General features: G+C 66.3%; 49 protein-coding genes and 3 tRNA genes (1 of these 52 running past the window's edge). 39 read left to right on the top strand and 13 right to left on the bottom strand.

The genetic code is table 11. The features are described from left to right. The 6 genes from ACIOSY_RS13190 to ACIOSY_RS13165 all read left to right on the top strand — a co-directional run. Positions 1-1,048, top strand: the 3' portion of a protein-coding gene (locus tag ACIOSY_RS13190) for a sensor histidine kinase (RefSeq protein WP_400853965.1). Its footprint begins 146 nt before the window's first position; 1,048 of the gene's 1,194 nt are visible here — the last part of the coding sequence; the start codon falls outside the window, past its left edge; it ends in the stop codon at positions 1,046-1,048. Further along, the gene (locus ACIOSY_RS13185; RefSeq protein WP_400853963.1) at positions 1,045-1,680 is read left to right on the top strand and encodes a response regulator; all 636 of its coding nucleotides are present in this window, start codon (positions 1,045-1,047) and stop codon (positions 1,678-1,680) included. The genes ACIOSY_RS13190 and ACIOSY_RS13185 overlap by 4 nt, the downstream gene beginning before the upstream one ends. A gap of 98 nt (positions 1,681-1,778) precedes the next feature. Next, positions 1,779-2,540 (top strand): ABC transporter ATP-binding protein, encoded by a 762-nt coding sequence (locus ACIOSY_RS13180; protein WP_400853961.1) that lies wholly within the window; start codon positions 1,779-1,781, stop codon positions 2,538-2,540. Then, positions 2,537-3,997, top strand: a complete 1,461-nt coding sequence (locus ACIOSY_RS13175; protein ID WP_400853959.1) for an FtsX-like permease family protein — start codon at positions 2,537-2,539, stop codon at positions 3,995-3,997. The genes ACIOSY_RS13180 and ACIOSY_RS13175 overlap by 4 nt, the downstream gene beginning before the upstream one ends. A 97-nt stretch (positions 3,998-4,094) precedes the next feature. Then, on the top strand, positions 4,095-4,721 hold the full coding sequence (locus tag ACIOSY_RS13170) for a 2-phosphosulfolactate phosphatase (RefSeq protein ID WP_400853957.1): 627 nt from the start codon (positions 4,095-4,097) through the stop codon (positions 4,719-4,721). Positions 4,722-4,821: 100 nt separating this feature from the next. Further along, positions 4,822-5,238 (top strand): DUF3054 domain-containing protein, encoded by a 417-nt coding sequence (locus ACIOSY_RS13165; RefSeq protein ID WP_400853955.1) that lies wholly within the window; start codon positions 4,822-4,824, stop codon positions 5,236-5,238. A 53-nt stretch (positions 5,239-5,291) separates the two neighbouring features. Here the strand turns inward: ACIOSY_RS13165 and ACIOSY_RS13160 are convergent, their stop codons facing one another. From ACIOSY_RS13160 to ACIOSY_RS13145, 4 genes are all read right to left on the bottom strand, one after another. After that, positions 5,292-5,780 carry a SprT-like domain-containing protein gene (locus ACIOSY_RS13160; RefSeq protein ID WP_400853953.1) on the bottom strand — a complete coding sequence of 163 codons (489 nt, stop codon included), beginning with the start codon at positions 5,778-5,780 and terminating at the stop codon, positions 5,292-5,294. Positions 5,781-5,857: 77 nt separating this feature from the next. After that, the gene (locus ACIOSY_RS13155) at positions 5,858-6,385 is read right to left on the bottom strand and encodes a hypothetical protein (protein ID WP_400853951.1); all 528 of its coding nucleotides are present in this window, start codon (positions 6,383-6,385) and stop codon (positions 5,858-5,860) included. Between the two features lie 118 nt (positions 6,386-6,503). Continuing rightward, a complete protein-coding gene (locus ACIOSY_RS13150) occupies positions 6,504-7,364 on the bottom strand; it encodes a spermidine synthase (RefSeq protein WP_400853949.1) in 861 nt (286 codons plus the stop codon). Between the two features lie 32 nt (positions 7,365-7,396). Further along, on the bottom strand, positions 7,397-8,656 hold the full coding sequence (locus tag ACIOSY_RS13145) for an LCP family protein (RefSeq protein WP_400853947.1): 1,260 nt from the start codon (positions 8,654-8,656) through the stop codon (positions 7,397-7,399). Positions 8,657-8,833: 177 nt separating this feature from the next. Here ACIOSY_RS13145 and ACIOSY_RS13140 point away from each other — a divergent pair, with 177 nt between their 5' ends. The 13 genes from ACIOSY_RS13140 to rpoC all read left to right on the top strand — a co-directional run bounded on the left by ACIOSY_RS13140 (position 8,834) and on the right by rpoC (position 28,980). Then, entirely contained in the window at positions 8,834-10,123 is a 1,290-nt protein-coding gene (locus tag ACIOSY_RS13140) for a sugar ABC transporter substrate-binding protein (protein ID WP_400853945.1), read from the top strand. A 15-nt stretch (positions 10,124-10,138) separates the two neighbouring features. Next, positions 10,139-11,113 (top strand): carbohydrate ABC transporter permease, encoded by a 975-nt coding sequence (locus ACIOSY_RS13135; RefSeq protein ID WP_400853943.1) that lies wholly within the window; start codon positions 10,139-10,141, stop codon positions 11,111-11,113. Next, positions 11,110-11,943, top strand: coding sequence for a carbohydrate ABC transporter permease (locus ACIOSY_RS13130; RefSeq protein WP_400853941.1), 834 nt, complete (start codon positions 11,110-11,112; stop codon positions 11,941-11,943). The genes ACIOSY_RS13135 and ACIOSY_RS13130 overlap by 4 nt, the downstream gene beginning before the upstream one ends. Then, a complete protein-coding gene (locus ACIOSY_RS13125; protein ID WP_400853939.1) occupies positions 11,940-13,433 on the top strand; it encodes a glycoside hydrolase family 3 protein in 1,494 nt (497 codons plus the stop codon). The genes ACIOSY_RS13130 and ACIOSY_RS13125 overlap by 4 nt, the downstream gene beginning before the upstream one ends. A 14-nt stretch (positions 13,434-13,447) precedes the next feature. After that, complete coding sequence (locus ACIOSY_RS13120) at positions 13,448-14,311, top strand: MurR/RpiR family transcriptional regulator (protein WP_400853937.1); 864 nt, start codon at positions 13,448-13,450, stop codon at positions 14,309-14,311. A 154-nt stretch (positions 14,312-14,465) separates the two neighbouring features. Beyond that, positions 14,466-16,139, top strand: a complete 1,674-nt coding sequence (locus ACIOSY_RS13115) for an ABC transporter substrate-binding protein (protein ID WP_400853935.1) — start codon at positions 14,466-14,468, stop codon at positions 16,137-16,139. A 118-nt stretch (positions 16,140-16,257) separates the two neighbouring features. Next, positions 16,258-17,262, top strand: coding sequence for an ABC transporter permease (locus tag ACIOSY_RS13110; protein WP_400853933.1), 1,005 nt, complete (start codon positions 16,258-16,260; stop codon positions 17,260-17,262). A 34-nt stretch (positions 17,263-17,296) separates the two neighbouring features. Further along, positions 17,297-18,247, top strand: coding sequence for an ABC transporter permease (locus ACIOSY_RS13105; RefSeq protein WP_400853931.1), 951 nt, complete (start codon positions 17,297-17,299; stop codon positions 18,245-18,247). 17 nt (positions 18,248-18,264) lie between these two features. After that, positions 18,265-19,950, top strand: coding sequence for an ABC transporter ATP-binding protein (locus tag ACIOSY_RS13100; RefSeq protein WP_400853929.1), 1,686 nt, complete (start codon positions 18,265-18,267; stop codon positions 19,948-19,950). A 91-nt stretch (positions 19,951-20,041) separates the two neighbouring features. Continuing rightward, complete coding sequence (locus ACIOSY_RS13095) at positions 20,042-20,644, top strand: hypothetical protein (RefSeq protein WP_400853927.1); 603 nt, start codon at positions 20,042-20,044, stop codon at positions 20,642-20,644. Between the two features lie 47 nt (positions 20,645-20,691). Beyond that, on the top strand, positions 20,692-21,300 hold the full coding sequence (locus ACIOSY_RS13090) for a hypothetical protein (protein ID WP_400853925.1): 609 nt from the start codon (positions 20,692-20,694) through the stop codon (positions 21,298-21,300). 224 nt (positions 21,301-21,524) lie between these two features. Then, the gene (locus tag ACIOSY_RS13085; RefSeq protein WP_400853923.1) at positions 21,525-25,025 is read left to right on the top strand and encodes a DNA-directed RNA polymerase subunit beta; all 3,501 of its coding nucleotides are present in this window, start codon (positions 21,525-21,527) and stop codon (positions 25,023-25,025) included. Positions 25,026-25,104: 79 nt separating this feature from the next. Then, entirely contained in the window at positions 25,105-28,980 is a 3,876-nt protein-coding gene (gene rpoC / locus ACIOSY_RS13080; protein ID WP_400853921.1) for a DNA-directed RNA polymerase subunit beta', read from the top strand. An 82-nt stretch (positions 28,981-29,062) separates the two neighbouring features. Here the strand turns inward: rpoC and ACIOSY_RS13075 are convergent, their stop codons facing one another. Continuing rightward, positions 29,063-29,659: a hypothetical protein gene (locus ACIOSY_RS13075; RefSeq protein WP_400853919.1), complete on the bottom strand. Its 597-nt coding sequence runs from the start codon at positions 29,657-29,659 to the stop codon at positions 29,063-29,065. A gap of 76 nt (positions 29,660-29,735) precedes the next feature. Here ACIOSY_RS13075 and ACIOSY_RS13070 point away from each other — a divergent pair, with 76 nt between their 5' ends. The 8 genes from ACIOSY_RS13070 to ACIOSY_RS13035 all read left to right on the top strand — a co-directional run bounded on the left by ACIOSY_RS13070 (position 29,736) and on the right by ACIOSY_RS13035 (position 39,577). Further along, complete coding sequence (locus ACIOSY_RS13070; RefSeq protein ID WP_400853917.1) at positions 29,736-30,665, top strand: PfkB family carbohydrate kinase; 930 nt, start codon at positions 29,736-29,738, stop codon at positions 30,663-30,665. A gap of 86 nt (positions 30,666-30,751) precedes the next feature. Further along, a tRNA-Tyr gene (locus ACIOSY_RS13065) sits at positions 30,752-30,833 on the top strand. 565 nt (positions 30,834-31,398) lie between these two features. Then, complete coding sequence (locus ACIOSY_RS13060) at positions 31,399-31,869, top strand: excisionase family DNA-binding protein (RefSeq protein ID WP_400853915.1); 471 nt, start codon at positions 31,399-31,401, stop codon at positions 31,867-31,869. Between the two features lie 18 nt (positions 31,870-31,887). Then, positions 31,888-32,523: a PIN domain-containing protein gene (locus ACIOSY_RS13055; RefSeq protein ID WP_400853913.1), complete on the top strand. Its 636-nt coding sequence runs from the start codon at positions 31,888-31,890 to the stop codon at positions 32,521-32,523. 194 nt (positions 32,524-32,717) lie between these two features. Then, the gene (locus tag ACIOSY_RS13050; protein ID WP_400853911.1) at positions 32,718-34,520 is read left to right on the top strand and encodes a hypothetical protein; all 1,803 of its coding nucleotides are present in this window, start codon (positions 32,718-32,720) and stop codon (positions 34,518-34,520) included. A gap of 533 nt (positions 34,521-35,053) precedes the next feature. After that, positions 35,054-36,175, top strand: a complete 1,122-nt coding sequence (locus ACIOSY_RS13045) for a hypothetical protein (protein WP_400853909.1) — start codon at positions 35,054-35,056, stop codon at positions 36,173-36,175. Then, on the top strand, positions 36,172-37,551 hold the full coding sequence (locus ACIOSY_RS13040; protein WP_400853907.1) for a hypothetical protein: 1,380 nt from the start codon (positions 36,172-36,174) through the stop codon (positions 37,549-37,551). Before ACIOSY_RS13045 ends, ACIOSY_RS13040 begins: the two co-directional genes overlap by 4 nt. Before the next feature lie 472 nt (positions 37,552-38,023). Next, positions 38,024-39,577: a hypothetical protein gene (locus ACIOSY_RS13035; RefSeq protein ID WP_400853905.1), complete on the top strand. Its 1,554-nt coding sequence runs from the start codon at positions 38,024-38,026 to the stop codon at positions 39,575-39,577. On the opposite strand, the gene ACIOSY_RS13030 is transcribed toward ACIOSY_RS13035, so the two are convergent. Next, a complete protein-coding gene (locus ACIOSY_RS13030; protein WP_400853903.1) occupies positions 39,509-40,489 on the bottom strand; it encodes a DMT family transporter in 981 nt (326 codons plus the stop codon). The genes ACIOSY_RS13035 and ACIOSY_RS13030 overlap by 69 nt on opposite strands. A gap of 71 nt (positions 40,490-40,560) precedes the next feature. Between ACIOSY_RS13030 and ACIOSY_RS13025 the strand changes: the two genes are divergently transcribed. Next, a complete protein-coding gene (locus tag ACIOSY_RS13025) occupies positions 40,561-41,478 on the top strand; it encodes a LysR family transcriptional regulator (protein WP_400853901.1) in 918 nt (305 codons plus the stop codon). Positions 41,479-41,500: 22 nt separating this feature from the next. Here ACIOSY_RS13025 and ACIOSY_RS13020 read toward each other — a convergent pair whose 3' ends face one another. Further along, positions 41,501-42,259 (bottom strand): SDR family NAD(P)-dependent oxidoreductase, encoded by a 759-nt coding sequence (locus ACIOSY_RS13020; protein ID WP_400853899.1) that lies wholly within the window; start codon positions 42,257-42,259, stop codon positions 41,501-41,503. Between the two features lie 100 nt (positions 42,260-42,359). Here ACIOSY_RS13020 and ACIOSY_RS13015 point away from each other — a divergent pair, with 100 nt between their 5' ends. The 7 genes from ACIOSY_RS13015 (at position 42,360) to ACIOSY_RS12985 (ending at position 47,202) form a co-directional block, all read left to right on the top strand. Then, the gene (locus ACIOSY_RS13015; protein WP_400853897.1) at positions 42,360-42,851 is read left to right on the top strand and encodes an FBP domain-containing protein; all 492 of its coding nucleotides are present in this window, start codon (positions 42,360-42,362) and stop codon (positions 42,849-42,851) included. Positions 42,852-42,897: 46 nt separating this feature from the next. Beyond that, entirely contained in the window at positions 42,898-43,695 is a 798-nt protein-coding gene (locus ACIOSY_RS13010) for an enoyl-CoA hydratase/isomerase family protein (RefSeq protein WP_400853895.1), read from the top strand. Positions 43,696-43,810: 115 nt separating this feature from the next. After that, positions 43,811-44,806 carry a hypothetical protein gene (locus ACIOSY_RS13005; protein ID WP_400853893.1) on the top strand — a complete coding sequence of 332 codons (996 nt, stop codon included), beginning with the start codon at positions 43,811-43,813 and terminating at the stop codon, positions 44,804-44,806. Next, positions 44,803-45,606 carry an inositol monophosphatase family protein gene (locus tag ACIOSY_RS13000; protein WP_400853891.1) on the top strand — a complete coding sequence of 268 codons (804 nt, stop codon included), beginning with the start codon at positions 44,803-44,805 and terminating at the stop codon, positions 45,604-45,606. Before ACIOSY_RS13005 ends, ACIOSY_RS13000 begins: the two co-directional genes overlap by 4 nt. Positions 45,607-45,767: 161 nt before the next feature. Beyond that, a complete protein-coding gene (locus tag ACIOSY_RS12995; protein ID WP_400853889.1) occupies positions 45,768-46,955 on the top strand; it encodes a peptidoglycan DD-metalloendopeptidase family protein in 1,188 nt (395 codons plus the stop codon). A gap of 68 nt (positions 46,956-47,023) precedes the next feature. Then, a tRNA-Thr gene (locus tag ACIOSY_RS12990) sits at positions 47,024-47,095 on the top strand. Between the two features lie 33 nt (positions 47,096-47,128). Continuing rightward, positions 47,129-47,202, top strand: a tRNA-Met gene (locus ACIOSY_RS12985). Between the two features lie 492 nt (positions 47,203-47,694). Here the strand turns inward: ACIOSY_RS12985 and ACIOSY_RS12980 are convergent. The 6 genes from ACIOSY_RS12980 to ACIOSY_RS12955 all read right to left on the bottom strand — a co-directional run bounded on the left by ACIOSY_RS12980 (position 47,695) and on the right by ACIOSY_RS12955 (position 53,250). Then, the gene (locus tag ACIOSY_RS12980; protein ID WP_400853887.1) at positions 47,695-48,399 is read right to left on the bottom strand and encodes a hypothetical protein; all 705 of its coding nucleotides are present in this window, start codon (positions 48,397-48,399) and stop codon (positions 47,695-47,697) included. Further along, complete coding sequence (locus tag ACIOSY_RS12975; RefSeq protein WP_400853883.1) at positions 48,399-49,514, bottom strand: tyrosine-type recombinase/integrase; 1,116 nt, start codon at positions 49,512-49,514, stop codon at positions 48,399-48,401. Before ACIOSY_RS12975 ends, ACIOSY_RS12980 begins: the two co-directional genes overlap by 1 nt. A 215-nt stretch (positions 49,515-49,729) precedes the next feature. Further along, positions 49,730-51,034, bottom strand: coding sequence for a replication initiator (locus ACIOSY_RS12970; protein WP_400854296.1), 1,305 nt, complete (start codon positions 51,032-51,034; stop codon positions 49,730-49,732). 43 nt (positions 51,035-51,077) lie between these two features. Continuing rightward, positions 51,078-51,452: a hypothetical protein gene (locus ACIOSY_RS12965; protein WP_400853881.1), complete on the bottom strand. Its 375-nt coding sequence runs from the start codon at positions 51,450-51,452 to the stop codon at positions 51,078-51,080. Next, entirely contained in the window at positions 51,449-52,852 is a 1,404-nt protein-coding gene (locus ACIOSY_RS12960) for an FtsK/SpoIIIE domain-containing protein (RefSeq protein ID WP_400853879.1), read from the bottom strand. Before ACIOSY_RS12960 ends, ACIOSY_RS12965 begins: the two co-directional genes overlap by 4 nt. Next, positions 52,852-53,250 carry a hypothetical protein gene (locus tag ACIOSY_RS12955; protein ID WP_021199026.1) on the bottom strand — a complete coding sequence of 133 codons (399 nt, stop codon included), beginning with the start codon at positions 53,248-53,250 and terminating at the stop codon, positions 52,852-52,854. The genes ACIOSY_RS12960 and ACIOSY_RS12955 overlap by 1 nt, the downstream gene beginning before the upstream one ends. Positions 53,251-53,408: 158 nt before the next feature. On the opposite strand from ACIOSY_RS12955, the gene ACIOSY_RS12950 reads away from it, so the two are divergent. The 4 genes from ACIOSY_RS12950 to ACIOSY_RS12935 all read left to right on the top strand — a co-directional run bounded on the left by ACIOSY_RS12950 (position 53,409) and on the right by ACIOSY_RS12935 (position 56,737). Beyond that, positions 53,409-54,017, top strand: coding sequence for a hypothetical protein (locus tag ACIOSY_RS12950; RefSeq protein ID WP_400853876.1), 609 nt, complete (start codon positions 53,409-53,411; stop codon positions 54,015-54,017). 154 nt (positions 54,018-54,171) lie between these two features. After that, on the top strand, positions 54,172-55,053 hold the full coding sequence (locus tag ACIOSY_RS12945) for a DNA adenine methylase (protein WP_400853874.1): 882 nt from the start codon (positions 54,172-54,174) through the stop codon (positions 55,051-55,053). Beyond that, positions 55,053-56,033: a ParB/RepB/Spo0J family partition protein gene (locus tag ACIOSY_RS12940; RefSeq protein WP_400853872.1), complete on the top strand. Its 981-nt coding sequence runs from the start codon at positions 55,053-55,055 to the stop codon at positions 56,031-56,033. Before ACIOSY_RS12945 ends, ACIOSY_RS12940 begins: the two co-directional genes overlap by 1 nt. Then, positions 56,030-56,737: a hypothetical protein gene (locus tag ACIOSY_RS12935; RefSeq protein WP_400853870.1), complete on the top strand. Its 708-nt coding sequence runs from the start codon at positions 56,030-56,032 to the stop codon at positions 56,735-56,737. Before ACIOSY_RS12940 ends, ACIOSY_RS12935 begins: the two co-directional genes overlap by 4 nt. Positions 56,738-57,671: the final 934 nt, after the last annotated feature.

The following is a 57,671-nucleotide window of genomic DNA, read 5'->3' as shown; positions in this document are numbered from 1 at the left end:
CTACATCGTCGTCGGGGCCATCATCTGGGGTGCCGCGGCGATCGCACGTCTCTCACCCGCCCTCGCCCTGAGCATCGCGTGGGTCGGAGCGATCCTGCAGATGGCGGCGGGACTGCCGCCGGTGCCCTTCGACTTCGGCGTGCTCGTCGTGCTGTTCGCCACGGCCGCCTGGGGCAGCACCCGGCTGCTGTGGTTCGGCGGCGCATCGGCGCTCGGCGGTGGCGTCATCGGCGGCGCCTACTTCGGCGTGGCCTGGACGGGCGAGCTCATCACCGATGCCGCGAGCGTGATGCGCGCGGCCCTCACCTCTGTGCTGCTGGGGTCGCTGTTCGTGCTTGCGATGGTGATGTCATGGGGCGCCGGCCTGCTGTGGCGCGTGATCCTGCGCGGTCGCGCGACCGAGGTCGCGAAGGCCCAGGCCGAGATGCTCGCCGCCGAAGAGCAGGAGCGCGTGCGCATCGCCCGCGACATGCACGACATCGTCGCCCACTCGCTCGCGGTCGTGATCGCGCAGGCCGACGGTGCCCGCTACGCGGCGGCGACGAAACCCGAGATGGCGACCGAAGCGCTGGGCACGATCGCACAGACCGCGCGCGGCGCGCTCTCCGACGTGCGGATGCTGCTCACCCAGCTCCGTCATCGACAGGGCGATGGTCCGCAGCCGACCCTCGCCGACCTCGAGACGCTGTTCGCGCAGGTACGCAACGCCGGCATCGAACCGCGCATCACGGTCGATCCGATGCCGCCGGGAGAGCCGCCGGGAGCCATCCAGCTCGCCGTCTACCGCATTCTGCAGGAGGCGCTGACGAACGCGATCCGGCACGGCGACGGTGCCGTCGACGTGCATCTCGCGTGGCTGCCCGACCGCGTCGAGGTGCAGGTGCGCAACACCGTCGCAGGCGCCCCGGTGCCGCAGCTCGGCCCGAGCGGGCACGGCCTCATCGGCATGCGCGAGCGCGCTCAGCTGGTCGGCGGTAACCTGCAGGCGGAGCGCAGAGGGACGCAGTTCGTCGTCCACGCGTCGCTGCCGATCGGAGAAGCACCATGATCAGAGTCGTCCTCGTCGACGACCAGGCGCTGTTCCGCGCCGGAGTCCGCATGCTCGTCGCCTCGCAACCCGACCTCGAGGTCGTCGGCGAGGCGGGCGACGGGCGCGAGGCGCTCGCCGTGGTGCAGGCGACGCGCCCCGATGTCGTTCTCATGGACATCCGCATGCCCGTGATGGACGGACTGACCGCGACCGCCGAGATCCTCACCCGCCCCGACGCCCCGCGCATCGTCATGCTGACGACCTTCGACCTCGACGAGGCGGCGGCTCGGGCCATCCGTCAGGGGGCCAGCGGTTTCCTGCTGAAGGACGCCGACCCCGAGTTCCTGCTCGCCGCGATCCGCACGGTGCACGCCGGATCGAGCGTGATCGCGGCATCCGCCACCCGAGAGCTGTTCGCGCACTTCGCCGACGCTCCGAAACCCGTGCCCGCGCAGTACGCCGACCTGACCGACCGCGAGCGGGAGATCTTCGCGCTCGCCGCCCGCGGACTCTCGAACGCCGAGATCGCGGGGCGGGAGTTCCTGAGCGAGGCGACGGTCAAGACGCACATCAGCCGCATCCTCGCCAAGCTGTCGCTGCGCGACCGCGTGCAGCTCGTGGTCTTCGCCTTCGAGCACGGTCTCGCCTGAGCATCTCTTCCGGACGATCAGGGATCATCCTCGCGATGTAGGCGGATGCTCCCGCCGGGCGACGCGGTCATGGGGGCCCTCTCCGTAGCGTCGATGACATGGAGATCACGACCACCGACCTGGGGCTCGCCGCCCGCGTCCAGCACCTGAAGAAGACCTACGGCTCCGGCGAGGGGACCGTTCGTGCGCTCGACGACGTGAGCGTCGGCATCCGTCGCGGGCAGTTCACCGCGATCATGGGCCCGTCCGGTTCGGGCAAGTCCACGCTCATGCACATCATGGCCGGACTCGACACCCCCACCGAGGGGCGCGCGTTCATCGGTGACACCGAGATCACCGGCCTCGGCGACCTCGACCTCACGATCCTGCGCCGTCGTCGGGTGGGCTTCATCTTCCAGGCGTTCAACCTGGTGCCCACCCTCGATGCGCTCGGCAACATCATGCTGCCGTTCGAGCTCGACGGGCGGCGCCCGAGCGCCCTCGAACGGGCCCGCATCGACGGGCTCATCGAAACCCTGGGTCTCGGCCCGCGGCTGCGCCACCGTCCGCACGAGCTCTCGGGCGGACAGCAGCAGCGCGTGGCGATCGCCCGGGCGTTGGCCACGGCCCCCGACCTCGTCTTCGCCGACGAGCCCACCGGGAACCTCGACTCGAAGACCGGCCGCGAGGTGCTGCGGCTGCTCGCCACCGCCAGCCGTGAGCACGGCCAGTCCATCGCGATGGTGACGCACGACGCGATCGCTGCCAGCCACGCCGACCGGGTGCTCTACCTCGGCGATGGCCGCATCGTGGCCGACCACCCCCGGCAGACGGCGGAAGAGATCTCGGCCTACATGCTCGCCGCGGAGGTGGCGGCATGACCGCCCTCGCCACGGTCGTCCCCGAGACGGCGGCCACCGCGCCCCGACTCGCCTGGCTGCGCGATCGCGGTATGGGGGCGAGCACCCTGGTCGCCGCGCTCTCGGCCGCGTTCGGTGTGCTGCTCGTGGAGGTGACCGCCTACATCGGTGCCGTGCTGCAGGCGGACCCGTTCATCGGCGACAGCGAGACGCTCGCGTTCGTCGTCGCCCTGCTGTCGGTGCTGCTGACGGCCGTCGCGATGTACGTCGCCGCGATCGTCACCGCGAACACGTTCTCGACGATCATCGCGGGTCGCACGCGCCAGATCGCCCTGATGCGCCTCATCGGGGCGACCGCCCGCGCACAGCGCGCCGAGGTGGGCAAGCAGGGGTTCGTCGTCGGCGTGATCGGGGCGGTGCTCGGCCTGCTCATCGGCCTCGGACTCGCCGCGATCGGTGTGCAGATCGGCGGGCAGCTGATCGACAACGTGCCCGCGGACTTCTCGCTCGCCCAGCCCTTCCTGGTGCTGCCGGCGGTCGGTGTCGTGCTCACCACCTGGGTCGCGGCGTGGGCCGGCTCGCGCCGGGTGCTCGCCGTCACGCCGTTGCAGGCCATCGGAGGGTCGGTCGAGCGCACGCACGACGAGGTCTCGGGCCGCGCCGGCCGTCACGTCGGGGCGTGGGTGCTGCTCATCGGGGGAGCGGCGCTGCTCGCCGCGGGAGTGGTCGTCGGGCTGATCACTCCGCTCGGTGTGGTCGTGGCGTTCCTCGGCGGCATCCTGTCGTTCACGGGCCTCGCGCTCGGATCGGTGCTGTTCATGCCCCCCGTGCTGCGCCTGGTGGGGCGGATGTTCGGATCCAGCGCCACCGCCCGCCTCGCCGCCGAGAACGCCCTGCGCTACCCGGAGCGTTCGTCGCGCATGGCGATCGGCGTCGTGATGGGCGTGACACTGGTGACGATGTTCGCCGTGGCGCTCGAGTCGGCGAAGCGGCTGATGATGAGCCAGATCACGGGCGAGGTCTCGCCGGAGTTCTTCGCACCGTTCGACGCGTTCGCGGCGATCATGATGGTGCTCGTCGCGGTGTCTGCGGTGATCGCCGCCGTGGGGCTCGTCAACCTGCTCACCATCGGGGTGGTGCAGCGTCGCCGTGAGCTGGGCCTGCTGCGCTCCATCGGCCTGTCGAACGGGCAGGTGCGCCGCATGGTGCTGCTCGAGGCGACGCACATCACCGTGGCCGCCACGCTCACGGGGCTCGTGCTCGGAGTCGCGTACGGCTGGATCGCCGCGCAGTCGCTGCTCGGTTCGGTGCCCACGCTTCCCGACTTCACCCCCGCCGGGCTCGTCGCCCCGCAGGTGCCGTGGCTGCCGGTCGCGATCATCGTCGTGGCGACGGCCGTGCTCACGCTCGTGGCCGCGGCCACCCCGACGCGGCTCGCCACACGCGTGGCCCCGGTCGAGGCGCTCGCCGCCGACTGAGGCGTGGACGCGCGACCGTGAGGGGTCGCGACACGCCGCGTCCGTGGGGCCGGATGCGGCGTGTCTCGACCCCTCACGGCGCGTTTACGCTGGACGGATGCCGTCGCCCTTCGATCAGTCCACGTACCAGGTGCGCCTCGACTGGGGGCTCGCCGGGCTCGAGCGTCTGGCGGAAGCCGATGTCGTCGTGATCGTCGATGTGCTGCACTTCTCCTCGACGCTGGCGGATGCCGTCGCCGCCGGCGACGATGTCGACCTCTCCGAGGCGGCGACCTGGTCGTCGGACTCTGTCGCGCCCGCGATCGCCGTGACCGCGGCAGCCGGTGGGGCGACGGTGCTGGTCGGAAGCATCCGCAACGCCACGGCCGTCGCGCGTGCCGTGCAGACGATCCAGGAGAACCGGCAGGCGCGCACCTCGGTCGCGTTGATCGCGACGGGGGAGCGCGACGGATCGAACGACGTGCGCTTCGCCGTCGAAGATCAGCTCGGAGCGGGGGCGATCGTGTCGGCGCTCACCGACCTCGGCATCGATCACACCGCTCCGGATGCCGCGGTCGCCGCGGAAGGGTTCCGTGCGCTGCGTCGCGCGCTCGGCCACCTCGTCTCGGCGAGCGGCTCCGGGCGTGACGCGACCGACGCGCCCTCGGTGGCCGCCGCTTCACGACTCGACGCCGTCTCGGCCGTGCCGGTCTTGCGCGACCGCATCTTCACGTCGTTCTCCTGATCGCCTGCGACGGACGGACGGACGGACGGGCGGACGGATGCTCGCGCGGCGCGCGAGGGCGCAACCGCGTGAGCGTGCGATCCGCGCGTAGGGTCAGGGCATGAGGTACCTTCCCGCAGTCATCGTCGATGCCGTGCTGGTTCTGATCTTCGCGGTGATCGGTCGTGCGTCTCATGACGAGAGCCCGGCCGGCTTCCTGCTCACCGCGTGGCCCTTCCTGGTGGCGATGCTCGTCGGGCATCTGCTCGCAGCGCTGCTGCCCGCCCGCCCGCGCCAGCCGTGGTCGGTGCTGTGGGGTGTGGTCGTGTGGGTGGTGACGGTGATCGGCGGGATGCTGCTGCGCGTCGCGACAGGTGACACCGCGCAGATCGCCTTCATCATCGTGGCCACCCTGACCCTGGGCGTGCTTCTCGTGGGCTGGCGTGCGGCAACCGCCCTGTTGCGGCGTCGCCGGGCATCCGTCGCGACGGCGCACGACGCGGACGAGGTCGACGGCGAGGGCGCGTCGGGCGTCTGAACTCGCTGCCTGAGCGCTGCCTACTCGCTGCTTGACCGCCGCGTCAGTGCCGGTCAGCGCGGCATCTGCGCGGCGAGCTTCACGTCGGCGCTGATCTCTCGGCGCGTCCACTCGAACAGGTAGCGGGCGTCGAAGGTGCGCGAGCACTTGGCGCACGATGTGGGCCGTGTGGGACGGCGATGGCGGAATGTCTCGTGCCCGGCCGGGCAGTGACCGATCCAGGGGGCGAGCTCGACGGCGGTCTCGCCGTGGTGGGTCGTGCCGCCGACGTAGCCGAGGTCTCGAGCGATGCGCTTCCACGACGGGCCGTGCGCTGCGGTGTGCCCGGCGAGGGCGTGGGCCACCTCGTGCAGCAGCACCTGGTGGATCTCGTCGTCGTCGAAGCGCGCAGCCAGATAGCGGGAGACGGTGATGCGCTTCTTCGTGTAATCGCACTGCCCGGCTCGACGTTTGGCATGGTCGAAACCGAACGACCAGGTGTCGTCGAGATGCATCGTCAGGAGCGCCTCACCCCAGATGCGCACACGGTCAAGATCGGCCATGCGATCAGGCTAAGGCATGCCACCGACACTCGGGCGCGTGCGAGGGCGCGCACTCGGGCGCCCGCCCGCGTGCGCGATCAACCCGCGACGAGCTGGGTGGTGCGACGACGCTCGGCCGCATCGATCGCGAGCAGCGCGATCTCGAGTTCGCGGTCTTCGGCGCCGGCCTCGCGGCGCAGGAAGAGCGAACGCTTGAAGCTCTCCCTGGCGGCGTCGTAGTCACCGACGTCGTAGGCGTTCTTGCCGTGGTGCTGATGCGCGAAGGCGGCGACGGTGATCCATCCCTGGCCCTCGGCCTCTTCGGCGCAGGCGGCGAGTTCCTGCTCGGCGGCGGTGTGCGCTCCGCGGAACTGCAGCACCGTGGCGTGCAGCACGCGGGCCCGCAGCAGGTCTTTGCGTGTTCCCGCCATGCGCGCCTGGCGCACGGCCGTCTCGGCGAGCGAGAGTGCCTCATCGAGATTCCCGAGCACCTTCAGCAGCCAGACGCGCTCGAGCAGAGCGGGCAGACTGCGCTGCCCCTCGATCTCGTCGAGTCGCGCCGCGCACTCGTCGGCGTCGACCAGTTCGCGGAGGTTCTCCCGGTCGTATCCCCGGATGAAACTCATTGCTCTCCTCCCGAAGCGTCCCCAGTCGATGTCCCCATGTGCGTGTCCATCCAGTGTGCCTCGGCACGGCTCGGTCGCCGGGGCGGCACGCCCGCAGGCCGGCATCCCGATGTCGGAATCAGCGCAGGAAGAGCGAGGCGTCAGGGCGCGGCGAGGCGACGGCATCCGCATCGGTCACGACGCGCGCCCCCTGCACGAACGCCCGCACCTCGGCGCCCTGGGCGATCTTCGCCGGGTGGGGGCCGGCGGCGAGCAGGCGCGGCAGCCATTCCGTCGGCAGGGGAGAAGCGGATGCCGCGACCACGAGGTTGCCGAAGCGGCGGCCCTTGAGCACCTGCGTGTCGGCCAGCACCGCGACCTCGGGAAGCACCTCGGCGACCGTCGCGACCTGTCGGCGGGCGAAGGCGAGGCCCGGGCCGTCGGCGACGTTGATGAGCAGCACCCCCTCGGGCGCGAGCAGCTGCGAGACCTCGCGATAGAACTCGATGCTCGTCAGGTGCGCGGGGGTCTGCGCGCCGGAGTACACGTCTGAGACGACGAGATCGCAGGTGCCTACGAGGGCCTCGGGCAGTCGCTTGACACCGTCGCGGGCATCGCCGATGCGGATGCGGATCGACGCGCCCTTCGGGAGGGGGAGATGCTCGCGCACGAGCTGCGCGAGCGGTGCCTCCCACTCGATGACCTGCTGGCGCGAGCCGGGCCGGGTGGCATCGATATAACGGGGAATCGTCAGGGCGCCCGCGCCGAGATGCACGGTCGTGAGCGGGCCGTCGGGCAGCTGGTCGATGACCGCGCCCATGCGCACGATGTATTCGAAGTGCAGGTGGGTGGGGTCGTCGAGGTCGACGTGCGACTGCGGGGTTCCGTCGACGATGAGTTCGAAGCCCGACGTGAACTCCGACGGCATGATCGTCGCGATGCCGCCGTGGTCGAGCTTCGCCTGTGGATGCTCGGTGTCTCGCGTGCGCATCCGTCCCATGCTGCGAGCCTACGCGCCCGCGCGCAGACCGATCAGTTCAGCCTGCCGTTGGCGCACGTCTCCTGGTCGGCCGTCTGCCCGGAGATGTCGGGAGACAGCGTGGCGCGCGTCTCCGGCACATCGGTCGTCGGTGCCTCGGTGGTCGGTGCGTCGGCGACCGGAGCATCCGGCGCGGGCGTCACGAGCTCGACTCCGCCGTTGTTCGAGGCGTCGCCGGTGAGTTGCATGGGCTGACCCGCGAGGAGTGCCGCCCAGATGCCGGCCGCGGCCTCTTCGTTCGGTACGACCTTCTGGTCGGGCTTGTCGGGATCGGGGAAGACCGGGTACTGCAGGAACGTGAACTCCGAGAACGGCACGTCCTTGATCGAGAGCGCCAACTGCGCGAGGCGCACCGGGTTTCCGAGCTCGTCGCTGGGGTCGATGTTGTCGACGACCGTGTTGGCGAGCCCGAGAACCTTGCCGGGATCGGAGAGCACTTCGTCGCTCAGGATCTTCTTCACGAGCCGCGACATGTACTGCTGCTGGTTCGAGATGCGCGCGAGGTCGCTCTCGTCGCCGACGCCGTGGCGCGTGCGGATGAACTGCAGCGCCTCGTACCCCGAGACCGTGCGCGGCCCGGGAGCCCAATCGATGCCGGTGTGCCCGTCGCGGATGCCGTCGCCGCCGACGCACACCTCGACCCCGCCGATCGCGTCGGTGACCTCCATCACGCCGTCGAAGTCGATCTTGGCGGCGAAGGGGATGGGCATGTCGGTGAGGTCGGTGACGGTCTTGGCCACGCACGAGAGACCCGCGTGCTCGAAGACCGTGTTGATCGATGCCTTCGACATCGCGGAGGCGGTGGATCCGTCGGGGCGGGTGCACGCGGGAACGGCGACCTGGAGGTCGCGCGGGAAGGAGACGACGGTGACGTTGCGCGGCTCGGCCGAGACGTGCACCAGCAGGTTCACGTCGTTGAGCACGCCTTCCTCCGCATCGGTGCACCGCTCGCCGAGGAGTCCGGTCGACACCTCGCCGCACTCGTCGGTGCCGATGATGAGCATGCTGAACTCGCCGGGATACGCGCTGATAGAGGGGGGTTCCACCTCGGGGGCGTCTTCGAGGGTGACGGCGCCGTCGTTGAAGCGGTTGAAGTAGTCGACCACGACGAACGCGGCGACGGCGAGCGCCGAGGTGAGGACGACGGCCAGGGCGATGCCTGCGATCTTGAAGAAGCCCTTGCGAGCGCTGGGGGTGGGGAGAGGCGCGTGACGGGCGATCGTGGATCGGTCCTTGTTGCGGGAGCGAGGCATCCGGAGAGCATACTCATCGCCCCTCCGAGGAAGGCTGGAAGGTGCCCCCGGAAATGATTGTCACAAGCATGTGACAATCGTGTGAAAAACTTGCAGGCAATTAGTTAGTCGTAGATACTTATTCGAAAGGCGAGCATCCACTCGCTCACCAGGACGTTTCAAAGAGGAGATTCACTGATGCACAAGCGCATCCTTCCGGTCGTGGCGCTCGGCGCCGTGGCTTCGCTCGCGCTGGCAGGTTGCGCGGGCGGCAACGACAACAGCGGTGCCGCCGACGGCGAGGGCCAGGAGCTCACCGTCTGGATCATGAAGGGCACCAACCCCGACTCCAGCGCCTTCTACGACAAGGTCTCCGAGGCCTTCGAAGAGGAGACCGGCGCGACGGTCAAGATCGAAGAGATCCAGTGGGCCGACGCGCACGACCGCTTCGTGACCTCGATCGCCGGTGGCACGACCCCCGACATCGCCGAGACCGGCACCACCTGGACCGCCGAGTTCGCCGACGCCGGCGCACTCCTGCCGCTCGACGAGTACGTCGATGGCGAGAAGGGCCTGCGCGACGACCTCGTCGAGGGCCTCGAGGTCGCAGGCACCTACGACGACGAGCTCTACGGCATGCCGTGGTACGCCGGCGTCCGCTCGATCGTCTACCGCACCGACGTGTTCGACGAGCTCGGCCTCGAAGCGCCGAAGACGTGGGACGACATCGTCACCGCCGGCGAGGCCATCAAGGCCGCCAAGCCCGACATGCTCCCCTTCCCGGTCGCCGGTGACGCCGAGTTCCAGGTCTACCCCTGGGTCTGGGGCGCCGGTGGCGAGATCGCGACCAAGGATGGCGACACCTGGACGAGCGAGCTCGACAGCACCGAGTCGCAGGCCGGCATCGAGTTCTACACCGGTCTCGCGACCGAGCACGGCTTCTCCTCCGCCGGTGCGACCACGTGGAAGGAGACCGACCTCCGCGACGCGTTCACGCAGGGCAACGTCGGCATGATGCTCTCGGGCTCGTGGACCCCGAAGTCGCTCATCGAGGCGAACCCCGACCTCGAAGGCAAGATCGGCGCGGCCGTCATCCCCGGTGAAGACGGCGGCATCGCCCCGTCCGTGCTCGGTGGATCGCACCTCTCGGTGTTCAACACCACCAAGAACGCCGACCTCGCGTGGGAGTTCGTCAAGCTCATGACCACCGGTGAGTTCGCCGAGCAGTGGTCCGACGAGACCGGCTACTTCCCGGGCGTCCAGTCCGCGATGGAAGAGGCCCTGGCCTCGACCGACCCGCTCGTCGCACCGTTCGCCGAGCAGATGGTCGAGGGCGGAGCATCCGTTCCCGTCACCCCGAACTTCGGCGCCGTCCAGGCGAAGAAGACGACCAACTCCATGATTCAGGCCATCCTCAGCGGGCAGAAGGACGTCGCCACCGCGACGAAGGACGCCGCTGCCGAGATGACCGAACTGCTCAACCAGTAAGGAAGCATCCCTTCCATGTCGATGGTGCAAGCGCCACTGCCGGCCACGAAGGCGGAGTCCACCTCCGCCCCCGTGGCCGGCGGCCGGCCGCGTCGAGGTCTCTCTCTCGTCAAGGCCCGCCCCTGGCTCCTTCTCGCGCCCGGGCTGATCATCCTCGCGGTGCTCATGCTCTGGCCGCTCATCCAGGTGTTCATGTACTCGCTGCAGGACTACGGTCTGCGCGAGATCAACACGGGGGAGAGTAACTGGATCGGCTTCGACAACTACGTCGAGGCGCTCACCAATCCGACACTCTGGACGGTGGTGCTGCCGAACACCGTCGGGTTCGCCGCCGTGGCCGTCTTCGCCACGGTGACCGTCGGCACGCTCGTCGCGCTGCTGCTCGCCCGCCTCGGCACGACCTGGCGCGTCATCGTCTCCAGCTGCATCATGGTCGCGTGGGCGATGCCCGCCGTGACCGGCACCTACGTCTGGACGTTCATCTTCGATGCCGACCGCGGCATCTTCAACTCCGTCCTCCGCGACATGGGCCTGATGGACCAGTCGATCAACTGGTTCACGAACCAGTGGTCGTTCTACGCCATCGTTCTGCTCAACGTCGTGCACCACGGCTTCCCGTTCGTCGCGATCACCGTGCTCGCGGGCCTCCTCGGCGTCTCGAAGGAGATGCTCGAAGCCGCAGCCCTCGACGGCGCGGGCGCCTGGCGCCGTTTCTGGAAGATCATCTTCCCCACGCTCAAGCCCGTCTTCTCGGTCGTCATCATCCTGTCGACCATCTGGGACTTCAAGGTCTTCGCGCAGGTCTATCTGATGCCCGGTGGTGGCGGAGGCAACCGCTCCGTCCTCAACCTCGGCGTGTGGTCGTACGTCGAGTCGTTCGGTCAGAACCGCTACGGCTTCGGGGCGGCGCTCGCCGTGCTCCTCACACTCGTCCTCATCGGCATCACGATCGTCTACATCCGATCCCTCATGAAGGAGGACGAGCTGTGAACCCCCGCGCCTCTCTCCGCTCCCGCATCGGAATCGGGATCGCTGTCGCGGCCGTCCTGATCTTCACGCTCTTCCCGGTGTACTGGATGGTCTCCAGTGCGTTCGACAAGAAGGCATCCAGCGGTGGGCAGTCCTTGCTGCCGCAGGAGTTCACGTTCGACAACTTCGCGTTCGTGCTCACCGAGGGCGGGTTCGGCACGTTCCTGCGCAACTCCGCGATCGTGGCCATCGTCACCGTCCTCGTGAGCGCACTCGTCTGCCTTCTTGCCGCCGTCGCCGTCGCGCGGTTCCGCTTCAAGTTCCGCACGACCGTCCTGATGATGATCCTCGTCGTTCAGATGGTGCCCCTCGAAGCACTCGTCATCCCGCTGTTCCTCCAGGTCAAGAGCCTCGGCCTGCTCAACAGCATCCTCGGCCTGATGGTCGTCTACGTCGCCCTGTCGCTCGCCTTCGGGATCTGGATGCTGCGCGGGTTCGTCGCGGCGGTCCCCGTCGAGCTCGAAGAGGCGGCGTACATCGACGGTGCGAGCTGGTGGCGCATGTTCCGCTCCATCCTGCTGCCGCTCGTCATGCCGGGCCTCGTCGCCACGAGCATCTTCAGCTTCATCACCGCGTGGAACGAGTTCATCTTCGCGATGACGATCCTCGGCGCCGAGACCGACCAGTACACGGTGTCCATCGGCCTGAAGTCGTTCTTCGGACTCTTCGCCAACGACTGGGGCAGCATCATGGCCGCGTCGACGATCATCACCCTCCCGGTCATGATCTTCTTCGTGATCGTGCAGCGCCGCCTCGCCTCCGGCATGGTGGCGGGAGCGGTGAAGGGATGACCGACGAGCTCGAGCGTCTCGCGAACGGTGTGCTCTGGCCGGGCTTCTTCGGCACGACGGCGCCGGAGTGGCTGCGAGCCGAGTTGCGCGACGGCCTGGCCGGTGTCGTGTACTTCGGTCAGAACATCGGTGAGGGTCTGGCCGCGCTGAGCGCCGACATCCTCGCCGCGAATCCGGATGCCCTCATCGGCGTCGACGAGGAGGGCGGCAGCGTCACCCGTCTCGAGTCGGCCGGCGGGTCGACCCTGCCCGGTGCCGCGCAGCTCGGCGCCCTCGACGACCTGGTCGCCACGGAGCGGACCGGTGCCGAACTCGCCCGGCGTGCCAGGGCGGTCGGCGTGAACGTCGTGCTCGGACCGGTCGCCGACGTGAACACCGATCCGCGCAACCCGGTGATCGGTGTGCGGGCCTTCGGCTCCGACGAGCGGTTGGTGTCGCGCCACGTCGTCGCGGCGGTCGACGGCATCCAGGACGGCGCGGTCGCCGCCTGCCTCAAGCACTTCCCCGGCCACGGCGATACCCACCTCGACTCGCACCACGCGCTTCCGGTGATCTCGCTCGAGATCGCCGAGTACGAACGCGTGCACCTCGCGCCGTTCCGTGCGGCGATCGACGCGGGCGTCGACACCGTCATGACCGCGCACATCGTCGTCCCCGCGTGGGGCGAGGAACCGGCCACGCTGAATCCGCGTGTGCTCGGGATGCTGCGCGAGTGGGGCTTCGACGGCGTGATCATCACCGATGCGCTCGATATGGCCGCCATCCGCGAGACGGTCGGCATCGGCGGGGGAGCGGCTCGCGCCCTCGCCGCGGGCGCAGACCTGCTCTGCATCGGCAATCCCACCAACCCGGGCGAGAACGCCCTGCCCGACCAGGACGAACGCGACTTCCGCGAGGCGCGCGACGGCATCGTCGCCGCCCTGCGCGACGGTTCGCTGTCGCGCGAACGGGTCGAGGAGGCCGCGCAGCGCGTCTCGGCGCTGGCGCGCAAGCTCTCCGCTGCCGCATCGGCGACGGTCGATGAGACCGACGCATCCGACGGCTTCGACGCGGCCGACATCGTGCGTCGCGCGATCACCGTGACGGGAGGATCGCCGGCCACGGCATCCGCCCTGTCTGTCATCGACGCGCGCCGACGCTCGACGCTCGCCGTCGACAGTGCAGCGGCGTACGTGGCGGCCACGCTCGCCGACGACGGTCGACGCGTGCGCCTCGATGTCGCGAACACCTCGATCGAGGAGCAGGATCGCGTGCTCGACGAGGCGCTCTCGCCCTTGGCGACGACCGTGCTGCTGATCGATCGCCCGGATGCGGATGCCGCGCAGCGCGCCCTCGTGGAACGAACGGCTGTCCGCGATCCCGAGGCGGTCGTGGTGAACGTCGGCCTCGCCGCCGGGCGCCCGCTGCCGTTGCCCACCATCGAGGTGGGCGCTGCCAGCAGGCTCGGCGCGCAGATGGCACGAGAGCGGTTGGTCGGCGCGGCCGGCTGAGGGAGACGCGCACGATGAACGACGATGTTCTCGCGCTGGTCCGCCGCTCGATTCCGAAGCTGAGCGCGGCGGAGTCGCGGGTGGCCGAGAAGATCCTCGACGACCCGATGCTGGTCGTCGAGCTCCCGATCACCGATCTCGCCGAGATCTGCCGCACCTCGCTGTCGACGGTGGCGCGCTTCGCCCAGTCGCTCGGGTTCAGCGGGTACCGCGAGCTGCGGGTGGAGGTCGCCCGTGCGGTCACGCTCGCGCAGGCGCAGCAGGCCCGGTTCGGCCTCGATTCGACGACCATCGCTGCCGATGACGGCCCGGCGACGATCGCGGCGAAGCTCGCGGCCCAGCAGATCGACGCGATCGAGCGCACGGCGCTGGGTCTGGATGCCGTGGCGCTCGACCGGGTGGCCCGAGCGGTGGTCGATGCCCACCGCATCGACCTTTTCGGGCAGGCGGCGTCGTCTCTCGCGGCGCAGGACCTGCAGCTGAAGCTCTCGCGCATCGGCTGCGCGGTGTCGCACTCCGCCGACCCACACCTGGCGCTCACCGCCGCGGCGCTGCGCACCACCGATGATGTGGCGATCGCGTTCTCGCACAGCGGGGAGACCGTCGAGACCCTGAGCGCCCTCGAGGTCGCGGGTGACGCCGGAGCGCTCACCGTCGCGGTCACCGGCGTGGCGGACTCGGCGCTCGCGCGGATCGCCGATGTGGTGCTGCTCACCCATGCGTATGAATCGCCGTTCCGCATGGCGGCGATGTCGAGTCGTATCGCGCAGCTCGCCCTGGTCGACGTGCTCTTCGTGCGCGTCGTGCAGCATCGGGGTGAGCCGGTGGCGATTCCGCTGCAGCTCACGCACGATGCGGCCGTGCACCGTCGGCGCTGAGACGCGGGACCACCGAAGCCGATACCGGATCGCAACACTCTCGTAACGCCGGGGTCTAGGAATGCCGGCGTTCACTGAGTAGCGTCGAGGGAATCACCATGCGGGCAACGAGGCCCGTATGCGCACGGAAACGCCCCACAGGGAAGGTTCTCACATGCACCAGTCACCACTTCGACGACGCGGTCTCGTCGCCATCACGGGGGCGACGATCGCCGCCCTGGCTCTCGCTGGTTGTGTCGCGAGCGAGCGCGGCGATGACGCATCCGAAGGATCGGGCGACGTCGACGGCACGTTCGTCTTCGCAGCATCCTCCGATCCCGCGAGCCTCGACCCCGCGTTCGCGCAGGACGGCGAGAGCTTCCGCGTCTCGCGTCAGATCTTCGAGGGCCTCGTCGGCACCGAACCGGGCACGGCAGACCCCGCGCCCCTCCTCGCCGAGAGCTGGGAGTCGTCGGAAGACGGCATGAGCCACACCTTCGCACTGAAGGAAGACGTCACCTTCCAGGACGGCACGCCGTTCAACGCCGAGGCCGTCTGCGTCAACTTCGACCGCTGGTACAACTGGACCGGCCTCGCCGCGTCCGAGGCGTTCGGCTACTACTACAACAAGCTCTTCAAGGGCTACGCCGACACCGCGGCCGACGCCGTCTACAAGTCGTGCACGCCCGACGGCGACTACTCCGTCACGATCGAGCTGAACAAGCCCTTCGCCGGCTTCGTCGCCTCGCTCTCGCTCCCCTCGTTCTCGATGCAGAGCCCCTCGGCGATGCAGGAGTTCGGTGCAGACGAGGTCGGCGGCTCTGCCGAGGCCCCGCAACTGTCGGAGTACGCGATGGGTCACCCGGTCGGAACCGGCCCCTACGCCTTCGACGAGTGGGCACCGGGCGAGCAGGTCACGCTCAAGGCCTACGACGACTACTGGGGCGACAAGGGCCAGATCGACGAGATCATCTTCCGCACCATCGATGACCCGACCGCCCGCCGCCAGGCGCTCGAGTCCGGCTCGATCGACGGCTACGACCTCGTCGGCCCCGCCGACACCAAGGCGCTCGAGGACGACGGCTTCACCATGGTGTCGCGCCCGCCGTTCACGATCCTCTACCTCGCGTTCAACCAGGCCGTGCCGGAGCTGCAGGACCCGAAGGTGCGCGAAGCCCTCTCGTACGCGGTCGATAAGGACGCGCTGATCAGCCAGGTGCTCCCCGAGGGAACGCAGAAGGCGATCGAGTTCGTGCCCGAGGTCGTCAACGGCTACAACGCCGACGTCACGACCTACGACTACGACCCCGAGAAGGCCAAGGAACTGCTCGCCGAAGCCGGCTACGACGAGGCCAACCCGCTGAAGCTCACCTTCAACTACCCGGTCAACGTCTCGCGTCCGTACATGCCGGACCCCGAGCAGATCTTCACCGTGCTGTCGTCGCAGCTCTCCGAGGTCGGCGTCGAGACCACCCCGGTGTCGGAGGAGTGGGTCGAGTACCTCGACCGCACCACCGGAACGTCGGACCACGGCATCCACCTGCTCGGCTGGACCGGCGACTACAACGACACCGACAACTTCGTCGGCGTCTTCTTCGGCCAGCAGAGCTCCGAGTGGGGCTTCGACAACCCCGAGCTGTTCCAGAAGCTCGACGAGGCGCGTGGCGTCTCGAACCTCGAGGACCAGACGGCGCTCTACGAAGAGATCAATGAGATGGTCGCGCAGTTCATCCCCGGTGTGCCGCTCGCGCACCCGGCGCCGACCCTGGCGTTCGATTCCCGTGTCGAGAGCTACCCGGCCAGCCCGGTGAACGACGAGGTCTTCACAGACATCGTCCTCACCAAGTAGGACTGACCGACGCGGACCCTTCGTCTCGTCGCTCCGCTCCTCGCTCAGGGACCATTGAACCGGTCCCTGAGCGAGCGGAGCGAGACGAAGGGTCCGCACCCGATCTACGGAGATCTCTGTGCTGCGCACCATCGGCGGGCGACTGCTGTTCCTCATCCCCACCCTGATCGGCCTCAGCATCCTGCTGTTCGCCTGGGTCAGGGCCCTTCCCGGCGGCCCCGCCGTCGCCCTTCTCGGTGAGAAGGCGACTCCCGAGGCCGTCGCCCGAGTCAACGAGCTCTACGGATTCGACAAGCCGATCCTCGAGCAGTACTTCATCTGGGTGGGCCGGTTGCTGCAGGGCGACTTCGGTACGTCCATCCAGACCAACCGTCCCGTCATCGAAGAGTTCTTCCGGAGGTTCCCAGCGACCATCGAACTGAGCGTTCTGGCGCTCATCTTCGCGGTGGGCGTGGGAATCCCGCTCGGATACTGGGCGGCCAGACGGCACGGCAAGTTCACCGACCACGCTTCGGTCGTGCTGAGCCTGCTCGGGATCACCATCCCCGTCTTCTTCCTCGCCTTCATCCTCAAGTACGTCTTCGCGGTCCAGTTGGGCTGGCTGCCGTCCGACGGCAGACAGAACCCGCGCATCGACGCGACGCATCCGACCGGCTTCTACGTCTGGGACGGCCTCATCACCGGCGAGTTCGATGCCGCGTGGGATGCCCTCCTCCACCTCGTGCTGCCGGCGCTCGCCCTCGGCACGATCCCGCTCGCGATCATCGTGCGCATCACGCGCGCGAGCGTGCTGGAGGTGCAGAACGCCGACTACGTGCGCACCGGCCGGGCCAAGGGCGTGGGAACGTCGACGCTGCGCAGCCGCTTCATCCTGCGCAACGCCATGCTCCCCGTCATCACGACGATCGGGCTCCAGACCGGGCTCCTGATCTCGGGGGCGGTGCTCACCGAGACGGTGTTCGCCTTCCCTGGCATCGGGTCGTTCCTCGCCCGAGCGATCTTCACCCGAGACTTCCCGGTGCTCCAGGGGTTCATCATCTTCATCGCCATCGCGTACGCGCTGATCAACCTCGCCGTCGACGTCTCGTACAGCTTCATCGATCCGAGAGTGAGGGTCCAGTGATGCACACCACCATCTCTCGAAAGGGGTTCACGTCATGAGCGTCGCACTCCCACCCGCCCAGGGCGGCGAGATCATCGACACGGTCGCCGTCGCCCAAGCCGGGCTCAAGGACGGTTCCGGTGGTTTCTGGCGCGATGTGTTCCGTCGCATCCGCCGCAACCCGACCGCGTGGATCGGCGCGGCCATCGTCGTGCTGTTCCTCCTGGTCGCCGCCCTCGCGCCGATCCTCGCCCCGTATCCCGAGACCGCGCTCCCCGGCGCGAAGTTCATCACGCCGACCTACATCCCCGGTCCCGGTGAACTGCCGCAGTTCCCGCTCGGACTCGACCGCTTCGGCGGCGACGTGCTCTCGAAGCTCATCTGGGGCGCGCAGGCGTCTCTGATGGTCGGTGTCATCTCGACCGCGATGGGACTCGTCGGCGGCATGCTGCTCGGACTCCTCGCCGGCACGTTCGGCGGCTGGGTCGACACGATCATCATGCGCTTCGTCGACATCATCCTGTCGGTGCCGAACCTGCTGCTGGCGGTGTCGATCGCCGCGATCCTCGGGCAGACGCCGTTCGCGGTGATGATCGCGATCGGAGCCTCGCAGGTGCCGATCTTCGCGCGCCTGCTGCGGGCGTCGATGCTGCAGCAGCGATCGAGCGACTACGTTCTCTCGGCCCAGACCCTCGGTCTCGGTCGCGGGCGCATCACGATGTCGCACGTGCTGCCGAACGCCATCGGGCCGGTGATCGTGCAGGGAACCCTCACGCTCGCCACCGCCGTGATCGATGCGGCGGCCCTGTCGTTCCTCGGCCTCGGCGGCGGACGCCCCGAGACGGCCGAGTGGGGGCGCATGCTCACCTACGCGCAGGCCGAACTCGCCATCGCCCCGTGGTTGGCGTTCCTCCCCGGTATCTGCATCGCGGTCACCGCGCTCGGCTTCACCCTGTTCGGTGAGGCGCTGCGCGAGGCCATGGACCCGAGGACGCGTGCCCGATGACCGGCAAGGAGAATCAGATGAGCGGCGTTCCGCTGCTGTCCGTCGAGGGCCTCGCCGTCGACTTCGCCACGATCGACGGTGTCGTGCATGCCGTCGAGGGCGTCGACCTGGAGATCTCGCCCGGCGAGACCGTCGCGATCGTGGGCGAGTCCGGATCGGGCAAGTCCACCACCGCGATGGCGATCATCGGCCTGCTCGCCGGGGGAGGGAAGATCGCCGCGGGGAGCATCCGCCTCGACGGGCGAGACATCTCCCACGCCTCCGAGCACGACCTGCGGGCGATCCGCGGGCGTGACATCGGTCTGGTGCCGCAAGACCCGATGTCGAACCTCAACCCGGTCGCCAAGGTCGGTACGCAGGTCGCCGAGACGCTGCTCGCGCACGGACTGGCCACGCGTCAGAACGTGCGCGAGAAGGTCGTCGAGGCTCTCACTGCGGCAGGTCTCCCCGATCCGGAGCGCCGGGCGAAGCAGTATCCGCACGAGTTCTCGGGTGGCATGCGGCAGAGGGCGCTGATCGCGATCGGTCTCGCCTGCAAGCCGCGCCTGCTGATCGCCGACGAGCCCACCAGCGCACTCGACGTGACGGTGCAGCGCACCATCCTCGACCAGATCGGCGCGATGACGCGCGAGCTCGGCACCGCCGTGCTGCTCATCACGCACGACCTGGGGCTCGCTGCGGAACGTGCCGAGCGGGTCGTGGTGATGCACCGCGGTCGTGTCGTCGAGCAGGGCCCGGCGCAGCAGATCCTCGAGAATCCGCAGCATCCGTACACGCAGTCGCTCGTGCAGGCGGCGCCGTCGGTGGCCGCCGCGCGTCTGCGGCCCGAGGCGTTCCACGTCGAGGAGCGCGAACCGGCCGCGCCGGTCGACGAGGCGGATGCTTCGGCTCCTGCCGCGACGCCGAAGGGCAAGACCGACAACATCGTCGAGATCGAGGGTCTCACGAAGGTCTATCCGGTGCGCGGGCGCGGTGAGGACTTCGTGGCGGTGAACGACGTGTCGCTCGCGATCCCGCGCGGCGAGACGGTGGCGATCGTGGGGGAGTCGGGCTCCGGCAAGACCACGACCGCACGGATGCTTCTGAAGGTGGTCGAGCCGACCAGCGGACTGATCCGGTACGAGGGCAAGGACATCTCCACCCTCAACCGGTCGGACACGCGCGACTTCCGTCAGCGGGTGCAGCCGATCTTCCAGGATCCGTACTCGAGCCTGAACCCGATGTTCACGATCGAGCGCCTGATCGCGGAGCCCCTCGAGTTCTACCGCCGGGGGAGCCGCAACGACCGGCGCAGCCGGGTGCGCAAGCTGCTCGACGACGTCGCCCTGCCGCAGTCGATGCTGAGCCGCTACCCCTCGGAGCTGTCCGGGGGTCAGCGTCAGCGCGTCGCGATCGCGCGGGCCCTGGCGCTGTCGCCCGAACTGATCGTGTGCGATGAGCCCGTGTCGGCCCTCGACGTGCTCGTGCAGGACCAGATCCTCACCCTGCTGGGAGACCTGCAGAGCGAGTACGGGCTGAGCTACCTCTTCATCTCGCACGACCTCGCGGTCGTGCGCCTCATCAGCGACTACGTGTGCGTGATGAAGGACGGCAGCCTCGTCGAGGCCGCGTCGTCGGAGGAGATCTTCACCAACCCGCGCGACCCGTACACGCGCCGGCTGCTCGCGTCGATCCCCGGGAACGAGCTCAACATCGCGTCCTGACGCGTCGGCCCGCCGAGTTATCCACAGGGATGCCGGCGGGCCGAGCGCGCGATCGTCGCATCTGCCTATGGTGTCCGGCATGCGTATCCAGATGACTTCCGCTGCCCTGCTGCTCGCCACCGCTGTCGCTCTCACCGGATGCTCCGGCGCCGATGAGGTCTCGGGCGGTGTGTCCGATGCGACGGGCAGCGAGTCGTCGGCTCCGTCGAGCGGCACCGGGTCCGCAGAGCTCGACGCCGAGCCGGCCGCGGGATCCGCTGTCGAAGGGTCGGGGTACACCCTGACTCTGCCGGAGGGGTGGGCCGTCACCGATCCGCAGACCTCCGGCGGCTTGACCACCGACCTCGTCGCCTCGGATCCGGCCGACGTCGATGGGTTCCCCGACGGTTTGAACGTGCTCGCTCCGGGCGGCGCGGTGACGCCCGAACAGATCGAGACGCTCAGCCCGCAGGAGCTCGAGTCGGCCGGTGCCTCCGATGTGACGGTCGAACCCCGCGTGATCGTCGGCGGCTCCGAGGCGGCGCACATCTCGGCGACGATCACCACGGGCGACGTGGAATACGCGGCCGATCAGTACTACGTGAGCGACGACGAGCAGACCTATGTGGTCACCTTCCAGTTCAGCACGTCGGTGCCCAAGGCCGACCGGGAGCGCACCGCCGAGTCCGTGCTCGTCACCTGGGCATGGAACTGATCGGGCGGACGGATCGCGTGTCGTACCGATTGGATAAGGTGTCTCGCATGCGCACTCCGATCCGTTCCGCTGCCCTCCTGCTCGCTGCCGCGCTCACGCTGACCGGATGCTCGACGCTGATCCCGACCGCGCAGGAGACGAGCGGCTCATCGTCGGCGCCCTCGGAGAGCGACGAGACGACGGCGAACGAGCTCGATGCCGCACCCGCCACCGGAGACACGATCACCGGCGACGGATACAGCTTCGTCGTGCCCGAGGGATGGGCCGATCCGCAGCAGGAGATCCCCGGCTTCGACCCCGACAGCTTCGCGGCGAACCTGCAAGACCCCGACGGGTTCGCCGACAACGTCAATGTGCTCAAGTCGCCGGCGGGCTTCGTGTCCGCCGACCAGGTCGAGACGCTCGGACTCAAAGAACTCGAGACGGTCGGGGCGACCGACGTCGCGGTGAACGAGCGGGTGAGCGTCGCGGGTTCCGAATCTGCCCACATCTCGGCGGCCATGTCGAGCGATGGGGTCTCGTACGTGGTCGACCAGTACTACGTGAGCACCGACGACCAGACATACATCGTCACCTTCTCGTTCAGTGACACGGTCCCCGCGGCCGAGCGCCAGCAGATCGCCGAGTCGATCCTCGTCACCTGGACCTGGGCCTGATCGCACCCCCACGGCTCCGGAGTCAGGGGAGCCAATACCGCAGCATTCGACATTGGTCAAGGACTGCGCTTGCCATGTCGTGGATTCATGCGTATAGTGAGTAGTTGCGCTCGCTTCTCCATGCCCTCATATGGTGGTCGGCATTTCGGTGAGCTTCTGAGCGCACACTCCACCTGACGACAAAGGAATCGAGAAGCCCTGCGGGGCTCACGGAGGTTATTCCCTTGGCTGCTGCTCGCAACGCATCCACATCCACCACCACTAAGAACGGACGCGGAGCTTCCCGCCTCTCGTTCGCCAAGATCTCCGACACGCTGACGGTCCCTGACCTTCTCGCCCTGCAGACCGAATCATTCGGTTGGCTCGTCGGTAACGACGACTGGAAGGCACGGGTGGCCGAGGCCAAGAAGGCCGGCCGCACAGACGTCAACGAGATCAGCGGTCTCGGCGAGATCTTCGAGGAGATCTCTCCCATCGAAGACCTCGGCGAAACGATGCAGCTCTCGTTCACGAACCCGTACCTCGAGCCCGAGAAGTACTCGATCGAGGAGTGCAAGGAGCGCGGCAAGACGTACGCCGCCCCGCTGTACGTCGAGGCCGAGTTCATGAACCACCTCACGGGTGAGATCAAGACCCAGACGGTCTTCATGGGCGACTTCCCGCTCCAGACCGGCAAGGGCACGTTCATCATCAACGGCTCCGAGCGCGTCGTCGTCTCGCAGCTGGTGCGTTCGCCCGGTGTGTACTTCGACAAGAGCCCCGACAAGACGTCCGACAAGGACATCGTGTCGGCGCGCGTCATCCCGAGCCGTGGTGCATGGCTCGAGTTCGAGATCGACAAGCGCGATCAGGTCGGCGTTCGCATCGACCGCAAGCGCAAGCAGTCGGTGACCGTCTTCCTCAAGGCCCTCGGTATGACGAGCGAAGAGATCCTCACCGAGTTCGCCGGCTTCACCTCCATCGAGGAGACGCTCGCGAAGGACACGATCGTCACGAAGGAAGATGCGCTCCGCGACATCTACCGCAAGCTCCGTCCGGGCGAGCAGGTCGCTGCCGAGGCTGCGCGTGCGCTCCTCGACAACTTCTACTTCAACCCGAAGCGCTACGACCTCGCGAAGGTCGGTCGTTACAAGATCAACCAGAAGCTCGGTCTCGACGCGCCGCTCAGCGACTCCGTCCTCACCGTGCAGGACATCGTCGCGACGATCAAGTACCTCGTGCGCATTCACGCCGGTACCGAGACGTTCGAGGGCATCCGCGGTGGCAAGAAGGCCGAGATCCGTCTCGCGACCGACGACATCGACAACTTCGGCAACCGTCGCATCCGCGCGGTCGGCGAGCTGATCCAGAACCAGGTCCGCACCGGTCTGTCCCGCATGGAGCGCGTCGTCCGCGAGCGCATGACCACGCAGGACATCGAGGCCATCACGCCGCAGACCCTGATCAACGTGCGCCCCGTCGTCGCCGCGATCAAGGAGTTCTTCGGAACGTCGCAGCTGTCGCAGTTCATGGATCAGAACAACCCGCTCGCGGGTCTGACCAACAAGCGTCGTCTGTCTGCGCTCGGCCCCGGTGGTCTCTCCCGTGACCGCGCCGGCGTCGAGGTGCGTGACGTGCACCCCTCGCACTACGGCCGCATGTGCCCGATCGAGACCCCTGAAGGCCCGAACATCGGTCTGATCGGTGCTCTCGCGACCTTCGCGCGCATCAACTCGTTCGGTTTCATCGAGACCCCGTACCGCAAGGTCACCGGCGGTGTCGTCACCGAGCACATCGATTACCTGACCGCTTCCGAAGAGGTCGACTTCAACATCGCGCAGGCCAACGCCCCGCTCGATGCCAAGGGTCGCTTCATCGAGAGCCACGTCCTGGCACGCCCCAAGGGCGGCAGCGGCGAGGTCGACATGTTCCTGCCGGAAGACATCGGATACATCGATGTCTCGCCGCGTCAGATGGTGTCGGTCGCCACGTCGCTCGTGCCCTTCCTCGAGCACGACGATGCACAGCGCGCCCTCATGGGTGCCAACATGCAGCGTCAGGCTGTGCCGCTGCTCCGCAGCGACTCGCCGCTCGTCGGAACCGGTATGGAGGGCTACACCGCCATCGACGCCGGTGACGTGCTCACGGCCGAGAAGCCGGGTGTCGTCTCCGAGGTCTCCGCTGACCGCGTCGTCGTCATGCTCGACGAGGGCGGCACGCAGGAATACCACCTGCGCAAGTTCGACCGCTCCAACCAGGGCACGTCGTACAACCAGAAGGTCGTCGTCTCCGCCGGTGAGCGCGTCGAGGTCGGAGAGGTCATCGCTGATGGCCCCGCCACCGAGAACGGCGAGCTGGCCCTCGGAAAGAACCTCCTCGTCGCGTTCATGACGTGGGAAGGCTACAACTTCGAGGACGCGATCATCCTCAGCCAGGACCTGGTGAAGGACGACACCCTCTCCTCGATTCACATCGAGGAGTACGAGGTCGACGCTCGCGACACCAAGCTCGGCAAGGAGGAGATCACCCGTGACCTCCCCAACGTCAGCCCTGAGCTGCTGAAGGACCTCGACGAGCGCGGCATCATCCGCATCGGCGCCGAGGTTCGCCCCGGCGACATCCTCGTCGGCAAGGTCACGCCGAAGGGCGAGACCGAGCTGTCGGCGGAAGAGCGTCTGCTCCGCGCGATCTTCAACGAGAAGAGCCGCGAGGTGCGCGACACGTCGCTCAAGGTTCCTCACGGTGAGCAGGGCACGATCATCGCCGTCAAGGAGTTCAACGCCGAAGACGGCGACGACGAGCTCGGCTCCGGCGTCAACCGCCGCGTCGTGGTCTACATCGCCCAGAAGCGCAAGATCACCGAGGGTGACAAGCTCGCCGGCCGTCACGGCAACAAGGGTGTCATCGCCAAGATCCTGCCGATCGAGGACATGCCGTTCCTCGCCGACGGAACCCCGGTCGACATCGTCCTGAACCCGCTCGGTATTCCGGGTCGAATGAACTTCGGCCAGGTGCTGGAGACCCACCTCGGGTGGATCGCCAAGCAGGGCTGGAAGGTCGAGGGCACCCCGGAGTGGGCAGCTCGTCTGCCGGAGCAGGCTTTCGAGGCTGCTCCCGGCACGAAGGTCGCCACCCCGGTGTTCGACGGTGCGTCAGAGGAGGAGATCGCTGGTCTCCTCGACGTCACGCTGCCGACGCGCGACGGTGTGCGCCTGATCGACTCGACCGGAAAGACGCAGCTGTTCGACGGCCGCTCCGGCGAGCCGTTCCCGGCGCCGATCTCGGTGGGCTACATGTACATCCTGAAGCTGCACCACCTGGTCGACGACAAGATCCACGCACGCTCGACGGGTCCGTACTCGATGATCACCCAGCAGCCGCTCGGTGGTAAGGCGCAGTTCGGTGGACAGCGCTTCGGTGAGATGGAGGTGTGGGCCCTCGAGGCCTACGGCGCCGCATACGCCCTCCAGGAGCTCCTCACGATCAAGTCCGACGACATCCTCGGCCGCGTCAAGGTCTACGAGGCGATCGTCAAGGGCGAGAACATCCAGGAGCCCGGCATCCCCGAGTCGTTCAAGGTGCTCATGAAGGAGATGCAGTCGCTCTGCCTGAACGTCGAGGTCCTCTCGGCCGACGGCACGCTCGTCAACCTCCGTGACACCGACGACGAGGCCTTCCGTGCAGCGGAAGAGCTCGGAATCAACATCTCCAGCCGCTTCGAGGCCGCCTCGATCGACGAGATCTAATCCTTCGGTGGGCTCGGGGATCACTCCCTGAGCCCGCCGAAGCAGACTTCTCAAAAAGAATTCCGACACAGGAGAATTAGTGCTCGAGTCAAATACTTTCGATGAGCTTCGCATCGGCCTGGCAACCGCGGACCACATCCGCGCGTGGTCGTTCGGTGAGGTCAAGAAGCCCGAAACCATCAACTACCGCACCCTGAAGCCCGAGAAGGACGGTCTCTTCGGAGAGCAGATCTTCGGACCTTCCCGCGACTGGGAGTGCGCCTGCGGCAAGTACAAGCGTGTCCGCTTCAAGGGCATCGTCTGCGAGCGCTGCGGCGTGGAGGTCACCAAGAGCTCCGTCCGTCGTGAGCGCATGGGTCACATCGAGCTCGCCGCTCCCGTCACCCACATCTGGTACTTCAAGGGTGTTCCCTCGCGCCTCGGCTACCTGCTCGACATGGCGCCGAAGGACCTCGAGAAGGTCATCTACTTCGCTGCCTACATGGTCATCTCGGTCGACGAGGATGCTCGTCACCGCGACCTGGGCACGCAGGAGAACAACATCCGCCTCGAGCTGAAGACGCTCAGCGACCGTCGCGACTCGAAGATCGCGGAGCGCCTCGCACGCCTCGAAGAGGAGCTCGCTGCTCTCGAGGCCGAGGGTGCCAAGGCCGACGCCAAGAAGAAGGTCAAGGACGCCGCCGAGAAGGAGATGTCGCTCATCCGCAAGGGTGCCGACGAGGCGATCGCCAAGCTCGAGCGCGTGTGGGAAGACTTCCGCACCCTCGAGGTCGGCGCACTGCGTCCGGAAGACGACGTCTTCCACGAGCTGCAGGACCGTTTCGGTCAGTACTTCGAGGCTTACATGGGCGCCGAGTCGATCCAGCGTCGCCTCGCGGCGTTCGACCTCGCGGCCGAAGCCGAGAACCTGCGCCTTCAGATCTCCGAGGGCAAGGGCCAGCGCAAGATCCGTGCGATCAAGCGTCTCAAGGTCGTCAGCTCGTTCCTCGAGACCGGTATGAGCCCGGCCGCGATGGTTCTCGACGTCGTTCCGGTGATCCCGCCGGAGCTGCGCCCGATGGTGCAGCTCGACGGTGGCCGCTTCGCGACCTCCGACCTGAACGACCTGTACCGCCGCGTGATCAACCGCAACAACCGTCTTCGTCGTCTGATCGACCTCGGTGCCCCCGAGATCATCGTCAACAACGAGAAGCGCATGCTGCAGGAGGCCGTCGACGCACTGTTCGACAACGGTCGCCGTGGTCGCCCGGTCACCGGTACCGGAAACCGCGCTCTGAAGTCCCTCAGCGACATGCTGAAGGGTAAGCAGGGTCGTTTCCGTCAGAACCTGCTCGGCAAGCGCGTCGACTACTCGGGCCGTTCGGTCATCATCGTCGGACCGCAGCTGAAGCTGCACCAGTGCGGTCTGCCCAAGCAGATGGCTCTGGAGCTCTTCAAGCCGTTCGTGATCAAGCGCCTGATCGACCTCGGTCACTCGCAGAACATCAAGGCCGCCAAGCGTGCCGTCGAGCGCACCCGTCCCGAGGTCTGGGACGTGCTCGAGGAGATCATCCGCGAGCGTCCGGTTCTGCTGAACCGTGCGCCCACGCTGCACCGTCTCGGCATCCAGGCCTTCGAGCCTCAGCTCGTCGAGGGCAAGGCCATCCAGCTGCACCCGCTCGTCTGCGCGGCGTTCAACGCCGACTTCGACGGTGACCAGATGGCTGTCCACCTGCCGCTGTCGGTCGAGGCTCAGGCCGAGGCCCGCGTGCTGATGCTCGCGTCGAACAACATCCTGAAGCCGTCCGACGGACGCCCGGTCACCCTGCCTTCGCAGGACATGATCATCGGCCTGCACCACCTGACCACGGTCAAGGCGGGCGCAGCCGGTGAGGGCCGTGCATTCGGTTCGGTGGGCGAGGCGATCCTGGCGAAGGACGAGGGCACCCTCGACCTGCAGGCCAAGGTCCGCATCCGCATCCCGGGTCTGACGTTCCTCGAGGGCGACGCCCCCGAGAACTACGAGCGTCACGGTCTCGTCGATGCGTCGCTGGGTCAGGCGATCTTCAACGACACGCTGCCGAAGGGCTACCCCTTCGTCCGCGAGCAGGCTGACAAGAACAAGCTGTCGCAGATCGTCAACAAGCTGGCCGAGGAGTACCCGAAGGTCGAGACGGCCGCGTCGCTGGACCGCATCAAGGATGCCGGTTTCTACTGGGCCACGCGCTCCGGTGTGACCGTCGCCCTGAGCGACATTCTCACGCCGCCGAACAAGGCCGAGATCGTCGCCGGCTACGAGAAGCAGGCCGCGAAGGTCCAGTCCCAGTACGAGAAGGGCCTCACGACCGACACCGAGCGTCGTCAGGAACTGATCAAGATCTGGACCGAGGCGACCGACGAGGTTCAGGCCGCCATGAAGGCGAACTTCCCGGAAGACAACACCATCAACCGCATGGTGTCGTCGGGTGCTCGTGGTAACTGGCTGCAGATCCGGAACATCGCCGGTATGCGTGGTCTGGTGAACAACCCCAAGGGTGAGATCATCCCGCGTCCGATCATCTCCTCGTACCGCGAGGGTCTGTCGGTTGCGGAGTACTTCATCGCGACGCACGGTACCCGTAAGGGTCTGGCCGACACCGCTCTGCGTACCGCCGACTCGGGTTACCTGACCCGTCGTCTGGTGGATGTCTCGCAGGACGTCATCATCCGCGAAGAGGACTGTGGCACGTCGAAGGGCCTCGAGCTCCCGATCGCCGCTCCGAACGCACAGGGCGAGCTGGTTCGCGACGCGAACGTCGAGAACTCGGTGTTCGCTCGTACGCTCGCCTCGGGTGTCGTCGACAGCAAGGGCGAGGTTCTCGCCGAGGCCGGTGACGACGTGGGCGACGTGCTCATCGACAAGCTGGTCGCGGCGGGTGTCGAGACCATCAAGGTGCGCTCGGTCCTCACCTGCGACTCCGCCGTCGGTGTCTGCGCACAGTGCTACGGCCGTTCGCTGGCGACGGGTAAGACCGTCGACATCGGCGAGGCCGTCGGCATCATCGCGGCACAGTCGATCGGTGAGCCCGGTACCCAGCTGACGATGCGTACCTTCCACACCGGTGGTTCGGCGTCGGCAGATGACATCACCCAGGGTCTCCCGCGTGTGCAGGAGCTCTTCGAGGCTCGTACCCCCAAGGGTGCGTCGCCGATCGCCGAGGCCGATGGCCGCATCACGATCGACGAGACGGACAAGGCCAAGAAGGTCATCCTGACGCCCGACAACGGTGACGAGCCGGTCATCTACCCGGTTCTGCGTCGCGCGACTCTCCTCGTGGAAGACGGGCAGCACGTCACGGTCGGTCAGCCGATCCTGGTGGGCACGCTCGACCCCAAGGAGGTCATGCGTGTCATGGGCGCCCGCGAGGTGCAGCGTTACCTCGTCAACGGCGTGCAGGGTGTGTACCGCTCGCAGGGTGTGCCGATTCACGACAAGCACATCGAGGTCATCGTCCGTCAGATGCTCCGCAAGGTCACCGTCGTCGATCACGCCGACACGACCCTGCTCCCGGGTGAGATGGTCGACCTCAAGCGCTACCAGGCGATCAACCGCGAGGCCGTGGCCGAGGGCAAGCGCCCCGCGTCGGGCCGTTCGGAGCTGATGGGTATCACGAAGGCGTCGCTCGCGACGGAGTCGTGGCTGTCGGCCGCTTCCTTCCAGGAGACGACCCGCGTGCTCACCGAGGCTGCGATGCAGGGCAAGCGCGACCCGCTGGTCGGTCTCAAGGAGAACGTCATCATCGGTAAGCTCATCCCCGCCGGAACCGGTCTCTCGAAGTACCGCAACGTCACGGTCGAGGCGACGGAAGAAGCCAAGAGCGAGCGCTACCCGAACCGGATCTTCGCATCCGACGGTGCGTACGCCGACGGTGACTTCGGTTACGTCGATTTCGACGCGTTCTCAACGGACGACGTCACCCCCGGTACCTACAACTGAGGTGTGACTGAATGACGAAGGCCCCGGGGTTCGCCCCGGGGCCTTCGTCATACCCTCGGCGCACGTGCCGCGGGCGGGTGGTTCAGCCGAAGACGCTCGCGATGATGCTCGCCGTATAGCCGGTCGGGGCGAGGTTGGAGTAGTTGGTATCGATGAGGATGTCGTCGCGCCAGAACAGCGTGCGTCCGTCGGTGACGGGGTACTGGGCGTTGGCCCAGGTCTTCTCGCACCGGGTGCCGCCGTCGGGGGTGAAGCAGCTGAAGCCGTCGTTGTCGGCGAGGGCGTTGAGCATCTCGAGCGCCGGTCCGCGGTTCATGTACGAGATCTTCGTGATGAGTCCGGTCGTGTCGGCCTGAGGGTAGCGCCAGATGCAGGTCAGGGTGCCGTCTGCGCCGACACCCGACGGGCCGAAGGCCGCGTCGTTGAGGGGCGTATCGCCGAGCTGCGACAGCACGTCGGCCGAGAGGATCGCCCGGCAGTCGGTCGGCAGCGCGATCGGCTCGGTCGTCGGTGTCGCCGACGGCGTGGGGGAGGGCGTATCCGTCTCATCGGATGATGTCGTCGTCGACGGGCTGGGCGAGGAACTCGCGTCGCCGGATCCGGATGAGCCCGGGTCGCAGGCCGTGAGGGCGGCGACGAGGACGAGGGCTGCGGCGGCGGTGAGGTGGCGTGCCTTCATGGCGTCACGGTACCGCGCCCGGCGCTTCGGGCGATGGAGGTGACGCTGTGTCGGGCGGGCGCGATAGTGTCAGCGGGTGAGTATCGACACTGCCGTCCCCGGGTCCGCCGTCGTCATCGGCGATGCGTTGATCGATGAGATCCGAGACGCGAGCGGCGTGCGTGAGCTCGTCGGCGGTGCGGCGCTGAACGTCGCCGTGGGGCTGCGGCGCCTCGGCGTGCCCACCACTCTCATCGCGATGGTCGGCGACGACGAAGCCGGCGCGCACATCCGCGAGTACCTGAACGACCACGGCGTGGCACTGATCGCCGGGCCTGCGCCGTTCGGCTCCTCGCGCGCCGTCGTGCAGCGTTCGGCGAGCGGCGAGCCGGAGTACGTGTTCAATGAGGCGGCGAAGAAGCGCAGCATCCGCTATTCCGCGGAGGCGCGACAGGCGATCGCCGACTCCGCGCTCGTGGCGATCAGTTGCTTCCCGTTCGACGTTCCTGCCGAGGTCGATGCTCTGGCGGATGCTCTCGGCGACGCGCACGTGGCGATCGATCCCAACCCTCGTGCGGGCATGCTGAGCGACCGCGACGAGTTCGTGCGCGGGTTCGAGCGGCTCGCGGCGGCGGCCGCGATCGTCAAGGTCGGCGCAGATGACGCTGCTCTCCTCTACGGCGGCGACCTCGACGCCCTGCGGGCCCGTCTTCGGGGTCTGGGCGTCGAGGCGGTGCTCGCCACCGCCGGGGCAGACGGCGCCATCATCGAAGCGGATGCCGCGACCGTCACCGCGCCGATCTCTCAGTTGCCGGGCCGCATCGTCGACACGGTCGGTGCCGGCGATGCGACGCTCGCCGCGGTCGCTGCCGGCCTCGTGGCCGCGTCACCGACCACGGCCGACGGCTGGCAGATTCTGCTGCAGCGAGCGATGGATATCGCCGCCGCCACGTGCCGCGCCGAGGGCGGTCTGCTGCGCACTCCGGAGACGCTCGCCGAGGCGGAGCGCGGGGTTCACGGCAGCTGAGCCCTCGATTTCATCCGCCCGCTCCGAGCAGGTATGATGAATTCTCGTGCCCCCGGTTGGCTGTTCAAGTTGGACGGGTGCGCTCTGGCGAGTTACCCAAGCGGCCAAAGGGATCTGACTGTAAATCAGACTGCTCAGCATTCGGGGGTTCGAATCCCTCACTCGCCACGATCCGCACCATGACGCGGATGTAAGGCCCCCACTGAATCGGTACTCGATTCGCTGGGGGCCTTCTTAGTGTCCCGCGGGCACAGTTGCGGGCACAGCGGTGCGCGCGGAGGGCGGTAGGAGGGCCAAGCCGCCCTCTATGCTGATCACGTTCGACCGAGCGCAGATGGCTGCCCTACCCAAGCACGGGTGATCGATCTGCGGGCTGAGCGGGCGCGGATTGCCGAGCGCGCGCTGTCCAAGGCGAATGATCTGCTGAACCTCACGGAAGCACCGCACGAGCTGACGCACCGGGATACGGATGGAGTGCTTCACCGCGCCAACCATCAAGAAACCAACCGCGGCCGACGTGCAGCGTTACCTCGTCGGGTTCGGCGTGGTCATGGACAAGCACCTGCTGCTGATCCGTCACGACAGCGACGACCGGGAGCTGTCATCCGTAGACAAGTGGATCGCCCATCTGATGGCGAGGGCGCTCCTGAAGAGGAGACGCGAACCACCCGTCCCAGCTGACCCTCGCGAGGCGGTTCGAGGGTGGGGTTGCACTTATAAGTGAAAAACTGCAATGATTAGGCATGCAAACTCAGGGGGTGGCGTGATGCCCGGTACCTTGGCCATTCGCGATCTTCTCGTCCCTGACGAGGAGCACAAGCGGCAAGCAGCGGAGATCGTGGAATCCGCTTCGGACGAGCCGCATCTATGTTTCAAGGTGGTGAGTAGTGCGGGCGATTTCGCGGTGCCCGATCACCTCTCATCGTTCGTATCTCACGTGCTGCACACAGTCGCTCAGGGAGCGATGATTCAAGTTCGAACGATGCCCGAAGAGGTGTCTACGACCGTCGCGGCCGACCATCTCGGAGTCTCTCGGCCAACGTTGATGAAGATGATCCGAGAGGGTGCGATTCAGGCGCATCTTGTTGGTACGCACCATCGCTTGAAGTGGAGCGACGTTGAGGATTGCGAAGCTCGTCGGTCCGCTAGTCGGCCTGACGCAGCTAAGCTCCTCCGCGACCTCGGCCGGGAGCTGGGCGACTAGGCCCGGTGTGATGTAGCCATGTCCGTTCAGCGCGTGTTCGTAGATGCCAATGTGCTGGCATCTCGCGTTCAGCGTGACTGGTTATTCCTCATCGGCGGCGAAGTTCGGATGTTCGACACGTACATCTCGGAGGACGTGCTCGCGGAAACGATAAGGGCGCATCGTCGTCGTCACCCTGATGCAGACGGCGGTGAGATCACCCGCCTGCGGTCAAGGCTGGTCAATGCAGCAGACCATATGGTTGATGACTTCCCCGGAGCGTTGACGTTCGTGGGTGCTGACACCCACGACCAGCACGTGCATGCGGCCGCAGCAGCTTGCGGTGCGCACAAGCTATTGACCTGCGACACCGGCTTTCTCGGGCTGGATGACGCGCTCATGGATCAGCTCCCTTACGAGCCGTGGCATCCCGATGACTTCTTCCTGCTCGTGAACGACTCTGCGCCGCATGCCGTGCGCGCTGTGGTTCAGGAGCAGATGCGCTACTGGCTGAAGCAAGATGGAGGTACGCCGGAACTCGCGGGCAGGCTGCAATCGGCGCAGTGCCCCGGATTCGCGAGCGTCGTTCGAAGTCATCTCGCAGCTCTCAGCGGGCCGGGTGGGCTTCGAGCATACGAGCGAACCCTGCTCCTTGAGGGAACGTCCGCGAGATAGCGTGCGCGCGTCCTCGCTCTGCCGTTCGTGATGCTGGGAATCGCCCGTCCGCGGGCGCTCCGCGGGCACACAGTGCCGGACACCCGAGGAGGCTCGCGGTTGCGCGCCAGCGGCCCAGGTATGCCGCGCCCCCACCGCAGTGGGGGAAAGGATGCCGTCCGGGACGACGGGTGCCTGCACTCTAGGCTGTGTGCATGCTGCAGTCTCTCTTCAACCGATGGAGGCGTTCGCGGGCGCCGTTCGTTCTCCCTGGCTCGTCCGCTGCAGAGCCAGCACGAATTCGGTCGCACGAGGCCGCCTGGGGGAACGTCACCATTTATTTCGTGCACACGTTGACCACGAAGAAGCCCATCGTCCTCGGCCGAGCCGTCCACAAGCTGCTGAAATCGGAGCTTGCGCGGACGGCGGCCTGGCCGTCCGAAGACGTTGTGCGCCTGTCGCCGGAGCTCGCCAAAGTGGACCGTGGCGCCGCGAAACTTCGTCGCCTCAATGCCTGGTCGGACGCACGCAGCTGGTCATCGCTGGGCAGGCTGTTCATCCGCCATCCTCTTAAGGTAGTGCAGCTGTTGGGGGCCGCGATATACGGCCTGTTCGCGTCGAGGAGCGGCGACGATGACAACCTCCCCGACCTTGCGGACAGCATCCGCGAGGTCGAGAGAATGCTGGTTAGACAACAGCAAATCCTCGTCATGGAACGCCAGGTCGATCGGGAACTGTTCGCGCAGGAGATCACCATCGACGAGCCGTTTGTGCGCATGCAGATGCGCGGTAGCTACCACACCATCGTCGTGGACGGGAAAGAGGCTCATGTGGTCCTTGAACCACGACTTCTTCTTCACCGGGACGGAGCGATTCAGATCACCGTGGGAGTGGCCCTTCCCGCCGGACTTGACACAACGCACCTTATCGAGGGAATCGCGCCGGAGGCCGACATCATCGCCAAGTCCGAGATACCTGAACCGTACGCCGGGAAAAACGCTCGATGGCATGGTGGGGAGTGGGCCGAGGAGTTGGATGCCGGCACACGTATGAGAGTCATCCACCATGAGGAACGCCTTGCGCTCTTCGACTGGATCGAGATCGCCGAGCAACGCATCCTCGCGCTCATCGGGGCGAAGAAGGATGGCACTGGGCTTGTGTACCCGGTCACGATTGCTGAGGCTGGTGCATGTTGCGATTCATGGGAGGCGCAGCACGCTGAGGATGTGGCGCAGGTGGTGTCGATGACGGTGACCCCGGCTGATGAGCGTTCCAACTATGTTCCCGGCCCGAGCATGGCTGCGACCTCGGGCACTCTCGTCCACGCGGACCTCGGGTCAGCGCTCATTGTGGAACTGCGGTCAGGGGAGCCAGGGGCGGACGACCTCGAGTACTCGTTGCTGTTCGAGAGGACCGTGCTGTTGTTCATGCGCTTGCGGGCGCTGGAGAAGAAGCTGATTGCGGTCTCCGCGAAGCCGAAAGAGGTGCGCCGCACCTACCGTGCTGCTCTGGAATTGGAGCGCGAGACGAGGGGAGGTCACATCCTGCATGGAGGTGCGAGGGATATCGCAGATCACGTTCTGGGGACGTTCGGTGTTCCGAGAATGCTGGAAGTCATCGCTCGTGCTCTGACCATTATGGGTGAGCGAGGTGCCACTCGCGCCAGCGAGAAAGCTGCCCGCACGGCGAACCGTTTCGCTGCAGTCAGCCTTTTCGTCGCCTTCGTCGCCGCAGTGCCGGCTGTGCCCAGTATTCTGAACTTTGTTGCAGCGCAGCGGCAGGCGGACCCCAATGCCACAGGGTGGGCTATCGCTCAGGACCTGTTGAACTCTCCACTGCAACTATCGGTGCTGTTGGCCGCAGTGGTCGGCGGAGTCGTTCTCATGAACGTCGTGGTGGTGGTTGTGAAGGTCGTCCGGCTGGCGTTGTCGTGGCGCAAACGCGGGTGGGCGTCACTGGTGCGAGGGTGGCGGATTGTTAGCGGCCCCGATCCGGAGCAGGACGCGGGCATCGTGTGAGCGTAAATGCGCCCGAGGCCGGCCCCCGGGCGCATCCGTTTGTGCGGGACGCACTTAGTAGCGGTGTGAAACCGGGCTTCGGTGGAAGCCGCTGTTCCCACCCGGCGGGATTGCCGGGAGTCTGAAGTGACGGACTCGCGCGCTAACATATCCGCTCGTTCGCGAGGGCGCCCCGCGCAGGTGAGCGCCAGAACTGTGTGACGTCGGTCAATCCTGCAGCTTGTATGGCCGCATCTTCCGTCCTGCCGATGCTCGTCGTTCGAGCGCACCGTCCCAGGCCGCGAGCAGTCGATGCGCTGACTTCAACGACGGGTACCCGGCGGCGAGGGGGCCGCGTTCGCAGCTCGCGGGCGAACCGTGTACGGGATGACATCGTCGGCGGGTGGAGTCAAATCTACGCACTCGCCGGCGGATGCCCGACGGCGCAGTGTGACCCGAGACGTTCCCTCACCGACGGTGGGCTGGCCTGTCTCGGTGGCCGATGTCTACCGCTCGCGGTAGAAATGCAGCATGCTCAAGTCATCAGGACAGCCATGACACATATCCAGGAATGGTTTCGACGTCTCAACGCACTAGATGAGAGCGCCGACGACGCCACCCAAGGCGCGGCGTTCCGTGTTCTCGCCACCTCTGCTCTTGACATCGACGGCTCAATCATCCGTGTTGAGCCGACCGGCCGAGTCGCCGAGTCGTTCGGGTCCATGCCGGCGCAGATGAGCGTTCTGCATCTCCTTGACGAGGGAGGGCCCGCGAACGTGCGCCGAAGTCAAGCGCTTGCCACGCAGCTCGGCGCAGTGATCACTCTCGCTCTCGGGCGACGTGTCCGCGTCGCCGCCGACGAGATCGTGGCCCGGATGGACGGCGCCGACCACGTGAATTTCATCCCTTCTGGCCTGAACGGTCGAGAGCTCAATGGCCCGATTGAGGGTAACCAGAAACGACTCGTCGAAACGATGCTCACCCGTATCGCTGGTCTCAGCGACGACGACGCCACGCCCATCCTCGCTGCCAGCGAGCTGCACTACGCGGCCACCCAACTCTTTGATGTCGACCTGCACACTGCCTTCACACTCCTGGTGGCCGGCCTGGAAACGCTGGCTGGGCAATTCGAGGCGCAACCAGCCACATGGGATACGTTCAACGACGCGGCGCACTGGGACACTGTGTTCGAAAGGCTTGGTCTCGACGGTGCCCAAGCCGAGGCGATGCGGGAGGAGCTCCTCGTCGATAAGCACCTCAGACTCCGCCAGCGGTTCGCAACGTACACCCTCCGCATGCTCACTCCGGGTTTCTGGCGGCACGCGGTGCGAGACTTCACACCCTCGTACACCTTCGCGGCTGCATCGTCGTCGTTCACGGGGTTGCGGGAAGTGAAGACACCCACCCCGATGGAGGTCATCGTGCCCCGAGACCCTGCCGTGCTGCGGCGCCGCCTTCTTGCCTGTTATGACGCGCGCAGCACGTTCGTGCACGCCGGAACAAAGGCCATGGACGCCGACGCGCCGCTGCTTTCGCGGTCCGGAGCTCCGATCCGCAACAACTCGCCTCTGGAGTTCACTGCGCTCCGCCGCATCCGCGAGTGGGTACTGAGGCAAGAGATCGCGCAGCGGTCCCGTCCGGCAGTGCTCCCTGACTGCATCTTGGGACGAGCATGAACGTCTGGGAACGGCTGCGAAAGCCCGCGCGACCACATACGAACGAACGACGTGCGTTCGATCTGCATGCGGACCTGCCGCCCTTGCGCGTCGTTATCGACCCACTCGTGCCGCTGACTCCCGACATCGAAAGCTACTTCGACCTCCTCCGCCGTGCTGACGTGAGCATCCTAATACTCCGGCGCCGAGCGCAGCACCAGCTTCTCGCGTCCGGAGACTATTCCGTCGTGACGCCCGAAGAGACACCAATTGACAACGGTTGGGGTGGGGTCATCGAGAAGCACGAGAACGGGGCGGTGCGCCGCGCGATCCCGTTCGCACAGAAGAACACCGAGTCGGCATTCAACTGGGCGAAACGCTACGGCTTGGATCCCGTCGCGGCGCGCGCCCGCGAGCTGGACGCGCAAGCTGCAATATCTCTGGACGCCGACCTTTACGTCACCGACAATGAGTTCGCGCTCCACCGCAAGATGATGCGCAGCGCGTGCACGGTGTCAGATGCCCTCGCGGTCATCGGGCTGCATCAGCGGCTGCGTAGCCGCGTGTTGGTTGGGCCGGAGGATGCCCAGTTCATCACGAAGTGGATGGCAGAGCGGGTGCAGGTGACAGCGATGCTTCCCCACGTCGACGCCCAGTTCAACGACGTAGCGGACAGGCCGGCCGGAGACCGGGCGCTCTCGATGCTGCGCGCCATGCTCGTCCGGCTGGAACGCGCGCTCGCAGCGCGCGACCGTCTGCTCGTCACCTCGTTGCACCCGGACGGACTGATTGGGTTCGAAGCTCCAGACGAGCTCGTCGAACGAGCTGTCGTTGCACTTCAAGGTGTGCTGGACGCCGTGGCTCGAGCACTCAACGCGCAGCTCACCACGCCGGTTCCCGAAGCGGAAGCGTCCTTCTCTAGAAAGTCGTTTCGAGCACAGCTACCTTTCCAGACCAGAAAACTGGTTGAAGACCCAGACAACCGCGCGATACGGGAGATCATCTCCGTGCTTCGCAACACCATCCACAATGAACCTTTCGGCCGCGCAGCGCACGAGAAGGACGGAGAAGTGGAACGCCTCGCGACGGTGGAGGGGGAACCCGGCGCGAAGTTCCGTGCGCTCGCTGCTCGTCTGATGACGACGGATCGATGGACGTTGTTCGAGACGAACTCCGCGATCCCCGATCTCGGGCTCGGGGTCGTGCTGCGTCCCATTCCTCTCGTTGACGAGCTCATCGTCAGATGCGCGGCACTCAGCGATGCCCTCATTGCATCCGCCCCATGGGCGATGCCACTTCTCCCCGACGCGGAGAAGACGGGTTGGGGGAGTGGGCCCTCGTTCATCCGCTCAGTTCAGCGGGGGTACGGACTGGATAACGCGGTACTCGCTCGCTAGCTGAAGTAGGGGCCACTGCTGAGCTCCGCAGTCTCGCGCCTGCAGCGACGTGCCGAACGACGGGTTAGAGATCAGTGGGTGGACGCCGGCTGCTATGCGTCGGGTGTTCCTCGAGAAGGGCGGAAAGCCCAGGTCGGGAGCACATCTCGCTGAGGCGCGCGATGGCCGGGAGGAATAACGCCGCCTCGCCAGAGGATTCGCCCGCGTACATGATGTCTATGACCCCTGTAACCTCAAGGCCTCCCGGAAAACCGAGAACACCCCACCACAACGTGAAGAACAAGGAGCCTCCGGTGCACGGAGGCTTCTTGCATTTCCCCCCATATATCCGCGCGGGTCCGAACAATTCTCGAAGAATGCCGTAATGAACGGCCGTCCCGGCGATCTCTTTAATGAGGACTGCGGGTGCCCACCCCTCCTCCAGAGCCGACATCTGCCGTGGCCACACGCGGCATGAACCCAGGGGATCTCCATGCTTTCGACGCTGTCATTCACACGCAGAACCAGCTTTGCGCTCATTGCCGTCATCGCCGGCGCGACGTCTCTCGGCGTGGGGGCCGTGGTCGCAGGAGCAGCCTCGACGGCGGCGGCGGATGAGGGGCCCGGATGCACGTTGAGCGGCTACCACGCGGTTGCCGGCGATCTGGTTCCGGCCGCATCGAGGTACGCGACCATCGCCTACCAGGCAGCCACCCGAGCGGTTGACCCCGCAAACGCGAACTTCCACCAGGTCGGCCAATCCTCGACGGTCGTCAACCGGGCGGCGGCGCACACCTTCTACGAGACCCGTTGGCTCCTCGGTCATGCCGTTGCCCAGCGGGCGACCAGCGCGGAGTACTACGCGACGACGTTAAATGGCAGCGGCACATTCGTCAGCAATGCCATTCCGCAAGCCGCCGACTGGCATCCGCGCGCGAACGACTTCATCACCTTCACGCCGACCACCAACCCGACCTCCGCGCTGGGTTCGATGGTCTACGGCGACGTCTCGGGGGTTCCGGCCTCTGGCACACTCGTCGGTCTTGCCGTGAGTGTCGACCCGACCGCAGCAGTGCCGGCCTACGACCTCGGCAGCATTCCTGTGGGAGGGGCCGCTCCGGTCAGAGTGACCGCGAAACTCGACCGTCCGATCAACAACGGCTCCTATGGCTGGGCGACGACCGACCTCGTGGCCGCGCGCACGTGCCTTCCGGACCCGACCGTGAACTCCTGGATCAGCGGCGATGCCCTCACCCCCGTTACGGGAACGGGCGACTATGCCGGCGACCTGATCACGATCACGGATTCGAACGGCGCGGTCGTCGGCACGACCGCCGTCGGAAGTGATCTCTCGTGGACGTTCACGCCGACAGAGCCCTTCGCGGCGGGCATCACGACGCTGACCGCGACAGAGACCGACGAGTTCGGGCTGACGGGCGACGGCCCCGCCGGCACCGTCCACGTCGTGACTCCGAGCATCGCGGTCGCCAAGCTCACCAATGCGACGGACGTGACCGCAGCGCCGGGCCCTCAGCTGGTCGCGGGCGGACCCGTCGTGTGGACGTACGACGTCACGAACACGGGCGACACGTACCTAGATGTCACGGCCGCCGACATCGGCTCCGACGACGCGCCCATCACCGTGCTGTGCCCGAGCAGCGCTGCAGCGCTCGCACCGGCAGCATCGGTGCGATGCAGCGCAACGGGAACCGCAGTGACGGGTCCGTACTCGAATACCGTTACCGTCATTGGCATACCGGAATCTGAGCTGGGCGAGCCCATCCCGGGGACCGTCGCCGTCACGTCCGCCGACCAGTCCTGGTACACCGGCGTCGCCGCCGGCCCTGTCACGCCGCCGAGCGGGGAGAACCCTGCGCCCGGCGCACCCCACGCAGAGGGGCCCGCGGTAGAGGGAGCCGAAGCGCAACCTTTGGCGCAGACCGGCGGGACAATTGCGTGGACCGCAGCCGCCGGCGGTTCATTGCTGCTCAGCGTGGGCCTTGCGCTGACGCTGCTCCGCCGACGCCAGGGCCGGTCCCGGGCATAACCCGCGCACACGCGCGACACGCCGCAGCCGGTGCCGACGCTCGATCGCCTGACCCGCGTAGCTGGCCGCGATGATGAGCGCGGCACCGCAGACTCCGAAGGGTTCGATGGCCTCGCCGGCGAGGATGACGCCGACCAGCAGAGCCCACACCGGCTCGGTGCCCATGAGGATGCTGGCCCGGGTCGCCGAGGTGCGCCGCACGGCCCAGAGCTGCACGACGAAGGCGAACACCGAGCAGAGCAGACCCAGGAACAGCACGTTGAACCAACCGCCCGCGTCGAGGCTGACGACGGCCGACGGGAGGGCGGGTGCTGACGCCGCGGTGAAGACCCCAGCGCACACGAGCATCTGCACGAGCACGACGCCGAGTGAGCTGTCGGAGCGTGCGCGCGTGAGGTGTGCGCTGGCGGTGACGTGAAATGCCCGCACGGTCGCGGCCGCTATCACGAGCAGGTCTCCGGCGGTCGGAGTGCGGATGCCGCCGCCCGAGACCAGGAGGGCGACCCCGACGACCGCGGCGACGGCGGCCACGAAGTAGCTCCGCGGCAGCCATGAGCGCGCGGCGATGCTCTCGAGCACGGGGGTCATCACCAGCGCGAGACTGATCAGCAGTCCGGCGTTCGTCGCCGAAGTGAGGCTGACGCCCCAGGTCTCGAGACCGATGATGGCCGCCTGGGAGCAGCCCAGCGCCAGAGCGATGACGAGTCCACGGCCGCGGGGGAGACGTTCTCGTCGAAGCGCGCAGATCAGTCCGAGGGCCGCAGCGGCCACGAGGAAGCGCAGGGCGACGGCCGACGGAACCCCGACATCTCCCGCCAGTTCCTTGGCCGACAGGAAGCTGGCTCCCCACACCGCGGCGACCCCGATGAGCAGCAGGTCGATGGTGCGTTCGGAACGGGAGAAGTGGGGCACAGAGCAACAGTGCCCGCAACCACCGTGAAGAGCATCGGGCACTTGCTTCAGTGTTGTGTTAGAAATTGCTTATGGATCCCACGCGCTTGCGCCTTCTCCGAGAGCTGGGCGATCGGGGCAGCGTCGCCGCGGTCGCCGTCGCGATGCACGTGAGCTCGTCAGCGGTGTCTCAGCAGCTCGCCGCTCTGCAGGCCGGTGTGGCCGTGCCGCTCACCGTGAAGCGCGGGCGCACCCTCGCTCTCACCGAGGCCGGGCAGGCCCTTGCACAGGCGGCGGCGCGCGTGGAGCAGGCGCTGACAGAAGCGCAGGACACGGTGGATTCCTTCCTCGATCAGCAGGCTCGCACCGTGAGCGTGTCGGCGTATCACAGCGCCGGTCTCACCTTCTTCGGCCCGCTGCTGGGGGCGCTCGGCCCCGGGCGGCCGGTCTCTTTGGCGGATGCCGATGTGGCGCGACGCGACTTTCCGGGTCTCACCGCCGACTACGACCTCGTCATCGCCCACCGGCTCGCGCATGACCCGGCGTGGCCAAATGAGCGCATCGTGGTGGTGCCCCTGCTCGTCGAACCGCTCGACATCGCGCTCCCCGCGAGTCATCCCCTCGCCGCGCAGCGTGAGATCCGGCCCGAGCAGCTGCGCGACGAGAGGTGGGTCTCGACGCACGAGGGCTTTCCGCTCTCGGGGGTGCTCGAACTGATCGGGGCGCTCGCCGGCGGCCCGCTGCACATCGACCATCGCATCAACGAGTTCTCTGTCGCCGCCCAGGTCGTCCGCACCGGCTCGGCGATCGCGGTCATGCCCCGTGTGACGGCGGCGTCGCTCGCCACCGACGGGATGGTGCTGCGGCCCGTCGCAGGGGCGAGTCTCGCACGTCACGTCGACGTGCTCGCACGACCCGATGCCCTGGCGCAGGCATCCGTTCGCCACGTTCTGGAAGCGCTCGAAGGCGTCGCACATCGAGGTGCCGAGCGCGGAACCGGTGACCGATAGCGCCTCGATGAGGGGCGGATGCTCAGCGCAGGTGCGACGCGCCGTTCAGATCGAGCACCGCGCCCGACGCCCATTGCGCATCGGGGGAGGTGAGATAGACGATGGCGGCGGCCACCTCTTCGGCCGTGCCCACGCGTCCGAACGGACTCTGGGCACGCAGCGCGTCTCCGTCGGCGCCGGACAGCTTCGCTTCCTGGCGCTCCGTGCCGATGAACCCGGGCGCGACGGTCGCGACGGAGATGCCGTGCGGGGCGAGTGCCACCGCGATCGACTGTCCGAAGGCGTGCAGGCCGGCCTTCGCCGCACCGTAAGCGGGAAAGTCGGGTTCGCCACGGTTCGCTCCGCGGGATCCGACGTTGACGATCGCCCCCGGAGCGCCCGTGTCGATGAGCGCGTTCGCGACGAGGTGGGTGACGTTGGCCGCCGCGAGCAGGTCGACATCGACCATCCGGGTCCAGATGCGCTGCCATGTGTCGTAGTCGGTCTGGTCGATGCGGTGGAAAGTCGCCGGGCTGGGAGCGAGCGCCGCGTTGTTCACGAGGATGTCGATCGAGCCCAACGCCTCCCGCGCTTGCGTGACGACCTCGCGAGCGGTCTCGGGGTCGGACAGATCGCCGCCCACGATGCCGTGCCCCTCGCCGTGCAGCAGAGCGAGAGTCTCCTCGGCCGCATCGCGGTCGTGGCCGTAGTGCACGACGACCCGATCGCCGCGGATGCTCAGTGCGACCGCGGTCGCGCGTCCGATTCCGCGGGATGCCCCGGTGACAAGAGCGTTCGCCATGTCGGTACCTCCTGCGTCTCAGGCTAGAGGTTCGCTCCGGGTCGGAGTGCGTTCGTCGGGATCGCGCGAGCACGGCACCGGAGGTTCATAGACTGAGGGGATGCGAGCGCTCACCGAAGCAGAGGTCCGGGCTTCGTTCGTCAATGCGGATGCCGACGAACTCCGGGTCATGGAGATGCCGCACGACTTCGTGCTGGTGGACTGGGACTATCTGGACTTCTTCGCCTGGCGCGACCCGAGCGCCGGCCGTCGAGGCTACGTGCTGATCCCGCACGAGGGTGGCGTCGCCGGCATCGTGCTCCGCGCATCCGATCCGGGTCGGGGGCGTTCGGGCATGTGCAACATGTGCCACACGATGCAGCCCGGCAATCAGGTGACTCTGTTCTCCGCCCGCAGGGCGGGGGAGCGCGGGGATCGAGGCGACTCGTTCGGCACCTACGTGTGCGCTGACCTGTCGTGTCACGAGAATGTGCGGCTGGCGCATCCGCTCGCCCCGAACGAGGTGCGCGCCGAGGGTCAGGTCGACTACCGACTCGACGGCACCCGGCGGCGCATGGAGGCGTTCGTCTCGCGGGTGTGGGAACCGAGCTGATCGCCGATTACGCTGAAGGCTACGTCCTGTGCTCGAAGGAGAAGCCATGAGCGATGCCATCCTGTTCTCGGTCGATGAGGGAATGGCTCGGCTGACGCTGAACCGTCCCGCCCGACTCAACGCCTTCAACGCCGATCTCGCGCACGCCTGGCGGGATGCGACCGGGGAGGCCACGTCGCGATCCGACGTGAAGGCCATCCTGATCGATGCCGCGGGTCCCGCGTTCTGCGCCGGCGGAGACGTGATCGACATGGCCACGACCATGGGGTCGGGCGACGAGATCACCGCGCTCGCCGAGGTCATCAACACCGGCATCCGCTCGCTCACCGAATCGACGGTGCCGGTGGTCGCCGCAGCACACGGCATCACGGCCGGCGGGGGACTCGGCATCCTGCTGAGCAGCGACTACGCGGTCGTGGGGTCGCGCTCACGCCTCGGCAGTCTGTACGCCAACATCGGCCTGACCCCCGATCTCTCGGTCTCCGCTCAGCTGGCCCGTGCGGTGGGCCAGCGGCGGGCGCTGCAACTGGTACTGCAGGATCGCCTGCTCACGGCCGACGAGGCCGTCGAGTGGGGCCTCGCGGCAGAAACCGTGGCCGGCGAGGACTCGGCGGCCGAGGCCGCGCTGGTGCGTTCGCGGGGCGAGGAGATCGCTCGCTTCTGGCTCGCGGGCGCCGCCGATGCCTATGGGCAGGCCAAGCACTTGGTGCGCACCCAGCCGGAGCGTTCGTTCGCGGAGCAGCTCACGGCAGAGGCTCGCTCGATCGGAGCTGCCATGCAGACGCCGGATGCTCAGGCGCGCATCGCGGCGTTCGCCGCGGCCTCGGCGAAGAAGACCGGCTGACCTTTCCTGCAGGGTGCAGAAAGTAGCGCCGTCAGTCCACAGTCGGGTTCCATCTCCCTGATTCGACTCTCGCCCGTGCGAGGATGGGGCAACGCCGCTCAACGAGAGGATCGTCATGTCCCAGCCGGAGACCGCGACCGCCGAAAAGAAGAACACCCCTCTGCTCATCAGAGGTGCCATCTGGATTGCCATCGGGGCTCTGATCGCCGCAGCCCTGGTCTGCGTCGTCTGGGTGCTGATCGGAGACCAGGACGGGCTCATCGGCAAGGCATTCTTGACGATCCTCCTGCTGGCCGGCTTCGCCGGCATCGTGATCCTCGAAGCGGGACTCGCGCCGAAGCGCCCGGACTGGCTCGCCCTCGCGAGCATGGTCAGCTGGATCCTCGCGCTCATCGTGGGTCTGTTCAAGATCTGGATGCCCGAAGAGGACTACTACTTCAGCGGAGGCGGACGCTTCTTCCAGCTGCTGCTCGTGATCGGCATCCTGCAGCTCGCGCTGCTGCACGTGCGGTTGTTCACCCCCGCCGCACACCGGCACCCGACGACCTTCAACCGGGTCATCTATGTCGTCACCGTCGTCTTCCTCGGTGCGCTCGTCGGGATGCTCGTCTTCTTCCTGACGTTCCCCGACACCTTCGACTACGTCGAGCTGTACTGGCGCATCGTGGTCGCGCTGACCATCCTCGCCGCCGTGGGCACGACGCTCATCCCGCTGCTGAATGCGCTGTTCGCGCCGAAGAAGCCGACGCCGGCCCCGCAGCCGCTCGTGAGCTTCCCCGCCTGGCCCACCTATGCCGACGGCATCACCCCTCTTCCGGCTCTGCCGGACGGCAGCCCCGACTGGAATGCGTATTACACGGGTCAGCCCTCGGTGCCGCAGTACCAGGCGTCTCTTCCGGCCGCGCCCGTCGAGCAGTTCCCGTTCGCACCGGCACCGCAGAGCGCGCCGCCGATGCAGACCGCTCCGCCGGTGCAGCCTGCCCCCTCGGTGCCGCAGGCTCCCGCCGCGCCGTCGTTCTACCCGGGCGCTCCGCCGCAGCCGGCAGCTCCCGCGCAGACCGACCCGTCTGCCTTCCCGCCGCCGCCTCCCTCGCCCCTGCCTCCGCAGTGACCGGCGACAACGAGCTCGAGCTCGTCGGCCTCGCCGCGGAGATCGCACGCGAGGCCGGCGAGCTGGCACGGCAGCGTCGGCGTGAGGGCGTTCATCTCGCCGCAACCAAGACGACGCTCGCCGATATCGTCACCGACGCCGACCGCGAGGTCGAGGCGCTGATCCGGTCACGTCTGGCGGATGCTCGACCCGACGACGGATTCCTCGGTGAGGAGTCAGACGCCGAAGTCGGCCGAAGCGGCATCACCTGGGTCGTCGACCCGATCGACGGCACCGTGAACTACGCCGCCGGCATCCCCGCCTATAACGTCAGCATCGCCGCCGTGCGCGGCACGGCCGATCCCGAGACCTGGAACACCCTCGCCGGTGCCGTCTTCGCTCCCGCGCTCGGTGAGCTCTTCACCGCGGCACGAGGACACGGGGCCTGGCTCGACGAGACCCGGCTGCAGGTGACGACAGACACACCTGCCGGCGCTCTGCTCGCCACCGGATTCGGCTACGACCCCTCGACGCACGACGGAGACATCGCCACCGTGCGCCGGGTGATGCCGATCGCGCGCGATCTGCGCCGGATGGGCGCCGCGGCTCTCGATCTCGCCTACGTCGCGGCCGGTCGACTCGACGGCTACTTCGAGCGCGGTCTCAAGCCGTGGGACTTCGCGGCCGGCGCACTGCTCGTGCGAGAAGCGGGCGGCGCCGTCTCCCGATTCGACACCGCGACGCCCCGTCCGATGATCATCGCGGGTGGGCTCTCCGTTCACGCCCGCTTGCTCGAGATCCTCGACACGGAAACGCGCTGACGAAAAGTGAACAACTCATGGCTTTCCCAGCCGCCCCGGGGTAGTGTTTATGCGATCGTTATTTTCGCCGCCCCGAAGGCGAACCTGAGTAAGCGCCCCCGAGCTTGACGTACGACCCCGAGAGAATCGTTTTGCCCTTAGAGAATCCCCAGGCTGACTCTGTGCCTACGCGCCGGTCCAGCCGACTCCGCAACGCGGCCGTCGAGGCCCCCGCGACAGAAGCGACCGAGTCCGTCTCTGCATCTCCTTCTGCTCCGGCCACGGCATCGCCCGCATCGCGACGAGCCACACGTCAGAACTCCGTCCCGGCGGTCCCCGCCGCGGCAGACGAGTCCGCCCACGTCGATGCGTCGACAGACACCGTCCGCGAGATGGAAGACGTCGTCGTGAACATCGCCGAAGACGAGATCGTCTCCGATGAGCCGTCGACCGATGGCGCGGGCGCTCCCGCCGCACAGAGCGAAGACCTCTCGTTCGATGCTTTCGAGCAGGCGCTGCGCGCCTTCGGCGGCACCCGGCTGAAGGGCATGACCCCGGCCGAGGCATCCGTCCCCAGCCTCGACGAGGCCCCCGGTTTCGCCGATGTCACCGCACACCTCGCCGTGCGCCGGTCCCGTCGCGTCCGCAAGGCCGTGACCCTCGGCGCCACCGTCGGCGTGATGAGCCTCGCCGGCCTTCTCGTCGTCTCGATGACGCTGCCGGCCGAAGCGCTCGCCGCCGTGCAGGGCACTCCGGTCGCCTCGACGTCGCTCGTCGCCGCTCCGGCCGAGAAGAACGCCGATGCCGACGAAGAGATCCAGGCGTTCGTCACCTCGTCCGACGTGCAGAACGAGGCGCTCGACCGCGCCGACCAGTTCAGCACGATGTCGCTCGTCGACGTCGCGGCAGAGCAGGGCATCAACTACTCCAACGAGATCTTCACCAACGACCCCGAAGCGGCCATCCAGTGGCCGTTCCTCGTGGGCGTCGGCATGAGCTATGGATACGGCATGCGCAGCGGCCGCCTGCACGAGGGCATCGACTTCGTGCCGGGCAACGGCGCTCCCGTCCAGGCGATCGCCGACGGCACGGTGCGCATCGCGACCGAGCAGGGCGGCGCCTACGGTGTCACCGTCTACATCGACCACGTGATCGACGGCGAAGTCATCACGAGCCACTACTCGCACATGCAGTACGGCTCGCTGCAGGTTGCCGCAGGCGACACCGTGACCGTCGGAACCGTCATCGGCAAGACCGGCAACACCGGTCGCTCCTACGGCGCGCACATGCACTTCGAGCTCATCGTCAACGGTTCGACCATCGACCCGCTGCCGTGGCTCCGCGAAAACGCCGGTCGGTACTCGTACTGACCACCTTGATTTCATGAGTACGCCACAGTGATGGTAGTCTCGTGTGGTTGCCCCGCGAGGGGCAGCACGCCCCGATAGCTCAGTGGTAGAGCACTTCCATGGTAAGGAAGGGGTCGTCAGTTCAATCCTGACTCGGGGCTCGTAGCATTCGTATCTGCACCGCGGATGCGCGCGGCAGGGTAGCTCAGCTGGTCAGAGCGCACGACTCATAATCGTGAGGTCGCGGGTTCAAGCCCCGCTCCTGCTACAGACTAGGACCCCCGGTTTTCCGGGGGTTTTGTCGTTTCCGGGGCGATGGGCGGAGCGGCCCGGGGGAGTGGTGTGCCGGTATTGTGCCGGTAGCAGCGGGTGAGAAGCCTGGGCAGACGGACAAATTTACGGGCTCACAGCGCCCGTGGACGTCGGGGCAATCCGCGAGACAGCATCCGCAGATCGGGTGTTCCTGCGTCCCCATGTCGGCGTTGTTCAGGCACTCGCAGTCCGGGCATGCGCAGCGAGTGCCCAGCGATGGATGTCCGAGTTTGACGCGCTCGGCATCAGTGAGGTCAACGCTGAACACCACGAGGTGCGTCTCGCCGCCGAACGTCACGTAGGTAGCTTCTGGATTTGGCATAACGGAACAGGATACGCGATGTCGATGCCGAGAAGGTGAAGTATCCGATCTCGCCGATAGCTCCCGATAGTTCCGCTCGATCTATCGGAAGTATCTGTGCCGTCAACCCTCGGATGGCGGGGCGCGTCAGGCCCAAGCTCCCCGGTACGCGATCGGAAGCTCATCATTGAGCGACTCGAGTATCTCGCGGAACGGCGGCAGTGTGACACTATCGCTCCAGAACTCGGTCGCTCCGGCCCACTGAGCAATCCAGAGGGGCGGCTCCGTGCGCGCTGCATCGACCCGGACAAGGCACTCGCTTTCGAGCAGCCGGGCAAGGGTGCGATTCTTCACGCGGACCGTGTCCATGACGACGCCGCCAGCTCGCGCCAGCGTCTGGGGGCGGCTTGTCGAAGCTTTCGAGATGCCGACCTTGAACAGCCTGGGCTCCTCAAAATGAATGAGGTAGACCACGCACTCTTGATCATCCTCGATCTCGAAGTCCAACATGTCCCACGCGTGCCGAAGGTACATCTTGATCTGTCGCGACTGGTCTTCGAACGAGGGCTTCGTGAGTAGATGAGTCCGGCGAAAGGCAACGGACAGATCGTCGTATCGAGGATCGGGACGACGCCACGCCGCGAGCCAGCACCTTGCCTGGAGCCTTGTGGGATGTCCCGACCACCAACCTTCTCCGGGCGTCCGTGCGGCGTCGGGGAGGGCGCGCCCGATGATGGCTTCGATCTCGACGAAGCTCAGCAAGACCTCCTCCGCTTCCTCGTGGGTGCGCAGGTAGTCGTACAGAGGCGCGTATGGCCCCATATGCACCTTGTGGTGATCTCGCAGCGCCATCACTCTGCTCCCATCAGCTTGTCGAGCGCGTCGTTGGCGCGGACCGCTGCATCCGATCTTGCCCGGCTGTACCGCTCGGTGACCTGCATCGAGGAATGCCCGAGGATCGCTTGGACGTCGTTCGCAGCAGCGCCAGCATCGAAGAGCAGGGTCGCGAGTGTGTGGCGAAGGTCATGGATGCGCAGGTCAGGGCGATCGAGTCGATTCCTCAGCTCGTCCCAGTCGACGGCTCGGCGAACATTCGAGGTGTTGAGCCGACCGCCGTTCGGGCCTGTGAACACCAGCTCGTTCCGTCCGAGACCTGCAACCCTGCGAACGATGATCGAGCGCAGAGCGGAGGGCAGCGGCACAGTACGTTCCTTGTGACTCTTCGGTGATTGTTCGCGCACTCTGCCACCGCCGGCAGGCGAGAAGCTACGCCGGACATGGATGACGCCGTGCGCCAGATCGACGTCGCCTACCCTCAAGGCGCTTGCCTCGCCAGCACGCATGCCCGTGTACACCAAGGCCGCCAGATAATCGCGGTGAGGCCCCTCGTCGACAGAGTCGAGCATCATTGAGACTTCGGGCAGCGTCAGCGCCCGCGAACGAAAGCTGGACGGGCGTTCGTCTCGTGGACGCCTCGCTAATCTCACCGGATTCACTCCGATGATCTCTGCTCGCGCAGCGCCCTCGAGTAGCCGACTGAGCACGGCCAGGGCGTCATTGCGGGTGGACGCCGATCCGCTCCATCCCGTTATCGCGTCGTCCACATCGCTCACCCCGATGGACTCGATCTTTCGATGGCCAAGCCACGGCTGCACTCGGAGTCGCCACCCACGTTCGTACGCGGCGGTCGTCGCGGCGCGTAGTCCTTCTGTGAGCGACGGCCAATGCCGAACCTGCCACGCATTCAGCGTCATCCCACCGTCCGGGCGCACCTGCGAACGCATCTCGCTACGGATCTTCTTCGCCTCGCCGAGCGTGTCCACGAGGTAGCTCCGCTCTCGGTCTTCTCCGTTGAGGCCGGTAGCCCACACGCGCACCTGATACTTGTTGCGGTCTGCACGATAGCGAATGCCCTCGGGCAGCGGCTTGCGGGTCTTGGGATCGATCCGCGCGCTACTGGAGGCCACGAGTGCCACCCGCGTCGAGGAAGGCTTCGATTGTCGACAGCCTCCACAGCATGTGCTTTCCCATGTGCGCGTCAGGAAACGGGACCCGTGCCTGTCGTCGCAACGAATCGAATGTCGAGAGTGGCACGCGACAACGGGCTGCCACCTCCCGGCGAGTCAGGTATTTATCCTCAACGACCTCAGGCTCAGCCGCGCTTTCCACCAGCTCAAGATTCTCACGCATCACTCTCTCCTTTCCGAGATTCGAACCGCACCCGTCGTGCGTCTCGCCATTCACGTGCGGCGCGGGCTGCTTCGATCGCGAGAGCCCGGTCACCCTCATTCCGCCAGCCCATACCCGCAAAGCTCCATGAGCCCACTACCAGCACCTCGTCGACGTCGTAGCCTTCCTCTTTGGCTCGTTCCACGGTGCGTGCCAAGCGCCAAACGCGACGGGCTCCTCGGAGCGAGCCGAGTGTCACCGAGTACCGGCGCGACTTCGAGGAGAAGTGTCCGCGGAAGCCCAGCATGTGCGACCACTTCCCGAGCAGCACGTAGGGGCTCTCCGGACCGTTCTCCTCGGCAATCAACTCAGCGGTGGCCTTGATCGCTCTCACGTGCGGGCGGTCACGGCTCCCGCTACTGAGATCCTCCGTCGCCTTGGTGGCGTACTTTGCGATGTATGCCGCTACGGCTCGGTCAGAGAGCGTGCCGTCGAGCCCCTCACGACGAACGATCGGTTGAACATCGATCTGCGCACCCCACCGGAGAACCCGAGCGGATGCCTCTCCACGCACCGCCGGAGCCTCATACGTGACTCGACGCGACGACTTCTGAACGGCAGCGATGAGACGTGCTTCGGTCACTTCGTCCGGGGCGGGCGGGAACTGTTCCGTCGGGCTTACGCCGTCGAGACGAATGATCGCGTGAAAGTGCACCGCTCCGCGCCGCTGAAACTCGGCGACTTTGGCGAACTGGACTCGTACGATCTCCGCTGCGGCTTTCTGAGTCATCCCGAGCTCGTAAGCCAGCTGCCGCCGGAGCTGAATTGTGAACCGCCTCCACAGCTCGGGTGCGAAGTACTGCCATACGACGTGCCCCACGTAGTCGTAGCATTCCTCGCACAGCGGCTCGCCGAGGAGTCCGTCGTCGTCGTGGTGATTGCAGAAGCACCCGCGCGGCTTGCCATGAATGCAGGTGCCACGTCTCCGCGAACCAGCCAGGGAGTGGACGGCACCGAAAGACGGAGCGGTGAGCGTGACGAATGCCATCGGGTGTTCTCCTACTCTTTCGGGAACCCCCTTCATCCCACCCGCAGCGCCAGCCATGATCATGTGCCACGTATCGCCCTTGTACTCGTGGCTGCAGGATTCGCAGCGACGAGCGCGACGGTTTCCGCATCTCGTGTATGAGATGCCGTCGGGTTGCGTCTCCGCCACGAACTCACGGATCACCTCGCCCGTCTGCGGATTCAACGTGGTCGACGATCCGGAGAGCCGAACCGGATTGGAGCAGAACCCGACGCGTGCCGCCCCCGCCATCCATTGATCGAACTCGCCGCTTCGCAACCGCGCAGCTACGGCCTCAGCGATACTCAACGTCGACCTCCGTCGGCACAACGCACGAGAGTGGTGTGCGCGTCAGCGGGTCGATGGACAATGGACGACAGACTCTGTCATCGAGTCCATCGGATCGCTGCTGGTCCTGCCAGGCGATAATCTGCGCATCAGAGCATGCAGGATTCGCGATGCGTACGTCGATCGAATCCTCATCGGCAACGGACGGAACCTCGCCTTGCGGGAACCACAGATTGCAGGGCGAGGGCTGCACGTCTGGCGTATCCGATGAAGCGGTCGTGGATGCCGTTCCGAGTGCGTAACCGGCAGCGGCACCTAGACCGAGCAGGAGCGCAGCTCCCATAATCGATGCGCCGAGGACGGCGACTGTTCCCTTGTTCATGATTCCTCTCCTGTTCTGCTCGTTGCATTTGGCCGTGATGCCCGCGGACGCCGTGCCCCTGGAGCAGCCACCTGCTCGACGACTTGGACAGGGCGTGGACGAGGGGCGGCAAACGTCACAGCCGCTTCTCTGATCTGCGCGTCCTCCGCGAAAGCTGCCCGCACACGCACCGGAGGCCCTGTTTCGGGAAGCACGTAAGCGACTCCAGGCGTAGACGGCGAGATCTCGTGACACATCGCCCCTGCTGCAACTGCCCCGTCGCCAAGAACCATGGCCGTCTCGGTGCGGTCGCGGAGCCTGAGCCCTACGGTCTGTGTGAACAGGCCCCGCGCCGGGAGCGTCTCCTTGCGGGGATCCTGCAAGCACGCGAAGACGATGAATCCCACCGCCCGTCCTTGTGATGCGAGCGTCGCGATTGCGGCGTTCGCGCGGCGGAGCATGTCTCGATCGGTCTCGTACGATGTCAACGCGGCAAGCTCATCGATCAACACGATCACGGTCGGGCTGTCGACCGAGGCGACGTGCTGCCTGGTCACCCCTGCAAGCTGGCGCGCTCGCACCTGCATCTGCGCGACAGCGTCTTCCAAGAGCGCTACGGAATGCGCTGCATCGTCTGCGAACCGCGTGAGCAGACGGCGGCCCATCGCAAGCTCCATGCCACCCTTGCGGTCGATGCCCCAAACTTCGATGAGGCCGGAGTGGATGGGCTGCGCCAGTCCCAGTAGAAGGCCCCACACGAGCGAGGCTTTACCGCTGCCGGATGACCCCGCGACCAACGTGTGTGGGCCGAGCGGGAGCCGCCAATCGTGGCCACCTTCCGACACGCCCATCAGAACTGATCTGCCGTCCCAGTTGCTGCCGAGCTGAAGCGCGAACGAACGTGCCAGCACGTCGACGTAGTCGATCCGCAACGCGAGCGCCCCGATCTGCTGGCCTTCTACGGCAACTCGAACGGCGTTGAAGGCCTCAGCGATGCGCCCTGTCGCCGCGACAAGATCCTCCCGCGCTAGTCCCGGAGGCATCGCAACGGGAAGGAGGCACGTCCATCCATCCCATTGCGGCTGCCCCGCGCCGGACACGAGGGGATTCCCCGCGATGTCCTTGACCTCTAGCCGGAGGTTGCGGGCCAGAGCAGGCCATGACGCCAAGATCCATGCGCCCATCTGCTCTTGCCACCGCCGGTGCAACACGGTGTCCAGATCACGCGCTGCAAGAAGGCGGCGCAACACGACCACGGCGATCGCGCCCACCACCAGCCAGTTGACGAGCTGGCCGACGAATGGCACCGCGCTGAAGAGCCCGAGGACGATGAGCATTGGGATTAGCCACCATCCGCAACGCCAGAGGCGTGGCAACTCACCAGCCCAGTACGCGCGTTCGATCCGCCATGACCAGTCCATCAGTCGTTGCTCCTCGGCTTGCCTGCGGGCTTCATCTCCCGAGCGCGGAGTGAGAATGCAACGCGCGGACGCCCACCGTTCTCCTTGACATACGGAGTGACTGAAAGCCCGTCGAAGAAGACCGGGCGGAAGGGGAGCCCGTTGGCCTCCGGCGGTGCCGCAGGTTCCGCGATGCTTGCGATCTTGACCGTGACCTCGTTCTGTCCCTTGCGGGCCTCGGGGTCTGCGTCGATCACGCGCACCTGCCAGAGCGGGTGCCCGGTGTTCTTGTCCAGATCCTGTCCCTGCCGCTCTCCGTCGTCCGACCACTTCGCGACGGGCTCGACCTCGCCGACCATGAACGCTCCACGAGGGAAGTACGCCTCGAAGCTGACCGGGATTCCTGACTGCAGTGCCATTGCTCGTTCCTTTCAGTTGGTGATGCTTTGTCTCTGTACGGAAGACTGCACGTTAGTACGGGTTTTAGTCAATGTTCGGTTTTTGTCTTTTTCAGGTCATTTCCTCCTTACGGCAACGGGTTGCTCTCGGATAGGCTGTCGAGCATGGAGGTTGTGCGATGAGTGAGCTGTCCGCGCTACCCGTGTGGGGCGTCGTGCCACCACCGGTCGCCGCCGTTCTTCAGCGCCTGAAAACCAAGGCGGCAGATGCTGTCAGTGCCATGGACGCGGCTCAGATCACGAGCAGTACGCCGCAGAACCACGACGAAGCGTTCTTGAAGATGTCCGCAGCGGCTGAGGCAGCGGATCGGGCGACTCGCGACTACCGGAGTGTGTTCAACGCCTACGCTCACAGGTTTCACAAGCCGAAGCCGCCCATCGGTGAACTTGCCGCTATGCAGGGCACCATCACTCAGTCGTTCGCTTCTCGCTACACCGCGAAGACGGTCAGCGCGATAGAGGCGCTGCTTTCACCGGCCCCGGACCTAGATGCCATCCGGCTTGGCATCCGCGCGCTGGGGTTCAACGACCTTCGAGGCATCTCGCCGGAGCTGGACCGTCAACTCGCTTTGGCAGAAGCTGACGCCAGGTTTGTCCGGTGGAAGCCGGTTCCAGAGGCATTCCGGCGCTACTCGGTAGCTGGCGGTGCGGCTGATCAGTCTCTCGGTGATCTCAACTTCGACCTGACGCGCAAGGTCTCGTCTCCCGAGGCGGTAGCGGAGCTGTGAGAACTTTCTTTACTCGTTCAAGGACGGCCTGCGGCCGTCGTCGCCGACTTGCGGTGCGTCCGGTCCTCGCTCCGCTCCGGTCCGGGCGCTCCTCGTCGACGACGAAGCTCCAGCCTGACCTCGGTCCACACGACGATCTCTACGGAAGCTGAGTATGCTCACAGCACCCACGCCCCAGTCACCGGAAGTGGCAACGACTCCCGATAAGACGACGCTCTTGACGCGAGCCTCTAACCCGTTGTCTGCCGAGCCGCGCCCCTTCCTCCGCTGGGCGGGTTCGAAGCAGCGCTTGCTCTCACAGCTGGTCGACTACGTGCCGCCCTTCGAGGGGCGCTACTTTGAACCGTTCTTGGGCGCAGGGGCGCTCTTCTTCCTGCTCGACCAGTCTCACGCGACGCTTAGCGACAAGATCGCTCCGCTCGTCGAGACTTACAACGTGGTCGCTCAACACCCGGAGGAGCTTCTAGCCGCGCTGGAGCCGATGGACGTGTTGGATAAGGAGTACTACTACCGAGTGCGCGGTGATGTGCCTGCTGATGAGGTTGGGAGAGCTGCCCGTTTCATCTTTCTGAACCGAGCAGGATGGAACGGGCTGTACCGTGTCAACAACGCGGGGAGGTTCAACGTGCCGTACGGTCGACCGCGAAGCGGAACGATCTTGGACCGAGACAATCTGCTCGCGTGCTCGAAGCTGTTGTCTACCGCGACGATCGAAGTCAACGATTTCGAGTCAACCGTGCGCGACGCAAGTGCAGGGGATCTTGTCTATTTCGATCCGCCGTATGTGACCGGCCACAACAATAATGGGTTCATCGACTACAACGAAGATCTATTCGCGTGGAAAGATCAGGAACGTCTAGCCAGAGTTGCGCGCGAGCTACAGGATGAGGGTGTTCATGTGATCGTCTCGAACGCGAACCATGCGGCCGTCCACGCCCTCTACCCGACGTTTCGCGTCGCGGAGGTTTCGCGGAGAAGCGCGCTGGCGAGCACAGTTTCACAGCGAACCACAGTGACCGAGGCGGTGTTCTACTGATGTCGGAATCAGTCGAGGGTTTCAGCGACAACGGAAGCACGCTTGCGCAGCTCGATCCTGCTGGCATCCGTGGAAACCCCAACAACCCGCGCCGGTACTTCAACGAGGAGCGGCTCGATCTACTCCGCACCTCCATTCAGGAGGTCGGAATCCTCGTTCCGCTGATCGTCTACGAATCAGAGGAAAAGCCAGGAACGTACATTCTCATGGACGGCGAGCGACGCTGGCGTTGCTCTCTTGACCTTGGGCTCGAGGTAGTGCCCGCCAACATCATCCCCACGCCTGAGCCGCTCGACAACCTGCTCCGGATGTTCAACATCCACAATGTTCGTGAGGATTGGCCTCTGATCAGCGTGGCACTGTCGCTCCGCGAGGTCATGCAGATCGCGGACGAATCCGGCGAGAAACGCCTCTCGGAGATGACAGGTCTTACGAGATCAACGGTGCGTCGGGCGAAGCGGCTGCTGTCCATCCCCGACGAGGAGATGGAGCTGATCCGTGAGGAAGCACACCTCGACCGAACACGACAAGTGCACCGCGAAGATCTCTATTTGGAGATTGAGGCTGCCGAATCAGTCCTTCGGAGCGAGCTCCCCGAAGCCATGGAGGGGTACTCACGTCCCCAGATCATTCGCGCATTCGCGAGAAAAGCTGAAGAGAACACGCTCCGCTCTGTGACAGATTTCCGCTCCGTCGGAAAGCTAGTCAAAGCCATAGACGAGGACATCGTCGAGCGCACCACTGTTGTGTCGGCGGTCAAGCGGCTCATCGAGGACCCAAGAGCCTCGCCAAAGGACCTTTTCGACGACATCGCCGCCGAGGGGTACCGTCAGCAGTCCCTACAGCGGAAGTCCCAGGTGCTTATCACCGAACTCCGGGAATCGGTCGTAACCAACGGCCCCCTCTCCGCAGCCCTGCGCCAGGAGCTCCAAGAACTTCGCCGCACGATCGACGACGTCCTGGAGGGGGATAGTCGGTGATCAGCACAGAGTTTGAGGATCCCGCCAAGACTGAGCTGCGTGCCGCTTGCGAGGTCGCGATCGACCAGGCCGGATACCAGCTCGCGTCGACGCTTGAGCGGGTCAAGATGCCGGACGGTCTTTTCGGGGTGCTTCGTGGTGACCTCCAGAGCGTCGACGCCAACAATCAGCGAACGTTCTACTACATAAGGTCTGTCGAGGACGATGTTCTTCCCAAGTGGCTCGCAACGATAGCGCGCGCCTCACATCAGCTACGCGCGGGCGAGATGTACATCGTTGTCCAGAGCTACTCGTCGCAGTTCAAGCAGTCTTGCGCCAACGCCGGTGCGGGGCTGCTGGTCCTCAACGAAGACACGATGTTTGACGTCGTGCTCTCTTGGTCGGAAGTTGCACCTGCCACTCTCGAAGAGAACCTTGAAGACCTGCTAAAGCAACTTCGACGCGACATGGAGACAAAGCTGAAGCTGGCGACAGAGGGTATACAGGCGCGCCACGAACGAATTACCAACCTCGTGTTTGACATGGCCGACAAGGCCGGGGACGAATACCTGCGGAAGATCGAGTCAGAGTATAAAGAGACGGAGGACTGGGGGATCGAGGTTTCTCGTCTCTTGGACAGCGTCACGAGTACGTCGCAGTCAGGCGTGCTCGCTCGCATCCGAGAGATGGTCGATGCTGGCCCGCAGGTCTCTAGTGAGGACTAATTTCATGCGGTTCCTTGTCCTTATAGTGCAATCGAATCGGATTCTCTTGGTGGTAAGCACGGTTGGTCTTGGAGTCGCCGGCTCGAAAGTTGCCACTGACGTCCACGACTATCCTTGGTGGTTGCTGCTCGCGTCTTTCGCCGTATGCCTTTGGCTGTCAGATGTGTGCCGGCAGACGGACGATCGCGCCCGCGAACTTGAGAGGACTGCGAAGGTTCCCTATCTTCGCGCCGCGTCTGATTTCCTCCGCGGCACCACTAGCCGGAAAGTTGGTGTCGCGTTCGCTGTCGCTGTCGCATTCGGTGCCGCCGGGGTATGGGCACTCCTCACCTGACGGGCGGCTCACGGTGCCGGTTTTGTGCCGGGAAGCCCGCTGAAACCATCCTCCACCAGCCGCGACTAACGATCACAGCTCCCGCGGAATCACGCGCAAGACTACGACCAACCAGCACCCGCTGGCCCACCGCATCTAACTCATAATCGTGAGGTCGCGGGTTCAAGCCCCGCTCCTGCTACAGATTCAAGCCCCCGAGAAATCGGGGGTTTTGTCGTATCCGGGGCGATGGCCGGCGCGGGGTGAGGGAGGTGCGGTGTAGCCGAAGGTGTAGCCAGTTGCTCGTCGTGCACATGGCAGATGACCGCTAGCTCCTGTCGGTGCCTGCGGGTTACACTGGGGATACGGCGGGCAGTAGCCCTCGGAGCCTGGCAGTCTTCCGGACGGTAGACGAGCCAGGCTCACGTGTTTCTAGAGTCGGATGACCCGTGAATCGACGATCGTGTCGACCCGACGGATCCAGTCGCCACCGTTCGAATAGCACCAGGCGACGGCGTCGCTCACCCGGGTCTGATGCGGGAACAGGTGACAGTTCTGGTTAGGCCGCGAGGGCCAATTCTTCGTTCATGATGGTCTCGAACTCGACCGGCGTCAATCGGC

Source organism: Microbacterium sp. NPDC087665 (assembly GCF_044743285.1).
Taxonomy (GTDB): domain Bacteria; phylum Actinomycetota; class Actinomycetes; order Actinomycetales; family Microbacteriaceae; genus Microbacterium.
Note: the sequence above shows the minus strand (reverse complement) of the source record. Positions and strands in the feature narration are given on the sequence as shown.

Bases quoted from the DNA above. Each gene is read 5' to 3' on its own strand.
- ACIOSY_RS13185 (WP_400853963.1), top strand. From the start codon at position 1,045: ATGATCAGAGTCGTCCTCGTCGACGACCAGGCGCTGTTCCGCGCCGGA.
- ACIOSY_RS13180 (WP_400853961.1), top strand. From the start codon at position 1,779: ATGGAGATCACGACCACCGACCTGGGGCTCGCCGCCCGCGTCCAGCAC.
- ACIOSY_RS13175 (WP_400853959.1), top strand. From the start codon at position 2,537: ATGACCGCCCTCGCCACGGTCGTCCCCGAGACGGCGGCCACCGCGCCC.
- ACIOSY_RS13170 (WP_400853957.1), top strand. From the start codon at position 4,095: ATGCCGTCGCCCTTCGATCAGTCCACGTACCAGGTGCGCCTCGACTGG.
- ACIOSY_RS13165 (WP_400853955.1), top strand. From the start codon at position 4,822: ATGAGGTACCTTCCCGCAGTCATCGTCGATGCCGTGCTGGTTCTGATC.
- ACIOSY_RS13160 (WP_400853953.1), bottom strand. From the start codon at position 5,780: ATGGCCGATCTTGACCGTGTGCGCATCTGGGGTGAGGCGCTCCTGACG.
- ACIOSY_RS13155 (WP_400853951.1), bottom strand. From the start codon at position 6,385: ATGAGTTTCATCCGGGGATACGACCGGGAGAACCTCCGCGAACTGGTC.
- ACIOSY_RS13150 (WP_400853949.1), bottom strand. From the start codon at position 7,364: ATGGGACGGATGCGCACGCGAGACACCGAGCATCCACAGGCGAAGCTC.
- ACIOSY_RS13145 (WP_400853947.1), bottom strand. From the start codon at position 8,656: ATGCCTCGCTCCCGCAACAAGGACCGATCCACGATCGCCCGTCACGCG.
- ACIOSY_RS13140 (WP_400853945.1), top strand. From the start codon at position 8,834: ATGCACAAGCGCATCCTTCCGGTCGTGGCGCTCGGCGCCGTGGCTTCG.
- ACIOSY_RS13135 (WP_400853943.1), top strand. From the start codon at position 10,139: ATGTCGATGGTGCAAGCGCCACTGCCGGCCACGAAGGCGGAGTCCACC.
- ACIOSY_RS13125 (WP_400853939.1), top strand. From the start codon at position 11,940: ATGACCGACGAGCTCGAGCGTCTCGCGAACGGTGTGCTCTGGCCGGGC.
- ACIOSY_RS13120 (WP_400853937.1), top strand. From the start codon at position 13,448: ATGAACGACGATGTTCTCGCGCTGGTCCGCCGCTCGATTCCGAAGCTG.
- ACIOSY_RS13115 (WP_400853935.1), top strand. From the start codon at position 14,466: ATGCACCAGTCACCACTTCGACGACGCGGTCTCGTCGCCATCACGGGG.
- ACIOSY_RS13105 (WP_400853931.1), top strand. From the start codon at position 17,297: ATGAGCGTCGCACTCCCACCCGCCCAGGGCGGCGAGATCATCGACACG.
- ACIOSY_RS13100 (WP_400853929.1), top strand. From the start codon at position 18,265: ATGAGCGGCGTTCCGCTGCTGTCCGTCGAGGGCCTCGCCGTCGACTTC.
- ACIOSY_RS13095 (WP_400853927.1), top strand. From the start codon at position 20,042: ATGACTTCCGCTGCCCTGCTGCTCGCCACCGCTGTCGCTCTCACCGGA.
- ACIOSY_RS13090 (WP_400853925.1), top strand. From the start codon at position 20,692: ATGCGCACTCCGATCCGTTCCGCTGCCCTCCTGCTCGCTGCCGCGCTC.
- ACIOSY_RS13075 (WP_400853919.1), bottom strand. From the start codon at position 29,659: ATGAAGGCACGCCACCTCACCGCCGCCGCAGCCCTCGTCCTCGTCGCC.
- ACIOSY_RS13060 (WP_400853915.1), top strand. From the start codon at position 31,399: ATGATTAGGCATGCAAACTCAGGGGGTGGCGTGATGCCCGGTACCTTG.
- ACIOSY_RS13055 (WP_400853913.1), top strand. From the start codon at position 31,888: ATGTCCGTTCAGCGCGTGTTCGTAGATGCCAATGTGCTGGCATCTCGC.
- ACIOSY_RS13050 (WP_400853911.1), top strand. From the start codon at position 32,718: ATGCTGCAGTCTCTCTTCAACCGATGGAGGCGTTCGCGGGCGCCGTTC.
- ACIOSY_RS13045 (WP_400853909.1), top strand. From the start codon at position 35,054: ATGACACATATCCAGGAATGGTTTCGACGTCTCAACGCACTAGATGAG.
- ACIOSY_RS13040 (WP_400853907.1), top strand. From the start codon at position 36,172: ATGAACGTCTGGGAACGGCTGCGAAAGCCCGCGCGACCACATACGAAC.
- ACIOSY_RS13035 (WP_400853905.1), top strand. From the start codon at position 38,024: ATGCTTTCGACGCTGTCATTCACACGCAGAACCAGCTTTGCGCTCATT.
- ACIOSY_RS13025 (WP_400853901.1), top strand. From the start codon at position 40,561: ATGGATCCCACGCGCTTGCGCCTTCTCCGAGAGCTGGGCGATCGGGGC.
- ACIOSY_RS13020 (WP_400853899.1), bottom strand. From the start codon at position 42,259: ATGGCGAACGCTCTTGTCACCGGGGCATCCCGCGGAATCGGACGCGCG.
- ACIOSY_RS13015 (WP_400853897.1), top strand. From the start codon at position 42,360: ATGCGAGCGCTCACCGAAGCAGAGGTCCGGGCTTCGTTCGTCAATGCG.
- ACIOSY_RS13010 (WP_400853895.1), top strand. From the start codon at position 42,898: ATGAGCGATGCCATCCTGTTCTCGGTCGATGAGGGAATGGCTCGGCTG.
- ACIOSY_RS13005 (WP_400853893.1), top strand. From the start codon at position 43,811: ATGTCCCAGCCGGAGACCGCGACCGCCGAAAAGAAGAACACCCCTCTG.
- ACIOSY_RS12980 (WP_400853887.1), bottom strand. From the start codon at position 48,399: ATGGCGCTGCGAGATCACCACAAGGTGCATATGGGGCCATACGCGCCT.
- ACIOSY_RS12970 (WP_400854296.1), bottom strand. From the start codon at position 51,034: ATGGCGGGGGCGGCACGCGTCGGGTTCTGCTCCAATCCGGTTCGGCTC.
- ACIOSY_RS12965 (WP_400853881.1), bottom strand. From the start codon at position 51,452: ATGAACAAGGGAACAGTCGCCGTCCTCGGCGCATCGATTATGGGAGCT.
- ACIOSY_RS12960 (WP_400853879.1), bottom strand. From the start codon at position 52,852: ATGGACTGGTCATGGCGGATCGAACGCGCGTACTGGGCTGGTGAGTTG.
- ACIOSY_RS12955 (WP_021199026.1), bottom strand. From the start codon at position 53,250: ATGGCACTGCAGTCAGGAATCCCGGTCAGCTTCGAGGCGTACTTCCCT.
- ACIOSY_RS12950 (WP_400853876.1), top strand. From the start codon at position 53,409: ATGAGTGAGCTGTCCGCGCTACCCGTGTGGGGCGTCGTGCCACCACCG.
- ACIOSY_RS12945 (WP_400853874.1), top strand. From the start codon at position 54,172: ATGCTCACAGCACCCACGCCCCAGTCACCGGAAGTGGCAACGACTCCC.
- ACIOSY_RS12940 (WP_400853872.1), top strand. From the start codon at position 55,053: ATGTCGGAATCAGTCGAGGGTTTCAGCGACAACGGAAGCACGCTTGCG.